Origin of the sequence: Corallococcus sp. EGB, from assembly GCF_019968905.1 — a bacterium.
GTDB lineage: Bacteria > Myxococcota > Myxococcia > Myxococcales > Myxococcaceae > Corallococcus.
This window is the reverse complement of record NZ_CP079946.1, coordinates 9308347-9363215: the sequence shown is the minus strand read 5'-3', so window position 1 is coordinate 9363215 and position 54869 is coordinate 9308347. Positions and strand designations below refer to the sequence as shown.

Annotated in this window: 57 protein-coding genes (2 of these 57 only partly in view); 44 read left to right on the top strand and 13 right to left on the bottom strand. The window is 70.9% G+C overall.

All coding sequences use genetic code 11. The features are described 5' to 3' along the window. Nucleotides 1–150 carry the final stretch of a molybdenum cofactor guanylyltransferase gene (locus tag KYK13_RS38420; RefSeq protein WP_223640436.1) on the top strand. The gene continues 462 nt to the left of window position 1, outside the view, so only the last 150 of its 612 coding nucleotides appear in the window; the start codon falls outside the window, past its left edge; it ends in the stop codon at nt 148–150. Nucleotides 151–157: 7 nt separating this feature from the next. On the opposite strand, the gene nrfD (KYK13_RS38415) is transcribed toward KYK13_RS38420, so the two are convergent. The 3 genes from nrfD (KYK13_RS38415) to fdh are packed head-to-tail and all read right to left on the bottom strand — an operon-like array spanning nt 158 to nt 5425. Further along, the gene (nrfD, locus tag KYK13_RS38415; protein ID WP_223640433.1) at nt 158–1363 is read right to left on the bottom strand and encodes an NrfD/PsrC family molybdoenzyme membrane anchor subunit; all 1206 of its coding nucleotides are present in this window, start codon (nt 1361–1363) and stop codon (nt 158–160) included. Continuing rightward, entirely contained in the window at nt 1360–2160 is an 801-nt protein-coding gene (locus tag KYK13_RS38410; RefSeq protein WP_223640430.1) for a 4Fe-4S dicluster domain-containing protein, read from the bottom strand. The genes nrfD (KYK13_RS38415) and KYK13_RS38410 overlap by 4 nt, the downstream gene beginning before the upstream one ends. A gap of 4 nt (nt 2161–2164) precedes the next feature. Beyond that, nucleotides 2165–5425, bottom strand: coding sequence for a formate dehydrogenase (fdh, locus tag KYK13_RS38405; protein WP_370645253.1), 3261 nt, complete (start codon nt 5423–5425; stop codon nt 2165–2167). 317 nt (nt 5426–5742) lie between these two features. Between fdh and KYK13_RS38400 the strand changes: the two genes are divergently transcribed. Both KYK13_RS38400 and KYK13_RS38395 read left to right on the top strand, forming a co-directional pair. Further along, the gene (locus KYK13_RS38400; RefSeq protein ID WP_223640428.1) at nt 5743–6135 is read left to right on the top strand and encodes a response regulator; all 393 of its coding nucleotides are present in this window, start codon (nt 5743–5745) and stop codon (nt 6133–6135) included. 126 nt (nt 6136–6261) lie between these two features. Continuing rightward, nucleotides 6262–6873 (top strand): DUF2378 family protein, encoded by a 612-nt coding sequence (locus KYK13_RS38395; RefSeq protein WP_223640427.1) that lies wholly within the window; start codon nt 6262–6264, stop codon nt 6871–6873. Between the two features lie 51 nt (nt 6874–6924). On the opposite strand, the gene KYK13_RS38390 is transcribed toward KYK13_RS38395, so the two are convergent. After that, nucleotides 6925–7455 (bottom strand): DUF1440 domain-containing protein, encoded by a 531-nt coding sequence (locus tag KYK13_RS38390; RefSeq protein ID WP_223640425.1) that lies wholly within the window; start codon nt 7453–7455, stop codon nt 6925–6927. A 41-nt stretch (nt 7456–7496) separates the two neighbouring features. Beyond that, nucleotides 7497–7877, bottom strand: coding sequence for a phage holin family protein (locus KYK13_RS38385; protein WP_223640423.1), 381 nt, complete (start codon nt 7875–7877; stop codon nt 7497–7499). Between the two features lie 197 nt (nt 7878–8074). On the opposite strand from KYK13_RS38385, the gene KYK13_RS38380 reads away from it, so the two are divergent. From KYK13_RS38380 to KYK13_RS38315, 14 genes are all read left to right on the top strand, one after another. Next, nucleotides 8075–9073 (top strand): SDR family oxidoreductase, encoded by a 999-nt coding sequence (locus tag KYK13_RS38380; protein WP_223640421.1) that lies wholly within the window; start codon nt 8075–8077, stop codon nt 9071–9073. A 214-nt stretch (nt 9074–9287) separates the two neighbouring features. Then, entirely contained in the window at nt 9288–9887 is a 600-nt protein-coding gene (locus KYK13_RS38375; protein ID WP_223640419.1) for a hypothetical protein, read from the top strand. A 118-nt stretch (nt 9888–10005) separates the two neighbouring features. Further along, entirely contained in the window at nt 10006–10962 is a 957-nt protein-coding gene (locus tag KYK13_RS38370) for a protein kinase (RefSeq protein ID WP_223640417.1), read from the top strand. A gap of 223 nt (nt 10963–11185) precedes the next feature. Further along, nucleotides 11186–11836, top strand: coding sequence for a cytochrome c3 family protein (locus KYK13_RS38365; protein WP_223640414.1), 651 nt, complete (start codon nt 11186–11188; stop codon nt 11834–11836). Further along, nucleotides 11824–14862 carry a TAT-variant-translocated molybdopterin oxidoreductase gene (locus KYK13_RS38360; RefSeq protein WP_223640411.1) on the top strand — a complete coding sequence of 1013 codons (3039 nt, stop codon included), beginning with the start codon at nt 11824–11826 and terminating at the stop codon, nt 14860–14862. Before KYK13_RS38365 ends, KYK13_RS38360 begins: the two co-directional genes overlap by 13 nt. After that, nucleotides 14859–16283, top strand: coding sequence for an NrfD/PsrC family molybdoenzyme membrane anchor subunit (nrfD, locus tag KYK13_RS38355; protein WP_223640408.1), 1425 nt, complete (start codon nt 14859–14861; stop codon nt 16281–16283). Before KYK13_RS38360 ends, nrfD (KYK13_RS38355) begins: the two co-directional genes overlap by 4 nt. Beyond that, on the top strand, nt 16280–16810 hold the full coding sequence (locus tag KYK13_RS38350; RefSeq protein ID WP_223640405.1) for a DUF3341 domain-containing protein: 531 nt from the start codon (nt 16280–16282) through the stop codon (nt 16808–16810). Before nrfD (KYK13_RS38355) ends, KYK13_RS38350 begins: the two co-directional genes overlap by 4 nt. Beyond that, complete coding sequence (locus KYK13_RS38345; RefSeq protein WP_223640402.1) at nt 16807–17679, top strand: cytochrome c; 873 nt, start codon at nt 16807–16809, stop codon at nt 17677–17679. Before KYK13_RS38350 ends, KYK13_RS38345 begins: the two co-directional genes overlap by 4 nt. After that, nucleotides 17676–18866 carry a hypothetical protein gene (locus KYK13_RS38340; protein WP_223640398.1) on the top strand — a complete coding sequence of 397 codons (1191 nt, stop codon included), beginning with the start codon at nt 17676–17678 and terminating at the stop codon, nt 18864–18866. The genes KYK13_RS38345 and KYK13_RS38340 overlap by 4 nt, the downstream gene beginning before the upstream one ends. Next, nucleotides 18863–19222 (top strand): hypothetical protein, encoded by a 360-nt coding sequence (locus KYK13_RS38335; protein WP_223640395.1) that lies wholly within the window; start codon nt 18863–18865, stop codon nt 19220–19222. The genes KYK13_RS38340 and KYK13_RS38335 overlap by 4 nt, the downstream gene beginning before the upstream one ends. Then, nucleotides 19219–20250 (top strand): cytochrome c oxidase subunit II, encoded by a 1032-nt coding sequence (gene coxB / locus KYK13_RS38330; protein WP_223640392.1) that lies wholly within the window; start codon nt 19219–19221, stop codon nt 20248–20250. Before KYK13_RS38335 ends, coxB begins: the two co-directional genes overlap by 4 nt. Next, nucleotides 20231–21838, top strand: coding sequence for a cbb3-type cytochrome c oxidase subunit I (locus KYK13_RS38325; RefSeq protein WP_223640389.1), 1608 nt, complete (start codon nt 20231–20233; stop codon nt 21836–21838). Before coxB ends, KYK13_RS38325 begins: the two co-directional genes overlap by 20 nt. Beyond that, on the top strand, nt 21828–22457 hold the full coding sequence (locus KYK13_RS38320; RefSeq protein WP_223640386.1) for a cytochrome c oxidase subunit 3: 630 nt from the start codon (nt 21828–21830) through the stop codon (nt 22455–22457). The genes KYK13_RS38325 and KYK13_RS38320 overlap by 11 nt, the downstream gene beginning before the upstream one ends. Nucleotides 22458–22468: 11 nt before the next feature. Continuing rightward, nucleotides 22469–22873 carry a cytochrome C oxidase subunit IV family protein gene (locus tag KYK13_RS38315; protein WP_223640383.1) on the top strand — a complete coding sequence of 135 codons (405 nt, stop codon included), beginning with the start codon at nt 22469–22471 and terminating at the stop codon, nt 22871–22873. 3 nt (nt 22874–22876) lie between these two features. On the opposite strand, the gene KYK13_RS38310 is transcribed toward KYK13_RS38315, so the two are convergent. The 3 genes from KYK13_RS38310 to KYK13_RS38300 form a co-directional block, all read right to left on the bottom strand. Further along, a complete protein-coding gene (locus KYK13_RS38310; protein WP_370645466.1) occupies nt 22877–23341 on the bottom strand; it encodes an SMI1/KNR4 family protein in 465 nt (154 codons plus the stop codon). 13 nt (nt 23342–23354) lie between these two features. Beyond that, on the bottom strand, nt 23355–23909 hold the full coding sequence (locus KYK13_RS38305) for a hypothetical protein (RefSeq protein WP_223640377.1): 555 nt from the start codon (nt 23907–23909) through the stop codon (nt 23355–23357). A gap of 175 nt (nt 23910–24084) precedes the next feature. Continuing rightward, nucleotides 24085–24630, bottom strand: coding sequence for a hypothetical protein (locus KYK13_RS38300; RefSeq protein WP_223640374.1), 546 nt, complete (start codon nt 24628–24630; stop codon nt 24085–24087). Nucleotides 24631–24923: 293 nt separating this feature from the next. Between KYK13_RS38300 and KYK13_RS38295 the strand changes: the two genes are divergently transcribed. The 13 genes from KYK13_RS38295 to KYK13_RS38235 all read left to right on the top strand — a co-directional run bounded on the left by KYK13_RS38295 (nt 24924) and on the right by KYK13_RS38235 (nt 39503). Continuing rightward, on the top strand, nt 24924–25982 hold the full coding sequence (locus tag KYK13_RS38295) for an enolase C-terminal domain-like protein (protein WP_223640371.1): 1059 nt from the start codon (nt 24924–24926) through the stop codon (nt 25980–25982). Next, on the top strand, nt 25979–29095 hold the full coding sequence (locus KYK13_RS38290) for an FAD-binding and (Fe-S)-binding domain-containing protein (RefSeq protein ID WP_223640369.1): 3117 nt from the start codon (nt 25979–25981) through the stop codon (nt 29093–29095). The genes KYK13_RS38295 and KYK13_RS38290 overlap by 4 nt, the downstream gene beginning before the upstream one ends. After that, entirely contained in the window at nt 29092–29973 is an 882-nt protein-coding gene (locus KYK13_RS38285; RefSeq protein ID WP_223640367.1) for an AAA family ATPase, read from the top strand. The genes KYK13_RS38290 and KYK13_RS38285 overlap by 4 nt, the downstream gene beginning before the upstream one ends. A 43-nt stretch (nt 29974–30016) precedes the next feature. Beyond that, a complete protein-coding gene (locus tag KYK13_RS38280) occupies nt 30017–31219 on the top strand; it encodes an AAA family ATPase (protein WP_223640365.1) in 1203 nt (400 codons plus the stop codon). Next, on the top strand, nt 31213–31827 hold the full coding sequence (locus KYK13_RS38275; protein WP_223640363.1) for a DUF4276 family protein: 615 nt from the start codon (nt 31213–31215) through the stop codon (nt 31825–31827). The genes KYK13_RS38280 and KYK13_RS38275 overlap by 7 nt, the downstream gene beginning before the upstream one ends. 138 nt (nt 31828–31965) lie before the next feature. Continuing rightward, on the top strand, nt 31966–34248 hold the full coding sequence (mbhE, locus tag KYK13_RS38270; protein ID WP_223640359.1) for a hydrogen gas-evolving membrane-bound hydrogenase subunit E: 2283 nt from the start codon (nt 31966–31968) through the stop codon (nt 34246–34248). 4 nt (nt 34249–34252) lie between these two features. Beyond that, nucleotides 34253–34696, top strand: coding sequence for an MnhB domain-containing protein (locus KYK13_RS38265; RefSeq protein WP_223640356.1), 444 nt, complete (start codon nt 34253–34255; stop codon nt 34694–34696). Beyond that, nucleotides 34693–35061, top strand: a complete 369-nt coding sequence (locus KYK13_RS38260) for a sodium:proton antiporter (RefSeq protein WP_223640353.1) — start codon at nt 34693–34695, stop codon at nt 35059–35061. Before KYK13_RS38265 ends, KYK13_RS38260 begins: the two co-directional genes overlap by 4 nt. Beyond that, nucleotides 35061–36428: a complex I subunit 5 family protein gene (locus KYK13_RS38255; RefSeq protein WP_223640350.1), complete on the top strand. Its 1368-nt coding sequence runs from the start codon at nt 35061–35063 to the stop codon at nt 36426–36428. Before KYK13_RS38260 ends, KYK13_RS38255 begins: the two co-directional genes overlap by 1 nt. Beyond that, a complete protein-coding gene (locus KYK13_RS38250; protein WP_223640347.1) occupies nt 36425–36922 on the top strand; it encodes a Na+/H+ antiporter subunit E in 498 nt (165 codons plus the stop codon). Before KYK13_RS38255 ends, KYK13_RS38250 begins: the two co-directional genes overlap by 4 nt. Nucleotides 36923–36937: 15 nt before the next feature. Next, nucleotides 36938–37225: a monovalent cation/H+ antiporter complex subunit F gene (locus KYK13_RS38245; RefSeq protein WP_223640344.1), complete on the top strand. Its 288-nt coding sequence runs from the start codon at nt 36938–36940 to the stop codon at nt 37223–37225. Beyond that, a complete protein-coding gene (locus tag KYK13_RS38240) occupies nt 37222–37581 on the top strand; it encodes a monovalent cation/H(+) antiporter subunit G (protein WP_223640341.1) in 360 nt (119 codons plus the stop codon). Before KYK13_RS38245 ends, KYK13_RS38240 begins: the two co-directional genes overlap by 4 nt. A 128-nt stretch (nt 37582–37709) precedes the next feature. Then, nucleotides 37710–39503 carry a thiamine pyrophosphate-requiring protein gene (locus tag KYK13_RS38235; RefSeq protein ID WP_223640338.1) on the top strand — a complete coding sequence of 598 codons (1794 nt, stop codon included), beginning with the start codon at nt 37710–37712 and terminating at the stop codon, nt 39501–39503. Between the two features lie 54 nt (nt 39504–39557). Here the strand turns inward: KYK13_RS38235 and KYK13_RS38230 are convergent, their stop codons facing one another. Genes KYK13_RS38230 through KYK13_RS38215 form a run of 4 tightly spaced genes read right to left on the bottom strand, consistent with a single transcriptional unit; the run spans nt 39558 to nt 42646 of the window. Beyond that, nucleotides 39558–40064 (bottom strand): hypothetical protein, encoded by a 507-nt coding sequence (locus KYK13_RS38230; RefSeq protein ID WP_223640335.1) that lies wholly within the window; start codon nt 40062–40064, stop codon nt 39558–39560. Nucleotides 40065–40067: 3 nt separating this feature from the next. After that, nucleotides 40068–41006: a proline dehydrogenase family protein gene (locus KYK13_RS38225; RefSeq protein ID WP_223640331.1), complete on the bottom strand. Its 939-nt coding sequence runs from the start codon at nt 41004–41006 to the stop codon at nt 40068–40070. 37 nt (nt 41007–41043) lie between these two features. Continuing rightward, nucleotides 41044–41931: an alpha/beta fold hydrolase gene (locus KYK13_RS38220; protein WP_223640327.1), complete on the bottom strand. Its 888-nt coding sequence runs from the start codon at nt 41929–41931 to the stop codon at nt 41044–41046. Continuing rightward, nucleotides 41924–42646, bottom strand: a complete 723-nt coding sequence (locus tag KYK13_RS38215; RefSeq protein ID WP_223640324.1) for a lysophospholipid acyltransferase family protein — start codon at nt 42644–42646, stop codon at nt 41924–41926. The genes KYK13_RS38220 and KYK13_RS38215 overlap by 8 nt, the downstream gene beginning before the upstream one ends. Nucleotides 42647–42821: 175 nt before the next feature. On the opposite strand from KYK13_RS38215, the gene KYK13_RS38210 reads away from it, so the two are divergent. From KYK13_RS38210 to KYK13_RS38155, 12 genes are all read left to right on the top strand, one after another. Then, the gene (locus KYK13_RS38210) at nt 42822–43319 is read left to right on the top strand and encodes a hemerythrin domain-containing protein (protein WP_223640322.1); all 498 of its coding nucleotides are present in this window, start codon (nt 42822–42824) and stop codon (nt 43317–43319) included. A gap of 180 nt (nt 43320–43499) precedes the next feature. After that, the gene (locus tag KYK13_RS38205; RefSeq protein WP_223640319.1) at nt 43500–44024 is read left to right on the top strand and encodes a cell wall protein; all 525 of its coding nucleotides are present in this window, start codon (nt 43500–43502) and stop codon (nt 44022–44024) included. Nucleotides 44025–44169: 145 nt separating this feature from the next. Then, a complete protein-coding gene (locus tag KYK13_RS38200; protein ID WP_223640316.1) occupies nt 44170–45033 on the top strand; it encodes a tryptophan 2,3-dioxygenase in 864 nt (287 codons plus the stop codon). A 128-nt stretch (nt 45034–45161) separates the two neighbouring features. Further along, entirely contained in the window at nt 45162–45338 is a 177-nt protein-coding gene (locus KYK13_RS38195) for a hypothetical protein (RefSeq protein WP_223640313.1), read from the top strand. 125 nt (nt 45339–45463) lie between these two features. Beyond that, nucleotides 45464–46024: a Uma2 family endonuclease gene (locus KYK13_RS38190; protein ID WP_223640310.1), complete on the top strand. Its 561-nt coding sequence runs from the start codon at nt 45464–45466 to the stop codon at nt 46022–46024. A 19-nt stretch (nt 46025–46043) separates the two neighbouring features. Then, on the top strand, nt 46044–47165 hold the full coding sequence (locus KYK13_RS38185) for a hypothetical protein (protein WP_370645465.1): 1122 nt from the start codon (nt 46044–46046) through the stop codon (nt 47163–47165). A 196-nt stretch (nt 47166–47361) separates the two neighbouring features. Further along, a complete protein-coding gene (locus KYK13_RS38180) occupies nt 47362–48822 on the top strand; it encodes an adenylate/guanylate cyclase domain-containing protein (RefSeq protein ID WP_223640304.1) in 1461 nt (486 codons plus the stop codon). A gap of 20 nt (nt 48823–48842) precedes the next feature. Then, nucleotides 48843–49265 (top strand): type II secretion system protein GspG, encoded by a 423-nt coding sequence (locus KYK13_RS38175; RefSeq protein WP_223640301.1) that lies wholly within the window; start codon nt 48843–48845, stop codon nt 49263–49265. Between the two features lie 153 nt (nt 49266–49418). Next, nucleotides 49419–50777, top strand: coding sequence for a universal stress protein (locus tag KYK13_RS38170; RefSeq protein WP_223640298.1), 1359 nt, complete (start codon nt 49419–49421; stop codon nt 50775–50777). A 140-nt stretch (nt 50778–50917) separates the two neighbouring features. Continuing rightward, nucleotides 50918–51499 carry a Fis family transcriptional regulator gene (locus KYK13_RS38165; RefSeq protein WP_223640295.1) on the top strand — a complete coding sequence of 194 codons (582 nt, stop codon included), beginning with the start codon at nt 50918–50920 and terminating at the stop codon, nt 51497–51499. A gap of 214 nt (nt 51500–51713) precedes the next feature. After that, entirely contained in the window at nt 51714–52163 is a 450-nt protein-coding gene (locus KYK13_RS38160) for a hypothetical protein (RefSeq protein ID WP_223640292.1), read from the top strand. A gap of 129 nt (nt 52164–52292) precedes the next feature. After that, nucleotides 52293–52709, top strand: coding sequence for a hypothetical protein (locus KYK13_RS38155; RefSeq protein WP_223640289.1), 417 nt, complete (start codon nt 52293–52295; stop codon nt 52707–52709). 251 nt (nt 52710–52960) lie between these two features. Here KYK13_RS38155 and KYK13_RS38150 read toward each other — a convergent pair whose 3' ends face one another. Continuing rightward, on the bottom strand, nt 52961–53626 hold the full coding sequence (locus tag KYK13_RS38150) for an SCO family protein (RefSeq protein WP_223640286.1): 666 nt from the start codon (nt 53624–53626) through the stop codon (nt 52961–52963). Nucleotides 53627–53779: 153 nt separating this feature from the next. Here KYK13_RS38150 and KYK13_RS38145 point away from each other — a divergent pair, with 153 nt between their 5' ends. Both KYK13_RS38145 and KYK13_RS38140 read left to right on the top strand, forming a co-directional pair. Further along, nucleotides 53780–54094, top strand: coding sequence for a hypothetical protein (locus KYK13_RS38145; RefSeq protein ID WP_223640283.1), 315 nt, complete (start codon nt 53780–53782; stop codon nt 54092–54094). Beyond that, nucleotides 54094–54869: the 5' portion of a cytochrome c oxidase subunit II gene (locus KYK13_RS38140; RefSeq protein WP_223640280.1), read on the top strand. Its footprint extends 61 nt past the window's final position; only the first 776 of its 837 coding nucleotides appear in the window; the start codon lies at nt 54094–54096; the stop codon falls past the right edge of the window. Before KYK13_RS38145 ends, KYK13_RS38140 begins: the two co-directional genes overlap by 1 nt.

Sequence of the window (54869 nt, the reverse complement as noted above, 5' to 3'; positions counted from 1 at the left end):
CCTTCCCTGCGGCGGGTGCTCATGTCCTTCCGGACGAAGGTTCTGCCGGAGGACGCACTGCGCGCGGTGGATCCGGAGCTGCGCGCGCTGGCGAACGTGAACACGCCGGAGGACCTGGTGCGCTACGGCGTCGTGTTGCCGGAGCGGTGAGTCCGCGTCACGGCTCCGGCCGCGTCACCATGAACCGCGCGTAGGGCATGTCCTTGCGTGGCGCCGCACCCCGGCCCAGCACCGGCAGCGGGAAGCTCAGCGGCTTCCCATCCGAAGCCTCCGTGTTCCCCTCCACCTGCGCCGCGCCCAGCCCCTGCCGCTGTCCCTGGAACGTGGCCTGTGGATTCCGCGCGGACCTCTTCCCGGCCTGCATGATGGCGTAGCGCGCGGCCACCGCGCCCACCGTGGTCAGCACGTCCGCGGCCACCTGCTTCCACCGCGCCCGTCCCGGCAGCACGTCCATCACCAGCCCCGCCATCGAGCACGTCCGCGACAGCGCCCACAGCGCTCCCGAAGCTCCCGTGCGCAGGGGCCTGCCCACCTCCACCACCTGCCGCGCCTCCAGCTCCACCGCCTCGCGCGTGAAGAGCTCCGCCACCTTGCCCGCGATGCGGAAGCGGCGCAGCACCCGCTCCTCCGCTTCCGTGTGCGGGAACAGCGACAACAGACTCCCCGCGCTCGCCGCCGCGGAGGCCATGAAGAACAGCGGCAGCGTGCGCCCCACCTGCTGCCACAGCGGCACCGCCGTGTTGCACACCAGCACCGCCGTATACCCCGCGAGCGGCAGGCCCAGCGCCGCGCCCACCATGCCCGCCGCGCGCCCCATGACCCCCAAGGCCCCGGGCATCCGCCGCAGCACCAGCGCCGCCGTGTTCACCGCGCCCGAACCCGACAGCACCCACGACCCCATGCTCATGGGCGACGTGGGCCGGAACACGCGCAGCATGTTCAGGAAGCGCGACGGCCGGCCCAGGTCGTAGATCAACAGCCCCGCGCTCACGATGTCCCCCGCCGTGGCCACCGCGTGACAGCGCCCCGCCAGCCGCTGAAGCCTCCAGCCCCCCAGGTGCTCCAGCGCCACCCCGAGCACGCTCGACGCGCCCGCCACCCCGCCCACGTAGAAGTACGCGGGGACCGTCCAGATCCACGTCGGCTCCTTCAACACCGGCATGCCGTAGTAGCTCGGCGCCTCCGCGCTGTCCGGCCCGGACCGCGAGGGCCGCGTGGACAGCACGTCCATCGCCTGCCGCTGGGGCTCCGGATCCTTCACCTCCTGCAGGGACCCTTCACCCTCCAGGATGCCCGCGCGCGTGTCGATGTTCCGCCCGTCCGCCTTCTGCTGCAGCCGGTCCAGCAGCGTGTCGTCGCTCATCCGCGCCCCTCCCGCCCGAACGCCACCGCGCCCACGGCCATCGCCACCAGGCCCACCGCGCCCATCGCCACCGAGCCCCACATCCGCGGCGCCTTCTTCGTCGGCACCACCGGATCCGGCGGCAGGTTGTAGACCTCCGGCTTGTCCAGGAGCAGGAAGAACGCGTTGAGCCCACCCGTGCCCGGCTGGTTCTCCGCGTCCTTCCCGTACAGGTACGCGTCCGTCATGCCCCGCTGATGCAGGTCGCGCACCCGCGACTCCGCTCGCGCGTGCAGCTCCTCCAGGTCGCCGTACTGGATGGACGCCGTGGGGCACGCCTTCGCGCACGCGGGCGTCATGTCGTCGCCGAGCCGGTCGTAGCAGAGCGTGCACTTCCACGCGCGCCCGTCATCCTCGCGCCGGTCAATCACGCCGAACGGACACGCCGACACGCAGTAGCCACAGCCGTTGCACACGTCCGGCTGCACGTAGACCGTGTCGAACTCCGTGCGCACGATGGCGCCCGTGGGACACGCCTCCAGGCACCCCGCGCGCTGGCAGTGCTTGCACACGTCCGACATCATCAGCCACGAGAAGTCCCCCGCGCCCGACGTCTGCCCCTGCAACGGCACCGGCCGCTCCACGAACGCCACGTGCCGCCACGTGGCCGCGCCCAGGTGCGCCGTGTGGTCGTACGACATCCCCGTGAAGTGGAAGCCGTCGTCCGGAAGCTGGTTCCACTGCTTGCACGCGACCTCGCACGCCTTGCAGCCGATGCACAGCGTCGTGTCCGTGAAGAACCCCTTGCGGCTCCCCATGCGCCTATCCCTTCCCCTCGGGCTCCTGCGTCTCCGAATGATCCGCCTGCGGTGTCACGTCGCGCGGCACCTCCGGCACCGTCAGCGGAGGTGGCTGCGCTCCCGCCGCGGCCCGCTGTTCCGAGCGCAGCCGCCCCGCACGCAGGTCCGCCGTGAACGCCTTCGACTCCTGGATGTCCACGTTCTGATCCGCGACGAACGACGTCAGCTCGTTGGCGCCCTCGCCGCGCACGCGCCCCGTGACGCCCCAGTGGTACGGCAGGCCAATCTGGTGCACCAGCTCCCCCTTCACCTTCAGCGGGCGGATGCGCTCCGTGACGAGCGCCCGGCACTCCACGTCCCCGCGCGCCGTGGCGAGGGTGCACCAGTCCCCGTTCCTCAACCCCTTCTCGCGCGCCAGCTCCGGGGAGATTTCACAGAACATCTCCGGCTGCAGCTCGCTCAGCCACGACAGCCAGCGCGACATGCCGCCCGCCGTGTGGTGCTCCGTGAGCCGGTACGTCGTCACCAGGTACGGATAGCGCGGGTCGCCCCAGGCCCGGTGATAGGGATTGTCCTTGCGCCTCCACTCCTCGCGCGTGGGGCTGCACTGCTGCGCATGGAGCGGGTTGGGCACCACCGACTCCATGGGCTCGTAGTGCGTGGGCAGCGGCCCGTCCATCATCCCGCTGGGCGCGAAGAGCCAGCCCTTGCCGTCCGCCTGCAGGATGAACGGATCATTGCCGGCGATGGTCTTCAGCCCCGTCGCGCCCTTGGGCGGCCGGTACTCCGGCGGCAGGTCCGCGATGAAGTCCGGCACGTCCTCGCCCGTCCACTTCTTCTGGCCGGCGTCCCACCACACGTAGCGCTTGCGCTCGCTCCAGGGCCTGCCGTTCACGTCCGCCGACGCGCGGTTGTAGAGGATGCGCCGGTTGGACGGCCACGCCCAGCCCCACTCGGGCGCCACCCACGTCTGCTCCTGCCCCGGCTTGCGCCGCGCCGTCTGGTTGACGCCGTCCTTGTAGCAGCCCGAGTAGATCCAACAGCCGCACGCCGTGGAGCCGTCGTCCTTCAGCTCCTTGTAGCCCTCCACCGGCTTCCCGTCCGCCACCGTGTAGCCGTGGATCTCCTTGAGCACCGCCTCCGCGGAGGGCTCCGCGTGCGGCCCCTCCGTGGGGTAGTCCCACGTCAGGTCCAGCAGCGGCGCGTCCTTTGGATCCGTGGAGCCTGCATACAGCTCCCGCAGCTTGCGCCCCAGGTGGTAGACGAAGTGCAGCTCGCTGCGCGTGTCGCCCGCCGGCTCCACCGCCTTGTGATGCCATTGCAGCAGCCGCTGCGTGTTGGTGAAGCTGCCGTCCTTCTCCGTGTGCGCGGCGGCCGGGAAGAAGAACACCTCCGTTGGGATGTCCTCCGGGCGCACCTGCCCGGATTGGATCTCCGGGGCCGTGCGCCAGAACTCGGCCGTCTCGATGAGGGTGAAGTCGCGCACCACCAGCCAGTCCAGGTGGCGCAGCCCCTTGCGCTGGAGCGCCCCGTTCATGCTGCCCACGGCGGGGTTCTCCCCCATGACGAAGTAGCCCTGGAGCCTCCCGTCCGCCATGTCCGCCACCGTCTGCATGTGCGAGTGGTTCCCCGTCAGCCGGGGCAGGTGGTGGAACAGGTAGTCGTTGCCCGGCGTTGCCCGGTCCCCGAACCACGCCTTGAGCAGCGACACCGCGTACTTGGGGAACTCCGACCACCAGCCGCTGCCGGACTGGTTGTTCTGGATGTAGTTCTCCAGCCCGCCCTTGAGGATGTTCGCGTGCGGCATGGGCAGGTAGCCCGGCAGCAGGTTGTAGAGCGTGGGGATGTCCGTGGAGCCCTGGATGGACGCGTGCCCGCGCAACGCGAGGATGCCGCCGCCGGGCCGGCCGATGTTGCCCAGCAGCAACTGGAGGATGGCCGCGGTGCGGATGTACTGCACACCCACCGAGTGCTGCGTCCACCCCACCGCGTAGCAGAACGCGCTGGTGCGCTCCGCGTTGGAGTTGTCACAGAGCGTCCGGGCCACCTGGAGGAACAGCTCCTCGTCCACGCCGCACACCTGGGACACCACCTTCGGCGTGTAGCGGGAGAAGTGCCGCTTCAACAGCTGGAACACGCACCGGGGATGCTGGAGCGTCTCGTCGCGGTGCTCGTCGTGCACGTCCACCTTGTGGTCGTACCCGCCGCCGCCCGCGCCCGGCTCGTCCGTCAGCTCCTTGTGCCCCGCCGCGGGCACGGCGCCCGGCACGTCCTGGTACTGCCAGGACGCGATGTCATAGCGGTTGCTCTGGGGCTGGAAGCCGCTGAAGAGCCCCTCCAGGTCCTCCGTGTCCAGGAAGTCCTCGCGGATCAGCGTGGCCGCGTTGGTGTACTGCACCACGTAGTCGCGGAAGTACCGCTCGTGCTCCAGCACGTAGTGGATGAGCCCGCCCAGGAACGCGATGTCCGAGCCCGCGCGGATGGGCGCGTAGAGGTCCGCCACCGCGCTGGTGCGCGTGTAGCGCGGATCCACGTGGATGACCTTCGCGCCCCGGGCCTTCGCCTCCATCACCCACTGGAAGCCCACGGGATGGCACTCGGCCATGTTGGACCCCTGGATGATGATGCAGTCCGAGTGCTGCAGGTCCTGCTGGAACGTCGTGGCTCCACCGCGACCGAACGAGATGCCCAGACCGGGCACCGTGGACGCGTGTCATATTCGAGCCTGGTTCTCCACCTGCACGACGCCCAGCGCGGTGAACAGCTTCTTGATGAGGTAGTTCTCCTCGTTGTCCAGCGTCGCCCCGCCCAGGTGCGCCATCGCCAGCGTCCGGTTCACCTGCTGGCCCTTCGGGTCCTTCACCTCGAACGTCGTGTCGCGCGTGCGCTTCACGCGCTCGGCCACCCTGTCCAGGGCCTCTTCCAGCGGGATGGGCTCCCACTGCGTGCCACCGGGGCGGCGGTAGAGGACCTGCTGCACGCGTTGCGTTCCCGTGACCAGCTGGAAGGTGGCGGCCCCCTTGGGGCACAGCCGGCCGCGGGAGATGGGGGAATGCGGGTCGCCCTCGATGTCGAGGATGCGGCCGTCGCGCACGTGCACCTCCTGCCCGCAGCCCACCGCGCAGTACGGGCAGATGGACTTCACCACCCGGTCCGCGGACTTCGTGCGCGGCGCGAGCGAGCGGCTGCGCGCGGACATCGCCGTGTCGCCCAGTGCCCGGCCGTCTCCCCGGGCGAGCTGCCGCAGCACGGGCCATCCATTGAACAGGTCGCGGAACTTCAAGGCTGCTCCTCTCCAGCTCCAGACAGGACCCGCACGTGGAACCCCGGCCTCAAGATGAGGACGCGGCGCGCGGGAGGCCAGTGCCGCCAGGCATGGACGCAGGCCCAGGTCCATGCGCGGCCGCGAAAGCAGGCGGGCAGGCGTAGCGCTGCGCGGTGGCCGAAATCAGACCGGGGGGCTTGAGGCGTTATCTCTCCACGGTGCCAACGCCTCTTCCTGCTCCCCCTCCCTGTTGGGCCCCGAGGCCCTCGGGCGGAGCCGGAAGACCCACAGTCACGTGAAGGCCGGACGTGGCGGAGAGCGAGTGGAGAACCCGCATGACAGGCCGTGCCCCGCTCATCTTGTTGATCGAGGACGAGGAGGACATTCGTGACGCGGTCGCGACATTGCTGGAGATGGAGGGTTATCGCGTCGCCCAGTGCATCCACGGCGAGGATGCATGGCGCTGGTTGCAGGCCCATCCCCGCCCGGACCTGGTGATGCTGGACCTGATGATGCCGGTGATGGACGGCCAGGCCTTCCTGTCGCGGCTGGCCCAGGAGCGCATGCTCGAGGGCGTGCCCATCATCGTGCTGTCCGGCAGCCCCTTCCATCCACCGGGCGCGGCGGCCTACCTGCGCAAGCCGGTGGCGGTGGCTCCGCTGCTGGAGGCGGTGCGCCGCTTCCTCGCGGCAGCTGGGGAAGGCCCGGAAGGACCTCACACGTCGTGAAACATGTGTCGCGGGGCGCGGCCATGGGCCATCGAGGACTCGCGATGGAGCGAGACCTGTGGAATCCTCGCGCCCCGTCAGGTCCCCGCCTGGTTCATTTCCCCCCTCACTCAAAGGACGACGCTGATGCCGGCTGGCACGCTGAATCTCCCCGAGGACATCACCCGTGACCTGGAGGCGCGCCTGGCCGTGACGACGCCGGAGGACACGAGCCGGGGCCTGTTCTTCCTGGGCGTGCTGGACGCGGTGAAGTTCCTGGGCGGCCCGGACGCGGTGAAGCGCTGCCTGGAGCAGGTGGGGGAGACGGCGGACTTCAGCCCCATGCAGACCTATCCGTTCCCGCGCTTCCTGAAGCTGTCCTACGTGGCGGCCGAGCAGCTCGCGCCGCTCGTGGGCGGCCACGAGTCCGCGCAGCGGCAGATTGGCACGCAGGCGATGCTGGACTTCCTCAACTCCATGTTCGCGCGCGACTTCGTGCAGCAGGCGGGCGGCGACCCGAAGCGGCTGCTGGAGCTGATGCACTCGGGTTACCGCACGGCGCTCAACTTCGGCGAGCGCACCGTGGAGTGGACGGGCCCCACGTCGGGCCGGGTCATCATGAAGCGCTCGCTGATGCCGGTGCCCTACAACGAGGGCATCCTCCAGTCCGCGCTGGAGGTGACGGGCGTGCAGGACGTGCAGGTGCACGGGAAGGCGCAGTCGCTGGTGGAGGCCGTCTACGACGTCTCCTGGTCGTGAAGCGCGCGCGGCCCCGGCCCCTGACATGGGGCGGGGGCTCCTGACCTCAAGTCAGGCCAGCGCGTGGCGCACGAGGCGGTAGGTGCTCTCCGTGGTGGTGCCGTAGACGAGGTGCGCGGCGAGCGCGCTCAGGTGCGACTTCGCCGGGACCTTCTGGGGCGGCGGCGAGAGGCGCAGCAGCGGCACCGCCAGCTCGTCACCAAAGAGGAAGAGGCCCAGCCCGAGGCCCACGCCGAACAGCTTCCCCGCGAGCGGGACGCGGTCATGCAGCGCGCCGTGCACGGCGCCCCAGAAGGTGCCGTAGCCCCAGTGCACCGCGTTGCCGGACTTCTTCTTCACCTCCCCCTCCAGGTGCACGCCCGCGCGCTCCGCCACCTTGCGCGCGGCCACCTCCGTGGCGGGCTCCTGCGGGGACTGCCGCGACTCGTCCTGGTGCTTCGACTCGCCCCGCTTCGCCATGAGCGCCTGGGCCTGGTTCATGGCGAAGGTCCCCAGCGCACCGCCCACGGCGCCCGTGAGGGCGTCCTGGATGAGCGAGCGCTGCTCGGGGTGGAAGGGGCGGAGTCGGCTCCAGCGGATCATGGTCGTTCCTTTCGGCGACGGTGGTCTTGCACGTGGAGGCTTCAGGAGAGGATGGGGCGGAGCGCGTCCAGGTCCTCGCGCAGCTGTTGCCCGGTCTCCTCCAGCGGGTGCCGGGGAAAGCGCCGGGTGCCCTGCCAGGCCAGCGCGGCCCCCGCGCCCCCCAGGCCCAACCCCAGGAGCAGCGCGCTCCGCGACGACGCCAGCCGCAAGCCGAGCGATACCGCCAGCATCAGTGCGCCGCCCACCGTGAGCAGCGCTCCCGCGCCCACCAGGGCGGACGCCCGCAGCGCCTGGCGTGCGTCGCGGCGCAGCTCGTCCTTGGCCAGCTCCACCTCCGCCTGCGCCAGGCGCCGGCTCTGGTCGATGGCCCGCGACACCAGCCGCTGGGGCGATTCGTCTGTCACTGGGGTGTGGTCCGACATGAGGGGCTCCCGTGTCCCTAGAGGGTGGGGCGGCCCGGGAGCGGGTGCACCTCCAGGAAGGGAGGGCCGGTGCGCGCCCTGCCACCGGCCCGGAGGGCGGCCGGGCGGGCGAGGGGCGCGAAGCGGATTTTCGGGGGCTTGCCCCGTGCGAAGTCCGGCCGGAAGGCCCACCTCACGGCGAGGAGGGGCGAAAGCGCATGGCCCATCACGAGGACTTGAGAGGGCAGGTGGCCATCGTCACGGGCGCCTCGAGCGGCGTGGGGTGGCAATCCGCGGTGCGGCTGGCGGAGGCCGGCGCGCGGCTGTGCGTCACGGCACGGCGAAAGTCGGCGCTGGAGCAGCTGCGCGTGGAGGTGCTCCAGTGCGGCGGCGAGTGCCTGGTGAGCGAAGGCGACGTCACGGTGGAGGAGGACGTGGAGCGCGTGGTGCGCGAGTGCGTGGAGCACTACGGCCGCGTGGACATCCTGGTGAACGTGGCCGCGGTGCAGTCCTACGGCTTCTTCGAGGAGCTGCCCTGGGAGCACATCACGCGCGTGTTCGACGTGAACTGCTTCGGCTACTTCCGCTTCGCGCGCGCGGTGCTGCCGCACTTCCGCAATCAGGGCCACGGTCACGTGCTCAACGTGCAGTCCATGCTGGCCGTGGGGGCCGCGCCGCTGCTGTCCGCGTATGCGTCCTCGAAGCACGCGACGCTGGGGTGGGCGCAGGCGCTGGCGCTGGAGCTGGCGGGCACGGGCATCCACGTGTCCAACGTGCTGGTGCCGTCCGTGTCCTCGCCCATGTTCGACCACGCGCCCACGATGCTGAACCAGAAGCCCGTGCCGGTGCCGCCCACGTACGACGTGGACCTGGTGGCCCGCGCGGTGGTGCGGCTGGCGAAGCGGCCGGACCGCACGTTGGTGCCGGCGTTCCTCCAGGGGCGGTTGATCCTGTGGCTCAACGGCGTGGCGCCGTGGGTGGGCAAGGCGCTGCTCTCGCACTTCGGCGTGCGGATGCAGACGACGCACATCCCGTTGGACCGCCCCGAGGGCAACCTCTTCACCCCCATGGCGCAGGGCGTGGGCCCCCGGGGCAGCGTGCCGCCGACGCCCGCGTGGAAGCGCTTCACCGCGGCGCTGGGACTGGCGGCGCTCACCGGCGGCGTGGTGGGCGGCGCGGTGCTGGGGGCGCGCGGCCTGGTGCGCGCGGCGCGCTGAATCCGGACGCGCTCAGCCGGCACCGCAGCTGAGGGGGAACCCCCGTGGCACCGCGATCAGGATTTTTTCCGTTCGCGGTGCTGATGGTGCCGTGTCAACGAAGTATCGGGTGGGTCGGAAAACATCCTCGCGTTGCGGCGGGCTTTGGCTAGAAGGGGCCCCGCATGCGCTCCGGGAAGGGTCGGCCGGGCGCGAACGTGAGGAGAAACTCTCGATGCGTGGAAACAGCAAGTGGATGGGTCTGGCGGTGGCGGCGGGTCTCGCGGTGTCGTCGCAGGCGGTGGCGGCGGAGCAGCCGAACCTGAACGCGAACCCGGGCCGGGCCTCTGAGTTCGGCCACGAAGGCCAGGTGGTCATCAGCCAGGACCTCAACGGCTTCCTGGGCTACAACACCGCCTCCGACGTGTTCCTGATCCGCCTGGAGCCGTCCGCGGACTACTTCCTCCAGCAGAACCTGTCGGTGGGCGCGTCCGCGCTGGTGGCCTTCGGCTTCGGTGACAGCACCGTCGTGGGCCTGGGCGTGCTGGGCCGCGTGGGCTACCACCTGCCCCTGAGCGAGCGCGTGTCGCTCTGGCCCAAGGCGGGCTTCGGCGTGCAGTTCGCCCACGTGCCGAACCACAGCGACGTGAACTTCGTCCTGGACTTCAACGCCCCCATCCTGTTCCACCTCACGCCGCGCTTCTTCATCGGCGCGGGTCCTCAGGTGCGCGCGCTCATCAGCCAGGACGTGGGCAGCCTGGGCTCGGAGCAGGGCTACTTCTCCGGCAACGACGTGACCCTGGGCATCACCACCACGGTCGGCGGCTACTTCTAGTCTCCAGCCTTTCCCGGCACTCCGGGCCGCGCGCCCGGGTGTCGGGGATTGCAGGACCTGTGGCGTAGGAGCCGCCGCGTTGACGCCACGGGTTGGATGTGTTGGGTTGGAGGGTGCCATGTCCGTGCTTCCGTTCGTGCCCCGGCTGCCCGCGTTCGCCCCCCTGCATCCGCTGGGGAGGGGCCCGTTGGGCGAGTGGGTGTCCCTCGTGTGGCCGCTGGAAGAGGACGCGGTGGGCTCACGCCCGCTGGTGGTGAAGACGTTCCTCCTGGCGTCGGGGCTGTCGCCGGAGACGCGGCGCCCGCTGGAGGAGTCGCTGGCGCGGGCGGTGCCGCTGCGGCACCCGGGCATCGCGCGGCTGCATGGCTTCCAGGTGGACGCGCGCGACACGCTGACGGTGGTGTCGGACTACGTCCCGGGCTGTTCGCTGGCCACGGCGCGCCGGCGCGTGCTGGGGCGGGGCGGGCGGCCGTCGGACGCGTTCGTGTGTCACGTGGGCGCGGAGGTGGCGGAGGCGCTCCAGGCCGCGCACGGCGCGTGCGTGGTGCACGGGGATGTGAATGCGCACCGCGTGCGCGTGGGGCCTCGGGGCGAGGTGACGCTGACGGACTTCGGCCTCAGGGCCGCGCGTCCGCTGTTGCGCCGGGTCACGTCTCCGTCGCGGCCGGACGTGGTGGCGCTGCCGGTCCGGGAGGACGTGGGCCCGCCGGTGGAGGCGCGGGCGGACCTGCTCTCGCTGGGGCGGGTGTTGTTGGAGCTGGCCTCGGGAAACGTCGTGGTCCCGGGGGACGTGGCGGGAGTGGACGCGGCGCTGCGGGATGTGTCGCCCGCGCTGCGGGACGTGCTGCGCGGAGTGCTGCTGGGGGCGCGCGGGGCGGACTCCGCCGCGTGGCTGGAGGCGGCGCTGCGCGGCTGCATGCAGCGTGGGCTGGCGAGCCACGGGCAGGACGCGGTGGTGCGGGAGCTGGCGGCGTTGCCGGGCTCCGGGCCGCTGTCGCCGGTGGACGTGTACGTGGGCGCGGCGTCGGTGATGACGGCCTCCGCGTCCGTGCGCGGGCGCACGCTGCCGTCCTGAAGGCGCCGGGCGGCTCCGGGCGGTGAGCCCCCGGCATCGCGCGCTCGCGTGATGTGCCGACGAACGGCCTTCGTGTGGACTGGCCAACGTCGCGCATCTGGTGCGTGCGAAACGCGACGAGGCACGAACGGGAGGCTGGTGGCCGGGTGAGGCCGCGTCCACTGTCCGGCGCGCTTCCGGCACGTGCAGCCACGGAGGCTTCCACGCTGGATGGGGGAGGGGCATGGCTCCGTTGTTCCGCCCGGGAACCGACTCAGTGCTGAGGGCGTTCATCGCCCTGGCCCTGGGGCTGCCCGTGGTGTCGCTGGCGGGCCTGCTCCTCCTCGCGCGCAACCCGCTGGGGCGGGGCTCGTTCGTGCCCATCGAACAGCCGGTCTTCTTCGACCACCGTCACCACGTGGGCGATGAGGGCATCCCGTGCGGCTACTGCCATGAGGGCGCGTGGCGCTCACCCAGTGCGGGAGTGCCGCCCACGCAGCGCTGCCTGGGGTGCCATGCGCAGGTGTGGAACGAGAGCGCCCGGCTGGAGCCGGTGCGCGCCAGTGGCTTCGACAACACGGCGATTCCGTGGAACCGGGTGCACGCGCTGCCGGATTACGTCTGGTTCAGCCATCAAATCCACGTGAACAAGGGCGTGGGCTGCGTCACCTGTCACGGGCGCGTGGACACCATGCCGGCGGTGCAGAAGGTGGCGCCGCTCACCATGGGCTGGTGCTTGAGCTGTCACCGCGACCCGGCGCCGTGGCTGCGCCCCCTGTCGGAGGTCGCGAGCCTCACGTGGCGTCCCCCCGGAGACCCGAGAGAGACGGGGCGCGCGGTGCAGGCCGCGCTCGACGTGAACCCTCGGACGGATTGCAACACATGCCACTTCTGACCGACCCCGCACGGATGGATGCCCCTGACGCGCCCACGCCGGACGGGCTGGAGCCGGTGCGCGCGTGGAGGAGCCTGGAGGAATGGCACGCGGGAGGACCCGGCCCCGAGGCCGTGTCGCGCGAGCATCCCCCGGGCGCGACGTCTCCGCCCGAGGGCGTGGCGCGGCGCACCTTCCTGCAGATGGCGGCCGCGTCGCTGGCGGCGGCGGGCTTCAGCGGGTGCTTCCGTCAGCCGCCGGAGAAGATCCTCCCGTACTCGACGCCGCCGGAGGGCCTGACGCCGGGAGTGCCGCTGCACTTCGCCACGGGGCTGGAGTGGAGCGGGCGCACGGTGGGCCTGGTGGTGACGAGCCACGAGGGGCGGCCCACGAAGGTGGAGGGCAATCCGTTGCACCCGGCGAGCCTGGGCGCGGCGGGCATCTTCGAGCAGGCGTCGCTGCTGGGGCTCTATGACCCGGCGCGGGCGAAGACGGCGCGGCTGGACGGCGTGGAGACCGCGTGGAGCACCGTGCGGGACGTGCTGGCCCGGCAGGCCGGACGCCAGGACGGAGGCGCGGGGCTGCGCTTCCTGGTGGAGCCCACGGGCAGCCCGCTGGTGCAGGCGCTGTACGCGCGCATCCAGCAGCGCTTCCCTCAGGCGCGGATCATCCCCTGGGGCGTGGCCCTGGCGGATGGGCGCCGCGAGGGCACTCGGCTGGCGTACGGCCGCGTGCTGGACGTGCTGCACGACGTGGGGCGCGAAGTGGTCGTGGCGGTGGATGACGACTTCCTCGCGACGAAACACCCTGGAAACCTGCGCGCGGCGCGGGACTTCGTGAGCGCGCGCAAGCCGGAGGCGATGAACCGGCTGTGGGTCGCGGAGAGCACGCTGACCCTCACGGGCGGCTTCTCCGACGAGCGGCTGCGGATCCGGCCGTCGCAGGGCGTCGCGCTGATGTTCGCGCTGGCGGCGGAGGTGGGGCGGGGGCTGAGCGGGATTGCTCCCGGGAACCCCTCGCGCGGGGGCACGCCGGCGTTGGCCTCGGGGCTCGCGGGGCTGAGCGTTCCGCCCGAGGTGCTGACGGACGCCCAGCGCGCCTGGGTGCGCGGCGCGGCGAGGGACCTGCTCATGCACCGGGGGCAGGGGCGGGTCACGGTGGGCGAGCGTCATCCCCCGCTGGTGCATGCGCTGGCCTTCGCGCTGGACGAGGCGCTGGGCAACACGCCCCGGCTGATTGAGCCCGTGGCGCTCCCGGACGCGGACCCGGGGGCGTTGAACGCGCTCCTGGAGGAGATGGCCGGCGGACGGGTGGACACGCTGATCATCACGGCCTGGAACCCGGCCTGGACGGCGATGGTGGACCTGGGCTTCACGCGACACCTGGAGCGCGTCCCCTTCCGCCTGTACCACGGCCTCCAGGAGGACGAGACGGCGGCCCGCTGCCCCACCTTCGTCCCCGCGACGCACCCCTACGAATCCTGGCGCGACGGCCGTGCGCCGGACGGCACCGCGTCCGTGCTGCAACCGCTCATCGCGCCCCTGTTCCCCGGGGCGGTCTCCGAGGTGGAGCTCCTGTCCGTCTTCGCGGGCCTGGAGTCACAGAGTCCCTACGAGCTGCTCAAGACCCTGTGGCGCGAGCGCTCGGGCGCGCCGGCGGACTTCGAGGCGCGCTGGGAGGCGTGGCTCACGGACGGCATCATTCCGGAGACCCGGGCCGCGCCTGCCCGGGCCGTGCTGGACGAGGCCGCGGTGCTGAAGGCCGCCGCGGGACCGGAGTCCCGGATGAAGGCGCCCGAGGGCATGGAGCTGTCCCTGGTGCTGGACGCGCGGCTGTACGACGGCCGCTTCGCGGGCAACGCGTGGCTCCAGGAGCTGCCCGAGCCGGTGTCGAAGCTCACCTGGGACAACGCGGCGCTGCTCTCTCCCGCCACCGCGCGCACGCTGGACCTGGAGAAGGGCGACGTGGCGCGCCTGGAGATGCTGGGGCAGGTGGTGGAGGTGCCCGTGCTGGTGCTGCCCGGCCAGCCGGACAACACGGTGACGCTGGCGCTGGGCCACGGCCGCGAGCGCGTGGGGCCGGTGGGCGAGCACGTGGGCGTCAACGCGAACACGCTGCGGTCCAGGTCCCAGCCCTGGGGAGGCACCCTCACGGGCTTCACCCGCACGGGCGGGCACCACCGGCTGGCGGTCACGCAGGAGCACTGGAGCATGGAGGGGCGCGACCTGGCGCTCCAGTTCACCCACGCCGCCTTCCACGCCAGGCCCCAGGCGCTCGAGTTCCTCCAGGAGAAGAAGGAGCGGCTCTATCCGCCCTCCGCGCTGCTGAAGAGCGAGCGGCACCAGTGGGCCATGGCCATCGACCTGCACCGGTGCACGGGGTGCAGCGCGTGCATGGTGGCCTGCCAGGCGGAGAACAACGTGCAGGTGGTGGGGCGCGAGGGCGTGCTCAAGAGCCGGGAGATGCACTGGCTGCGCATCGACCGCTACTTCCTGGGCGACCCGGACGACCCGGGCTTCATCTCCCAGCCCGTGGCGTGCGTGCACTGCGAGGCCGCGCCCTGCGAGTACGTGTGCCCGGTGAACGCCACGGTCCACTCGGACGAGGGGCTCAACCAGATGGTCTACAACCGCTGCATCGGCACGCGGTACTGCTCCAACAACTGCCCCTACAAGGTCCGCCGCTTCAACTACCTGGAGTATCAGCGGCGGGAACCCCTCACGAAGCTGCGCCAGAACCCGGACGTGACGGTGCGCTCGCGCGGGGTGATGGAGAAGTGCACGTACTGCGTGCAGCGCATCGAGCGGGCCCGCACCGTCGCGCGCGCGGCGCACCGGGACGTGCGCGAGGGCGAGGTCCACACCGCCTGCCAGCAGGCCTGCCCCACGGAGGCCATCACCTTCGGGGACCTGCTCGTCCCGGAGTCGCGCGTGCGCCGCGAGCACGAGAATCCCAGGCACTACAAGCTGCTCAACGTCCTGGGCACCCAGCCGCGCACGGTGCACCTGGTGCGCCTGAAGAACCCGGCGCCGAAGGGAGGCGCATGAGCACGGCCGACCCACAGGTCCCCGCGCCCGGAGACCCGCTCACCGAGCACCCGATACTCGAGGGGCGCCACTCCGACCGCGCCTACAGCGAGTCGCTGCTGGCCTTCGTGCACCGTCCGCCGAGCCGGACCTGGTGGGCGCTGCTGGCGCTGGGGCTGGCCGGGACCGTGCTGCTGACGGTGGCCATCTGCATGACGCTCTTCGTGGGCGTGGGGACGTGGGGCAACAACATCCCGGTGGCGTGGGCGTTCGGCATCACGAACTTCGTGTGGTGGATTGGAATCGGCCACGCGGGAACGTTGATCAGCGCCATCTTGCTGCTGTTCCAGGAGAAGTGGCGCGGGTCCATCAACCGCTTCGCGGAGGCCATGACGCTCTTCGCGGTGACGTGCGCGGGCCTGTTCCCGCTGCTGCACCTGGGGCGGCCGTGGAAGTTCTACTGGCTGGTGCCCTATCCCAGCAGCCTGCGGGCGTGGCCGCAGTTCCGCTCGCCGCTGACGTGGGACATCGCGGCGGTGAGCACGTACCTCACGGTGTCGCTGCTGTTCTGGTACGTGGGGCTGATTCCGGACCTGGCCACGGCGCGCGATACGGCGAGGACGCCCCGCGCGCGCTTCTGGTACGGGCTGGCGAGCCTGGGGTGGCGGGGCTCGGCGAAGCACTGGCGGCAGTGGCGCACGGGCTACCTGCTGCTGGCGGGCCTGGCCACGCCGCTGGTGGTGAGCGTGCACACCATCGTGTCCTTCGACTTCGCGGTGTCGCAGCTGCCGGGCTGGCACACCACCATCTTCCCGCCGTACTTCGTCGCGGGCGCGGTGTTCAGCGGCTTCGCGCTCGTCATCACGTTGCTGCTGCCGGCGCGCAAGGCGATGGGCCTGGAGCACGTGGTGACGCCGCTGCACCTGGACAACATGGCGAAGGTGCTGATGGCCACCGGGTGGATCGTGGCCTACGGCTACCTCCAGGAGCACTTCTTCGCCTGGTTCAGCGGGAACCCCTTCGAGATCCACGCCTCGGAGGCCGAGTTCCTGGGGCCGTACGCGCCGCTCTTCTGGATGCAGGTCTTTTGCAACGTGGTGGTGCCGCAGGTCTTCTGGTTCCCCCGGATGCGCACGAACGTGGTGGTGCTGTGGGTGGCGGCGCTGCTCGTCAACGTGGGGATGTGGACGGAGCGCTTCCTCATCGTGGCGGCGTCGCTGAGCATGGACTTCCTGCCGTCGTCCTGGGCGCCGTTCCGGCCCACGTGGGTGGACTGGAGCCTGCTGGGCGGCTCCATCGCGTTCTTCTGCACGGCGTTCCTGCTGTTCCTGAAGTACGTGCCGGCCGTCTCCGTGAGCGAGATGAAGGAGCTCCAGCGCGAGGTGGACGCGTCGCTCGAGTTCCGGCGTGAGCAGGGCACGCGGCCCGGCGGTGCGCCATGAGCCGCCACTGGGTGCTGGGAGAGTTCGGGTCCAGCGAGGCCCTGGTGGCCGCGCTGAAGGACCTGCGGGCCAGGGGCTTCGAGCAGCTGGACGCGCACACGCCGTTCCCGGTGGAGGAGACGTTCGAGGCGCTGGGGCTGAAGCGCTCGTGGTTGCCGCTGCTGACCTGTGTGGCGGGGTTGACCGGGGCGGCGTTCGCGTACGTGACGCAGTGGTTCACGAACGCGGTGGACTACCCGCTGGACGTGGGCGGCCGGCCGCTGCACAGCGCGCCCACGAACATCCCCATCACGTTCGAGCTGGGGGTGTTGAGCGCGGCGCTGACGATCTTCGGCGCGCTGATGCTGCTCTTCGGCTTCCCGCACGTGACGCACCCGGTGTTCGACGTGGAGTCCTTCCGCAGCGCGTCCGTGGATGGCTTCTGGGCGAGCGTGGCGGTGGACGGCGAGGACGCGCCGAAGGTGGAGGCGGCGCTGCGCGAGCTGGGGGCGAGGCAGGTGTCGGTGGTGGAGGAGGGCGCGCGATGAAGCGCTGGGCGCTCCTGGTGCTGCTGGGCGGGGTGGCCGCGTGCGACGACACGGACCCCATGGCGTCGCAGCCGCGAGCCGGGCCGTTCTCGCCGAGCGAGTTCTTCGACGACGGCCGCGCCATGCGGCCCCTGGTGCCGGGGACGGTGGCGCAGGAGTGGCGCACGCGGGGGGACCCGGCGTTGCCGCAGGGGCTCGCGGCGGATGGGACATGGCTTCCGGCCGTGCCGCTGCCGCTCACGCGGGAGCTGCTGGACGAGGGGCGCACGAACTATGAGACCTGGTGCGCGGTGTGCCACGGGCTGACCGGGGATGGGAACGCCATCGTGGCCAGGAAGATGCCGCAGCGCCGGCCGCCCGGGCTGTTCGTGCCTCACGACCACGCGGACCAGGTGGTCTACGGCATCGCGGAGGACGAAGCCCCATACACGGGGGCGCAGGCCGTGATCTCTCGGGTGGGGCCAGAGGCGTTCCCGCTGCCCAGACGGGTGGACGCGGAGGGCGCCGTGCGGGACACGGCCGACGCGGGGCCGCCCGCCGGGCCGCCGGGCCGCGGAGTGACGGTCAGCGCCGCGGACGCGGCCCGCGCCCGGCAGCACGCGCTCGTGGGGCCGCGAGGCCTCGCGATGGAGGGGCGGCTCAACGAGCGCTCCACGACGGGAGACCTGCCGCACCCGCCAGGCTTCTACTTCCAGGTCATCTCCCACGGCTTCGGCGTGATGCCCTCATACGGCCCGCAGCTGTCACCCCACGAGCGCTGGGCCGTGGTCGCGTACCTGCGAGCCCTGGGCCGCAGCCAGCGCGCACCCCTCACCGCCGCACCGCCGGACGTCCAGGCGCGGCTGCGCCAGGAGCTTCTCCCGCCATGACGCCTCCCGTGCTTCCACGCTTCGAGGGCGGACAGCGCGCGCTGACCATCAGCGCGGCGCTCGGTGTCCTGGGCCTCGCGGCCACCGCCGTCGGCGCCTTCCTCGACGTGCGCCATGCCCTGGCGGGATACCTCTTCGGCTTCACCTACTGGCTGGGGCTGAGCCTGGGGGCGCTGCTGCTGCTCGCCACCTTCCACGCGTCGAAGGCGCGCTGGCCCGTGGTGCTGCGCCGCGCGCTGGAGGTCGCGGGCGCCATCGCGCCGCTGTTCGTGCTGCTCTTCGTGCCCTTGTTGCTGGGGATGCGGCACCTGTTTCCGTGGGTCGCGCCCACCGCGGACCTGGGCGAGCACACGTTGCATGTGCTCGACCACCGGCGGGTCTACAACAACATGCCCTTCTTCCTGGTGCGCGCGGTGCTCTACTTCGTCACCTGGAGCGTCGTGGGCTCCCTGCTGTACCGCTGGTCCGTGCAGCAGGACACGACGGGCGACGTGCGCTGGACGCTGTGGCAGCGGCGGCTGGGGGGAGGCTCGCTGCCCGCGCTGGGGCTCACGTTCTCCTTCATGACGCTGGACTGGATGATGTCGCTGGATGCGACGTGGGAGTCCTCCATCTACGCCGCCTACGTCTTCTCTGGCGCCTTCGTGGGCGGGCTCGCCCTGATGATCGTCCTGGGCGCGGCCACGCGGGACACGCGGCACTTCGGCAGCCTGCTGTCCCCCGGCCACTACCACCGGCTGGGCACGCTGCTGTTCGCCTTCGTCTGCTTCTGGGCCTACATCGGCTATTCGCAGTTCATGCTCATCTGGGTCGCGGGCATCCCCGAGGAGGTGACCTGGTACCGCGTCCGCCTGGATGACGGCTGGGCCGTGGTGTCGCTGGTGCTGCTCCTGGGCCACTTCGTCATCCCCTTCGGGCTCCTCCTGTCGCGCCAGCTCAAGGCGCGGCCCCGGCCGCTGGCGGTCGTGTCGCTGTGGATGCTGCTGATGCACGCCGTGGACGTGGCGTGGCTGCTGTTCCCCTCCCTCTTCCCGGAGCACGTCGTCATTCCGTGGACGGCGTTCACCGCGTGGGTGGGCGTGGGCGGGCTGTCCATGGCGGCGGCCCTCTGGCTCTCGCGCGGCGGCTATCCCGTGCCCGTGTCGGATCCCTACCTCGTCCACTCGCTCCAGGTGCGCCCGCCATGAGCGAAACCCGTCCACCCCCTCCGGAGTTGGAGAAGCTGCCCACCGCGTGGCTGCTGCGCGTCGGCGCGGTGGCGCTGGCGCTGCTCGCGGCGGCCAGCGTCGCGGCGTGGGCCCTGTGGGTCCTCTGGCGCCCCAAGGCCGAGCGTCCCTTCCCCGTGCCCGTGAGCACCCCGCAGATTGGCATGCTGGATCAGCCCCCGTTCTCGCTGGACCGGCGCGCGGACGCGCTGAAGACCCAGCAGCGCGAGCGGCTGGAGGGCTACGGCTGGGTGGACGTGGACGCAGGCGTCATCCACCAGCCCATCGACGCGGCGATGCGGCAGTTGCTCTCCGAATCCGAGGGAGGCGCGCGATGAACGAGCTGCTGCGCAAGCTCTTCTTCCTCCCGGAGCAGGGCTCCACCTTCGCCGTGAAGGTGGACCACCTGCACTTCGTCCTGCTGCTCTCCACGTTCGCGGTGGCGGTGGGCATTGGCGCCGTCGGCATCTCCTTCCTCACGCGCTACCACCGGCGCACGGAGTCCGACCCCACCCCGCACGTGGAGGCGCCCCCGTGGATGGAGGGGCTGTTCATCGGCGTGCCGCTGTCGCTGTTCCTGCTCTGGTTCGTCCTGGGCTTCAGGCAGTTCGTCTGGGTGATGAGCCCGCCCCGGGACTCGCTGGACGTGTACGTCACCGGCAAGCAGTGGATGTGGAAGTTCACCTATCCCGGAGGCCCCAGCGCCATCGACACGCTGGTGGTGCCCGCGGGCCGGCCCGTGCGGCTGCTGCTCACCTCGCGCGACGTCATCCATTCCTTCTACGTGCCGGACTTCCGCATGAAGCGTGACGCGGTGCCCGGCCGCTACACCGACATCTGGTTCGAAGCGCCCAGGCCCGGGCGCCACCTGGTGCTGTGCGCGGAGTACTGCGGGCTGGACCACTCGGTGATGCGCGGCGAGGTGGTGGTGCTGTCCCCCGGGGACTTCGAGGCGTGGCAGGACGCGCAGCGCCGCAGCCTCCCCGTGGCCGCGCTGCCGGGCGCCCGCACCCCGGAGTCCATGGCGGCCCGGGGCGAGCGCGTCGCCGCGGCGCAGGGCTGCCTGCAGTGCCACACGGTGACGGGCGCGCAGCACATCGGCCCCACGTGGCTGGGGCTGTACGGCCGGAAGGAGCCGCTGGAGGGCGGCGGCGTCGTGCTCGCGGACGAGGCGTACCTCACGGAATCCATGATGGATCCGCTGGCGAAGGTGGTGGCCGGCTACGCGCCCGTGATGCCGGGCTACCACGGCCGGCTGAGCGCGGAGGACACCGGCGCGCTCGTGGAGTTCATCAAGTCCCTGCGTACCCTGCGCCCGGGTGTCACCGCGGCCGAGGAGCCCGTCTATGTCCCCACCGGTCGCTGAGTCCTATCTGTCGGACGGGCGCACCCTGTGGTCGTGGCTCACGACGCACGACCACAAGCGCATTGGCGTGATGTTCCTGGTGCTGACGCTCTTCTTCTTCTTCCTGGGGGGCCTGTTCGCGCTGCTCATGCGGATCGAGCTGCTCACGCCGGGCCACACCATCATGGGGCACCTGGCGTACAACCGGATGTTCACGCTCCACGGCGTCACCATGGTGTGGCTGTTCATGATTCCGGCCATCCCGTCCGCCTTCGGCAACTTCCTGGTGCCGCTGATGATTGGCGCGCGCGACGTGGCCTTCCCCCGGCTCAACCTGGCGTCCGTGTACCTCTACGTGCTGGGCGCCAGCGTCGCGCTGTGGGGCATGTTCGAGGGCGGCGCGGACACGGGCTGGACCTTCTACACGCCCTACAGCACGACCACGGGCACGGCGCTGCTGCCGGTGCTGATGGGGGTGTTCATCATCGGGTTCTCCACCATCCTCACCGGGCTCAACTTCATCGCCACGGTGCACACGCTGCGGGCGCCGGGCCTCACGTGGATGAAGGTGCCGCTGTTCGTCTGGGCCGTCTACGGCACGGCCATCATCCAGGTGCTGGCCACCCCGGTGCTGGGCATGGTGCTGCTCCTGGTGGCGCTGGAGCGGGTGGTGGGCGCGGGCATCTTCGACCCCGCGCGCGGAGGAGACCCCATCCTCTTCCAGCACCTGTTCTGGTTCTACAGCCACCCGGCCGTCTACATCATGGTGCTGCCGTCCATGGGCGTCATCAGCGAGGCGGTGTCCGCCTTCAGCCGCAAGAACGCCTTCAGCTACCGGATGATTGTGTACTCCACGCTGGGCATCTCGTTCGTGGGGTTCTTCACCTGGGGCCACCACATGTTCGCGTCCGGTCAGTCCGTCTTCGGCTCGGGCGCGTTCGGCGCCATGTCGATGCTGGTGGCCATCTTCACGGCCATCAAGATCTTCTCCTGGCTGGGCACGCTCTACCGGGGCTCCATCGCCATCGAGTCGCCGCTCATCTACACGCTGGGGTTCATGTTCTTCCTCTTCTTCGGAGGGATGATTGGCGTGGCGTACTCGACCACGTCGCTGAACCTGCACTGGCACGACACGTACTCGGTGGTGGCGCACTTCCACTTCATCATGGTGGGGGCGACGGTGATGGCGTTCCTGGCGGCGCTGCACTACTGGTTCCCGAAGATGTTCGGCAGGTGCTTCCCCACGAAGCTGGCCAACGGCGCGGCGGTGCTCATCATCTTCGGCTTCATCGCCACGTTCGTGCCGCAGTTCCTCTTGGGGAACCTGGGGATGCCCCGGCGATACGCGGACTATCCGCCGCACTTCCAGTCGCTGCACGTGGCGTCCACGGCGGGCGCGTCGCTGTTGGGGTTCGGGTTCCTGGTCATCGCGGGGTACCTGGCTTGGAGCCTGCGCTACGGCGCGGTCGCGGGGGACAACCCCTGGGGCAGCGAGGGCTTCGAGTGGCGCAGCGCCTCTCCGCCGCCCACGCACAACTTCGTCACGACGCCCGAGTACTCCACGGGTCCGCACCAGTACGCGCGAGAGGAGGTGCCGCATGCCGCCTGAGGCCGTGACCGGGCACTGGGGCTCCGAGGACGCGCGCAAGCAGGCGGCGTACCTGGGCATGTGGGTCTTCATCGCGACGGAGGTGCTGCTGTTCGCGGGGCTGTTCACGGCCTACGGCGTGTATCGCTCGGTGTATCCGGAGGCGTTCCGCGCCTCGCAGCTCAAGATGGAGGTGGGGCTGGGCACGCTGAACACCTTCATCCTGGTGTCGAGCAGCATCCTGGTGGCGCTCGCGGTGCACGCGGTGCGGGGCAACCGGCCGGGGCTGGGCGGCGCGCTGCTGCTGGCGGCGGCGCTGTTGGGCGTGGTGTTCCTGGTGGTGAAGGGCGTGGAGTACGCGCACCACGTGAAGGACGGCGGGCTGCCGGGGGACGCGTACCGGTTCACGGAGCTGCCGCGCGTGGGCGCGAGCCTCTTCTTCACGCTGTACTACCTGCTGACGGGCCTCCACGCGCTGCACGTGACGGTGGGCGTCTGCATGCTGGTGGTGCTGGGCGTGCGCTCCGCGGCGGGGACGTTCGGGCCCACGTACGCGACGCCGGTGGAGGTGGGCGGCATGTACTGGCACCTGGTGGACGTCATCTGGTTGTTCGTCTACCCCATCATCTACCTGTCATGAGGAGTGGGCCCGTGGCCGAGGAAGCGGTGGAGAAGCCCGGGCGTCAGCTGGGCGTGGTCGCCATCCTGAGCGTGGGCGTGGTGCTGCTCGCGCTGACGACGCTGACGTATCTGCTGCACAAGCTGCACCACGGAGATTGGTCGCTGCCGGTGGCGCTGCTCATCGCGGCGGCGAAGGGGCTGCTGATTGCCCTGTTCTACATGCACCTGCGAGAGCAGCGCGCGAGCAACGGGTTGGTGCTGATCACCTCGGTGGTGTTCGTGGCGGTGCTGCTGGTGGTGTGCGTGCTGGAGACGCGCACGCGCTTCGCGCCCACGATTCCGCCGGGTCCATTTCCAGTGGAGGCCCTGCCGGGCGCGATGGAGGACCCGAGGAGCGCGCGACCTCCGGAGCCCGCGGGTCCCCGGGAGCCTTGAGCGTTATGCCTCTTCCCGGAGCCAGAACCAACGCCGCTCGGAGCGGAGCGCACCGGCGAGGAACTCCGAGAAGGAGTTGGCGATCCGCGTGCAGTAGTACGGGTCGGGGAAGCCCTCCCGATAGCCGTCGATAATGGGATAGCGCTCTCCGGACTGCGGGCCCACGTCCACGAGGATGTAGTTGCTGTCGTGGAGTGCGCACGCCACGTACCAGGACGCGGGACCGGATTTGTCGCTGTCGTCCTGGAGCATGACCACCCGCGCTCGGCGGATCATCGCCAGCGGGAGGAAGTGGAAGTCCGGGTCGACGCGGTCGAACAGCTTCGCGCCGTCGCAGTGCAGGTAGAACGCGCGCATGTCCGGATCCAGCCGCCACCCCATGCGGGCCTCGAACGCCTCGAGCTGGGCGGACGTCGCGGGTGGGTTGGGGAAGTGGTGCAGTGACACCTCCTCCAGCAGGTCGGTCATCGTCGGCATCGGGCTACTCTCCGTAGGGGTAGCTTCCCCCCGCGGTGGTCCATGGGGGCTGGCTCGCGTAACACTGGTTGTAGAGCCCCAATAGCGTCTCGTGAATGTCCTTGGGATAGGGAATGATGTTGTCCCAGTCGGTGGGGTTGCCCCCGTGCTTGAGGTCGCGAAGGTGGTGTGCCTGGTACGGCGACCCATCCGCCTCTCGAGGCCATTCACCGAATTTTTCGGCCCAGCGCTCCCGAAAGCCATCGCGAATGGACTTCCACTTCGCCCGGGCCGAGTCGTTCTGGGCCTTGCTCAGCGTTGGGTAGTTGCAACAGCAGTTCGTCATGCCAAACCGGCTGCCGGCCCGCACGAGGTCGCCCATGAAGTCCATCTTCACGTCCGCGAGCCAGATGCAGCCTTGGAGGGCATAGCCCTCTCCAGAGCACTTGTCCCTGCAGTAGTTCATGATGCTGGGGCTGCACTGCCAGGGGCCGTAGTAGATGACCGTGCGGAAGTTCCCACCGCCCGGGACTCGCACCTCCGGTCCCACCCATTTCCGGATGCCGCCAGTCGCGGTCATCACGCCCTCCGCGCACGAGGTGAGGAGGGCCAACAGGGATAAGAGGGGCAACAAGCTGTGCATGGAAAGCTTGCTAAGCAGGGTTCGCATGGTGGCGCACCCTACCGAGGGCCACTGACACCTCACGGAGGGCTTGAGCCCATTCAGCGCACTCCGGACCCGGGAGTTGGGACGCTCAGGCCGGTTGCTTCAAGAGATGGAACCGAAGGCGCAGCCGGTCCGCGCGGGTGAGGACGTCGCGGAATGCGGGCACCGTTCCGAGCGCGGCTCCGAAGGCGAGGTGCAGGAGGAACAGCATCGAGGTGGGGGCCTCGTGTGAGAGCGGTGGTGAGGCGAAGGGAATCATCAGCCAGGTCATCACCGTCCACACGCCCATGCCGTAGAGCACGCCCAGGCAGAGCGCCGCGACGGCGGTCCCCCGGCGCGGCAACAGCATCGCGAAGCCCGTGGCCAGTGCGCCCGCCATGCTGAAGTGGACGAACAGTCCAATCAGCACCGGCAGGACCCCGTGGCGCACGCCCCCTCGAAAGAACAGCCCCGACACGAGGAGCGGCGGCCTCCAGGTCTCGCCGTGAAGCACTCCTGAGAACGCGCAGGCGATCACCGTCATCACGAAGGCCCCCAGCGTCCCCGCGAGCGCTCCGGGGAGCACCACGTCGCGCACGAAGTTCCATGGCGACACCGCGAAGTCTACCGCCAGGGTTCGCTGCCGCTTGTTCATGGCCCGCCTCCCGAGCAGCCGAGGGTCCTTGTCTCTTCCTCGTTCCGAGGCCGCCCGGCCTTCAATCTAGGAACAGCCCGCCGCTGGAGCCCGCTGGACTCACGGAGCGCCCGATGGATGTCCCGGGCAGCGTGCATGCGAGAGGCCCCGCCACGCTGCCATCCCGCTCCCAACGCCTAGCTTCAGCGTGAAGTCGTCAGGCCTCCACAGCCGAGAAGGATTTCGATGCAGTCTCCCCCCGCCGCGACAGCGCCTCCGCGCCCATTGAGCGGGTCGATGTCTCCGCGTACACCGTGCCCACGGAGCAGCCAGAGTCCGACGGCACCTTCGCCTGGACGTCCACCACGCTGCTGCTCGTGGAGCCCGTGGCTGGAGGCCAGCGCGGGCTGGGCTACACCTACGCGGCCGCGGTGGGCGCGGCGCTGATCCGCGAGATGCTCGTTCCGCTGCTGGTGGGCGAGGACGCCTGGAACGGCCCGGAGCGGAGGGCATCCCTCCTGCGCCGGGTGCGCAACATGGGCTCCGGCGGGCTCGCGGCCCGGGCGCTGTCCGCCGTGGACACCGCGCTTTGGGATCTGAAGGCGAAGCTGCTGGGCGTGCCGCTCGCCCGGCTGTTCGGGCAGGCGCGCCCGGCCGCGCCCGTCTATGGCAGCGGCGGCTTCACCAGCTACACGGACCAGCAACTCCAGGCCCAGCTCACGGGCTGGGCGGACGCGGGCATTCCCCGCGTGAAGATGAAGGTGGGCACCCACGCGGACGCCGACGCCGGCCGCGTGCGTGACGTGCGCGAGGCCCTGGGGCCCGGGCCCGCCCTCTTCGTGGACGCCAATGGCGCGTACACCGTGAAGCAGGCGCTGGAGCTCGCGCGGGAGTTCCGCGAGGCCGGCGTGTCCTGGTTCGAGGAGCCCGTCTCCAGCGACGACCTGACCGGCCTGCGCCGCGTGCGCGACGAGGTGCCCGCGGGCCTGGACGTCGCCGCGGGCGAGTATGGCGACAGCGGCTTCTATTTCCGCCGCATGCTGGAAGCAGGCGCGGTGGACGTGCTCCAGGCGGACGCCTCGCGCTGCCTGGGCTTCACCGGCTTCCTCCAGGCGGACGCGCTGGCGGACGCCTTCCACGTCTCCCTGTCCGCGCACTGCGCCCCGGCCCTGCACCTGCACGTGGCCTGCGCCGCGCGGCGGCTGGTGCACGTGGAGTACTTCCATGATCACGCGCGGCTGGAGCGGATGCTGTTCGACGGCGTCCAGCAGCCCGTGAACGGCGCGCTGGCGCCTGACCTCTCCCGGCCCGGAATCGGGCTGGAGCTCAAACGGGCGGACGCCGCCCGCTTCACCGTGGGGACCTCCACATGACCACGACCTTCCTGGACACCCTGCGCCACGTGCGGCGCCCCCGTCCCATCGCCTCGCGCGAAAAGAGGGAGGTGGATGTGGCGGGCCTGGCGCGCGACCTGCGCCGGCGCATCCAGGGCGACGTGCACTTCGACGCGGGCGCCCGCGCGCTGTACGCCACGGACGCGTCCAACTACCGGCAGGTGCCGCTGGGCGTGGTGTGTCCCCGCACCGTGGAGGACGTGGTGGAGGCGGTGCGCCTGTGCCAGCGGTACGGCGCGCCCCTGCTGTCCCGAGGAGGCGGCACCGCGCTCGCCGGCCAGACGTGCAACGTGGCGGTGGTGCTGGACTTCTCCCGGCACATGAACCGCGTGCTGCACATCGACCCCGAGCGAAGGCTCGCCCGGGTGCAGCCGGGCACGGTGCTGGACGTGCTCCGCCATCAGGCGGTGACGCGCCATGGCCTCACCTTCGGGCCGGACCCCGCCACCCACAACCGCTGCACGCTGGGCGGGATGCTGGGCAACAACTCCTGCGGCGTGCACGCGCAGATGGCCGGCCGCGTCGCGGACAACACCGAGTCCCTGGACGTGCTCACCTATGACGGCGTGCGCCTGCGCGTGGGCCGCACGTCCGACGCGGAGCTGGAGCGCCTGATGCGCGAGCCTGGCCGCGTGGGCGAGCTCTACCGGGGCATGAAGGCGCTGAGAGACCGCTACGGGGATCTCGTCCGCGCCAGGTACCCGCGCATCCCCCGCCGCGTGTCCGGCTACAACCTGGACGAGCTGCTCCCGGAGAGCGGCTTCAACGTCGCGCGGGCCCTGGTGGGCACCGAGGGCACCTGCGTCACGTTGCTGGAGGGCACGCTGGACCTGGTGCCGGAGCCGAAGGCCCGCTCCCTGCTGGTGCTGGGCTATCCGGACGTGTTCCGCGCAGCGGACGACGTACCCGAGGTGGTGGAGGCGGGCCCCATCGGTCTGGAGGGGCTGGACGCGAAGCTCCTCGACGGGATGAGGCGCAAGCACCTGCACGTCGAGGACCTGCCGCTGCTGCCGGACGGCGAGGGCTGGCTGATGGTGGAGTTCGGCGGGGACTCCAAGGCGGAGGCGGACGCGAAGGCGCACGCGCTGATGGACCGGCTGACGGCGCGGGGCCACGCGCCGTCCATGAGCCTCTTCGACGACAAGCACCAGGAGCACCTCCTCTGGGAGGTGCGCGAGTCCGGCCTGGGCGCCACGGCGTTCATCCCGGGCGAGCCGGACGCATGGCCGGGGTGGGAGGACTCGGCCGTGCCGCCGGAGCGCATGGGGCAGTACCTGCGCGACTTCCGCGGGCTGTTGAACCGCTTCGGCTACCAGGCGTCGCTCTACGGCCACTTCGGCCAGGGCTGCCTGCACTGCCGCATCAGCTTCGAACTGCACACGCGCGAGGGCGTCGCGCGCTACCGCCGCTTCGTGGAGGAGGCCGCGGACCTGGTGGTGAGCCACGGCGGCTCGCTGTCCGGCGAGCACGGCGACGGCCAGTCCCGCGCGGAGCTGCTGCCGAAGATGTTCGGCGAGGAGCTGGTGCGCGCCTTCGGCGAGTTCAAGCGGCTGTGGGACCCGGAGGGCGGGATGAACCCGCACAAGGTGGTGGACCCGTACCGCCTGGACGAGAACCTGCGCATGGGCACGCGCTACGCGCCCCCCGAGCCCCGCACGCACTTCCACTTCCCGGAGGACCAGGGCAGCTTCGCGCGCGCCACCACGCGCTGCGTGGGCGTGGGCAAGTGCCGGCGCACGGACGGCGGCACCATGTGCCCCAGCTACATGGTGACGCGCGAGGAGAAGCACTCCACGCGCGGCCGCGCGCACCTGCTCTTCGAGATGCTGCGCGGCGACGTGGTGGACAAGGGCTGGAGGAGCCCGCACGTGAAGGAGGCGCTGGACCTGTGCCTGGCGTGCAAGGGCTGCAAGTCCGACTGCCCGGTGAACGTGGACATGGCCACGTACAAGGCGGAGTTCCTCAGCCACCACTACAAGGGCCGGCTGCGTCCCCGGCAGGCGTATGCCTTTGGCCTGGTGATGTTCTGGGCGCAGGTGGCCGGGCGCATCCCGTGGCTGGCGAACTTCGTCACGCACGCCCCGGGGCTGAGCGCGCTGGCGAAGGCGGTCGCGGGTGTGCATCCCGCGCGGGAGATCCCCCGCTTCGCCGCGACGCCCTTCCAGCGGCGCGTGCGCGGCCGGCGCGTGCAGCAGGGGCCCCGGGGCCCGGTGGTGCTCTTCCCGGACACCTTCAACAACTTCTTCCAGGCGGACACGGCCTCCGCGGCGCTGGAGGTGCTGGAGGCGGCGGGCTTCGAGGTGCGCGTGCCCCAGGGCTTCGTCTGCTGCGGCCGGCCGCTCTACGACTACGGGCTGCTGGACACGGCGAAGGCGCTGTTGCGGCACACGCTGACGCGCTTCCGCGAGGAGATCCGCGCGGGTGTCCCCTTCGTGGTGCTGGAGCCCAGCTGCGCGGCGGTCTTCCGCGATGAGCTGGTCAACCTCTTCCCGCACGACGAGGACGCGAAGCGGCTGGCGGCGCAGACGTATGTGTTGAGCGAGCTGTTGCAGAAGCGGGCGCCGGACTTCGACCTCCCGCGGCTGGAGGGGAAGGCGCTGGTGCAGGGGCACTGCCACCACCAGGCGGTGCTCAAGTTCCACGACGAGCAGAAGTGGTTGGACCGCACGGGGTTGGATTGGCGGAAGCCGGACTCGGGCTGCTGCGGCATGGCGGGCTCGTTCGGCTACGAGCGCGACAAGTACGACGTGTCCCAGGCCTGCGGTGAGCGGGTCATCCTGCCCAGGGTGCGCGGGGCGTCCGGAGACACGCTGGTCATCGCGGACGGGTTCAGCTGCCGGGAGCAGATAAGCCAGGCCACGGGGCGCAAGCCGGTGCACCTGGCGCAGGTGCTCCAGCAGGCGCTGCGGGGGGGCGAGGTGGTGCCGGAGGCAGGCCCGGCCCGGCCGCGCCTGCCGGTGGCCCTGGTGGCGGTGGGGGCCCTGGCGGTGGCCGCCGCCTGGAGGATGTGGAGGGCCCCGCACAGAGGGGCCTGGGTCCGGGCGGAGCCATGGACGGCCCCTGGGGGGAGGCCGTTAGGCTTCTGGCTGTGATCGCCTCTGTCCGCTTCGAGCACTTCCGGTGCCTGCATCACGTGCAGCTCGCCTTGGAGCCCATGACCGTGCTGGTGGGCCCCTCCGCCTCGGGAAAGACCGCGGTGTTGGAGGGGCTCCAGCACCAGCTGGCCTATGAGTCGTCGGACTTCTGGCGGCGGGATGAATCGCGCCCGCTGTCCATCGAATGGACCTACGTGCACGGCGACCGCACGCGCGTGGAGTATCCGTTCAGCGTGATGGACACGCTGCCCGGCCAGGGCCACTCCACGCAGCAGCTGTCGCTGAGCATGGAGGCGCTGCGCGGGGGAGGCTCGTCCGCGAAGGCGACGTGGTTGGAGCGCCAGGGCGGCAACCTCGCGAGCGTCTTCGCGGCGCTGCCCATGTCCACGCGCGAGGTGATTTCGAGGGAGCTCGCGAAGCGCGTGCCGTCGCTGTCGGAGGTGGACGTGGCGCGGGACCTGGAGGACCGCTCCTTCCGCCTGCGCTTCCGGGACCGCTGGAGTCCGGATGTGTGGTTCGGCCCGGATGACGTGTCGGACGGCGTGCTGTGGCTGCTCGCGTTCCTGGTGTTGCCCTACCAGCGTCCGTTGCCGGAGCTGCTCACGCTGGACGAGCCGGAGCGGGCCCTGCACCCGGGGCTGGTGCGCGAGGTGCTGGAGCTGCTGCGCGCGATGACGCGAGGTGAGTCCACGGGAGGGCAGCCGGTGCAGGTGGTGCTGGCCACGCACTCGCCGGACCTCCTGGAGCACGTGCGCCCGGAAGAGGTGCGCCTGTTGTCGCGAGACCCCGCGGACGGCTCCGCGCGCGTGCAGCCCGTGCCCGCCACCGCGCTCCACTGGCGGCGCGAGTGCCGGGAGCTGCTGGACACGCTGTAGCAGCAAGCCCCCGGAGCGAAGGGGTCCCGGGTAGAGTGGTGGAATGCTGCGCAGCATCCGCCTCCGGAACCTCCTTTCGTTCGGACCTGACTCCGAAGCCTTCCCTCTTCAGGCGCTCAACGTCCTGATTGGCCCGAACGCGTCCGGAAAGTCCAACCTCATCGAGGCACTGGGCCTGCTGCGGGCGACTCCTGGCGATCTCCTGGCCCCCATTCGCGAAGGAGGGGGGGCTTCGGAGTGGCTATGGAAGGGGGGGACGGATGGGAGGACTCCGACGGCCAGCCTGGAGGTCGTTCTCGACTATCCCGAAGGGGGCATGCCCCTGCGGTATCGGCTGGCGTTCTCGGTCTCCGGCCAGCGTCTGGAGTTGGTGGATGAGGCCATCGAGAACGAACACGTCGACGACGCATCTGCGTCCCCGGATTTCTTCTACCGCCATCACCAGGGGCATCCGCTCCTCAATGTCCGGACGAGGATGACGGACCGGCCGGGCTCCGCGAAGGGACGGCAGACCCGGCCCCTTCCGCAAGCGAGTGCGGAACAGTCCATCCTGTCTCAGCGCCGGGACGAGGACTCGTATCCCGAGCTGAGTTACGTGGGGGCGTGGTTGGGCCGGGTCTCGCTCCATCGGGAGTGGAACCTGGGCCGTTACACCCCCCCGCGCCTTCCTCAGCGAACCGACCTGCCGGGGGACTTCCTGTTGGAGGACGCGAGCAACCTGGGGCTCGTGCTCAACGACCTGATGTCCAGGCGGGGCGTGAAGCAGACGCTCCTGGAGAACCTCAAGCGTCTCTACGCGAGGGTGGAGGACTTCTCGGTCAGGATCCAGGGCGGCACGCTTCAGGTGTTCTTCCACGAGGAGGGGCTGAGCGCGCCGATTCCCGCGACCCGTCTATCCGACGGGACGCTGCGATACCTCTGCCTGCTGACCCTGCTGTGCCACCCGACGCCGCCGCCCCTGGTCTGCATCGAGGAGCCGGAACTGGGATTGCATCCCGACGTCCTGCCGGACATCGGACGGCTCCTGCGCGAGGCGAGCACGCGAACGCAGCTCATCGTGACGACCCACTCGGACACGTTGATCTCCTCGCTCTCGGAGGTGCCGGAGTCCGTGGTCGTCTGCGAGCAGGAGCAGGGCGGAACGGTGTTGCGGCGCTTGGAGAAGGACAAGCTGTCGGAGTGGTTGTCGCGGTACAGCCTGGGGGAGGTCTGGAGGATGGGCGAGTTGGGGGGGAATCGATGGTGAAGGAGATCCGACTCTACGTCGAGGGAGGCGGAAACACGGATCATGGCAAGGCGCGCTTGAGAGCGGGGTTCGGCCAGTTCTTCGAGGAAATCGTCCAGCGCGCCAGAAAGAGCAACATCCGCTGGCGCATCATCTTGTGCGGCCCGCGCGACGCGGCCTTCGGTGGCTTCAGGCAGGCGCTCAAGGATCATCCTTCCGCCTTCAACATCCTGCTCGTTGATTCAGAAGGCCCGGTGAGCAAGCCACCCTGGGCCCACCTCGCGACGCGCGATCCGTGGCTGCGTCCCGAGAATGCTTCTGACGACTCCTGCCATCTGATGGTCCAGACCGCCGAGGCCTGGCTCATGGCGGACCCCGAAGCGCTCCAGCGATTCTATGGAAAGGGCTTCCTGCTCGGGAGCCTTCCCAAGACGAACAACGTCGAGGCCATTCCCAAGTCCGTCCTCGAAGGCGCCCTGGACAAGGCAACCCAGGGGACGCAGAAGGGCCGGTACCACAAGATCGACCACTGCTCGGACCTGTTGGGGAAGGTGGACCCCGCGCTCGTTCGCGCCCGTTCCGTCCACTGCGAGCGGCTGTTTACCGTGCTGGAAGGGCTGCTGACCTGAGCCCCGGGCGTGGACCGGACTGTGTCCACCAGCGCACGGCCCCTGCTCGACGAATGACCTCGGGGTGACGCTCCGCGAGAGGGGCTGACGGTTGTGTGCCTGCCTCGGCGGGCCACTCCTAACGTGGGCCCTTCGCCCATGCCCCTCCTCTTGCCCATCCTCCTGGCCCTGGCGTGCGCGCCGCTCGCCTATGTCGCGGGCCGGTGGCGTCCGGGCGCCGCGGCCTGGATGGGCGCCCTGGGGGCGCTCGCCGCCCTGGGGGCGCTGCTCCATGAATGGACGACGCAGGAGCCCACGCACCTCGTGCTCCCCTGGGCCCCTACCTGGGGCCTGTCGCTGGAGTTCACCCGGGACGGCCTGTCCGGCCTCTATGCGGCGTTGGCGCTCGGCATCGGCGCGCTCGTGGTCCTGTACTCGCGCGCGTACATGCCGCACCACCTGGCCGAGGAGCACCGGCCCCCGGGCGACGAGGTCCGCTTCCAGGGACTCATCCTCGCGTTCATGGCCGCCATGGTGCTGCTCGTCACCGTGGATGACCTGCTGCTGCTCTTCGTGGCGCTGGACCTCACCACCATCATCTCCTACCTGCTCATCGGCTTCGACCGCGAGGACGCCGAGTCGCGCGCCGCCGCGCTCCTGTCGCTCGTGCTCACCGGCGCCACCTCCATCGTCTTCTTCGTCGGCGCCATGTCGCTGGGCCTTCAGTACGGCACCTTCTCCCTGCCGCTCGTCATCGAGCGCGCCGCGCTCCACCCCGCGTCCACCGGCGCGCTCGTGTGCCTGGCCGTGGGCGCGCTGGGCAAGAGCGCGCAGGTGCCGTTCCACTTCTGGCTCCCGCGCGCCATGGCCGCGCCCACGCCCGTGTCCTCGTACCTGCACTCGGCCGCGATGGTCGCCGCGGGCGTCTTCCTCCTCCAGCGCCTCTACCCCCTGTTCGCCCCGGCCACGGACGTGCGCGATGGGCTGCTCGTCATCGGCTTTGCGTCCCTGGGCATGGGCAGCCTCATGGCCCTGGTGGCGGATCCGTTCAAGCGCGTGCTCGCGTACTCCACCATCGCGCAGTACGGCTACGCGCTGGTGCTGGTGGCGCTGGGCTCCGAAGGCGCGCCGCTCTACGTGGCGGCCCACGCCCCGTGCAAGGCCGCGCTGTTCCTCACCGCGGGCGCCGTCACCCAGGTCACCGGGAAGAAGAAGCTGTCGGAGGTCGGAGGCCTGCGCCACTCGCTCCCCGTGCTGGCGGGCGCCAGCGCCGTCGCGGCGGCGGGGCTCGCCGCGGTGCCCTTCACCGAAGGCTTCTTCAAGGACGAGGTCTTCTTCCACGCGCTCGTCCAGAGGGGCCCCGTGTTCATGGCGGCCGGGCTCGTGGGCGCGGGCATGACGCTCGCGTACACGCTGCGCCTGTGGTGGGGCCTCTTCGGGGGCCCGCGCCGCGACGCGCCCGCCGCGCCCGTGCTGCTCGTGGCGCCCGTCGTCGTGCTCGCCGCGGGCATCCTCCTGGGCGGCGTGCTGCCGGGGCTCCTCGTCCCACCCGCGCGCGCCGCCGCCGAGGCGATGCTGGGGCAGCCCTCCTCGCTGGAGCTCGCGTACCACTTCGACGCGCGCCCGGAGAACCTGCTCGCCGTGGGGGCCTGGGCCCTGGGGGCGCTCCTCTTCGCCACGCGCCACGCCTGGACGCCCGCGCTCTCCCGCGCGCTGAAGGTCGCGTCCCGCGTGGGCGCCGAGCGCGGCTACCGCTTCCTCCTGTACCTGCTGGACCGGCTGTCCACGTGGCTGCACGAGAAGGAGGTGCGCGACCTGCGCGACCGCGTGGCGTCCGTGCTGGTGCCCACGGGCCTGCTGGGCCTCGCGGTGCTGGGCGTGACGCCGCTGCGAGGCCGCTTCCAGGTGGGCGAGGTGGGGTGGGCGGACATCACGCTGGTGATGGCGCTCGCCTTCGCGTCCGCCGCCGCGCTGGCGACGCTTCGCGCGAAGGGACACCTGGTGCTGGTGCTGCTCATCTCCTGCGTGGGCTTCAGCCTGGCCATGGTGTTCGCCTTCGCCGCCGCGCCCGACGTGGCCCTCACCTCCGTGCTGGTGGAGACCACCTTCACGCTGCTCTTCGCGGGCCTCCTGGCCCTGCTGCCCCCCGGACGCCTCAAACGCGCCCAGGATGAGGCCCAGAACCCGCGCGGCCGCGACCGGCTGGCGGCGGCGGTCGCGGGCGCGAGCGCCTTCCTCCTGAGCTGGAGCGCCCTGTCCCACCTCCAGGCCGAGCGCGTGGGCGCGCGCACGGTGGAGCTGGCGGGCGCCGCGCACTCCCCCAACGTCGTCGCCGCCGTGCTCACGGACTTCCGCGGCCTGGACACGGTGGGGGAGATGAGCGTGGTGGTGGCGGCGCTGCTGGGCGTCACCAGCCTCCTGCGCCTGAAAGGAAGGCGCTGAAGCGATGATCTCCTTCGTCCCACCCCTGTCACGCCTGCTGCTGTGGCCGTCGTTGATCATCGCGCTGTCGCTGTGGCTGAAGGGCGGCGCGTCCGCGGGCGGCGGCTTCCCGGCGGGGGCGCTCGCGGGGCTCGCGGTGCTGTTGCAGTACGTGACGGCGGGCCGCGACCAGGCCCGGCGCTACGTGGCGGTGCGGTACGCGGCGCCGCTGGCGGGCGTGGGGCTGCTGCTCGTGGTGGGCACCGCGTTCCTGCCCGTGCTCGCGGGCTACACGCCCATGAGCCTCTTCCCCCGCCCTGGACAGCCGGAGGTGGGCGTGGGGGGACTCCACCTGCACACCGCGCTCGTCTTCGAAGGAGGGCTGATGCTCATCGTCTTCGGCCTGGTGGTCACCGTCATCGACCGCTTCGCGCTGCGCACCGGAGCGGAGGAGGAGTCCGGACCATGACCCTCATCGCGTCCCTGGTGGTGGGCCTGCTGTTCGCGTGCGGCGTGCGCATGGTGCTGGAGCGCGAGCTGGTGCGCGTGGCGTGCGGCACGGTGCTCATCACCAACTCCAGCGTCCTGCTCATCGTCGCGGGCTCCTTCCCGGAGCGGGGCGAGGCGCTGAACGTGCAGCCCGGCTGGCCGGTGACGGACCCGGTGCTCCAGTCGCTGGCGCTCACGGCCATCGTCATCGGCTTCGCGGTGTCCGCGCTGCTGCTCACGCTGGTGCACCGCACGCAGCGGGCGCACGGCTCGCTGCGCACGGACCGGCTGGTGGAGGCGGAGCTGAAGCGCGTGCACGCCGTGGAGAAGGAGGAGGGCCGCTGATGCCGCTCTGGGGACCGCTGCTCCTGCCGTGGGTGCTGGGCGTGGTGCTGGCGTTCCTGGACGGGCGCCGCGCGTGGGTGGCGTGGCTGGCCATCGCGGGGCTGGCGGGCACCCTGGTCTGCACGGCGTGGCTGTTGCCCCAGGCCTGGGGCGCGCAGGCCCCCCAGTTCGTCACGGGGGACTGGCCGGTGGGCGTGGGCATCCGCCTGCGCGCGGATCAGCTCTCCATCGTGTTCGCGCTGGTGTCCACGGCGGTGCTGCTGGGCACGCTCGTGTACGAGCACGTGGCCGGAGGCATCACGTCCCGCAGCTTCCCCGCGCTGGTGGTCTTCCTGGGGGCGGGGCTCACGGGGGTGTTCTTCACGTCGGACGTGTTCAACTTCTACGTCTTCTTCGAGCTGGCGATGACGTCCGCGTTCGCGCTGGCGTCCTATGGCGAGAGGCCCCGGAACCTGCGCGCCGCGTTCACCTTCGTGGTGGTGAACCTGATGGGGTCCACGCTGTTCCTCTCCGCGGTGGTGATGCTGTACCTGACCACCGGCACGCTGGACATGCTGTCCCTCATCGCGTGGGGCCAGGCCGGGCCGCCGTTCGCGCTGCTGGTGCCGGGCACGCTGCTCTTGTGCGCGTTCGGCGTGAAGCTGGGCTTCTTCCCGTTCCACTTCTGGGCGCCCGCGGTGTACCGGGACGCGGGCCCCACGGTGGCGGCGCTGCTCGCCGGGGCGCTGGCGAACATCGGCAGCTATGGCCTGCTGCGCTTCGGCGCGGACGTGCTGCCGCAGGTGCTGGCGCAGTCCCGGCCGCTGCTGGAGATATTGGGCGCGGCGAGCATCCTCTACGGCTCCGTGCTGGCGCTGTCCCGGCGGGACACGCGCGAGGTGCTGGCGTACGCGTCCATCACGCAAGCGGGGCTCATCATCACCGCGGTGGGCCTGGGGGGCCGTGAAGGCCTGGGCGCGGCCGTGGCGCTGGCGCTGGCGGGGTCGGTGGACAAGACGGCGCTGTTCCTGGCGCAGGACCGGGGGGGCGAGCGGGCGCGCCGGGCCTACTCGGTGGCGGCCTTCAGCACGGCGGGCGTGCCGCCCACCGCGGGCTTCTGGTCCAAGGCCTGGCTCCTGCGAGCGGCCTTGGAGCAGGGGCACACGCTGCTCGCGGGGCTGGTGGTGCTGGCGAGCGCCCTGTCGCTGTTGGCCCTCTTCCGCGCCTACCAGCGCGAGCGCTGGCTCAAGCAGGGCGCGGCCCTGCACCGGGGCACGGGCGCGGTGGTGTACGCGCTGTCCCTGGCGCTCATCGCCACGGGCTTGTGGCCGGAGCCGCTGTTGCGCGCGGGGCGGGACGCCATCCAGGGCCTGGGGACGCTGCCATGAGCGTGCGCTCCGTCGTGCACATGCTGTCCCTGGCGCTGCTGTACGCGTTGATGGTGGGCAGCTTCCACCCGGTGGACCTCGGGGTGGGCGCCGTACTGGCCCAGGGCGTGATGCGCCTGTTCCCCCTGGCGGGCCAGCCCCCGGTGCTGAGCGTGCGCGAGCACTGGCGGCGCACGCTGCACCTGCCGCGCTTCGGCTGGGCCCTGGCCGTGCTGGTGACGAAGAGCTGCTTCCTCGTCCTCACGGTCATCTTCGGCCCCAGGGACCGCGCCCGGCACGCGGGCGTGGTGGAGGTCCCCATGGGCGAGCGCACCGCGCGCGGCGTGCAGGTGTCCTCGTGGGTGATGTCCCTGGCCCCGGGCACGGTGCTGCTGGAGCTGGACTGGAAGAAGCGCGTGATGCGCATCCACGCGCTGGACGCGTCGGATCCGGACCGGCTCCGCCAGCAGCAGGACGACTTCTATCGGCGCTACCAGCGCGCGGTGTTTCCGTAGGGAGGCGGCCCGGTGATGCACGAGACCTTCTTCACCCTGGCCATCGTGTGGCTGGTGGGCCTCCTGGGCGCGCTGGTGCTGCTGGCCTCGCGGCAGCGCTCCGTCGCGGACGTGCTCATGTCCGTGGACACCCTGGGCCTGGCCATCTGCGCGGTGCTGGCGCTGTACGGCGCCACGCGCGGCGAGGCCGGCTACCTGGACGCGGCCCTGGTATTGGCCCTGCTCTCCTACGTGCAGACCGTGGCCGGCGCCCGCTACCTGCACCACGGCCGCACCTTCCACGACGAGGAGGACCGCCGGTGACGGCCGCCCTCCTCCAGTGGGTGTCCGACGGCCTGGTGGCGCTGGGCCTGCTCTTCATCACCGCCGCCATCATCGGCATGTACCGCCTGCCGTCCGTGCTCACGCGCGTGCACGCGGCGGGCGCGGTGCCCTTCGGCGGGTCGCTGGTCATCATCGGGGCCACGCTGGCGACGGGGGACGGCTGGCTGCTCGCCCGGGGGCTGCTCGTCGCCGCGTTCCTGATGCTCACCATCCCCAGCTCCGCGCACGCCATCGCCTGGCTGGCGGAGAAGCGGCCGGAGCTCGCCCACGACAAGGGCGGACGGCGGGGACGCGGCTCCGGGGCGGGCGAACCGGAACCCCCCGGCCCCCAGTAGCCGCCCGCACGCAGGCCCGCTCACGGACGGGCGGGACGGGCACCTGGATGGCCTCGGCGTCCACGGGGCGTCGCGGTCACTAGCTTGAGCCGCGAGGGACCTCCACCCCCTGTCCAGGAGCCTCGCGCATGAGCGCCACCGTCAGCGACTACCTCGTCTACCGCCTCCTCCAGTGGGGCGTGCGCCGCATCTATGGCTACCCGGGCGACGGCATCAACGGCGTGATGGGAGCGCTGGGGCGCAACTCCGAGATGAAGTTCGTGCAGGTCCGCCACGAGGAGATGGCCGCCTTCGCCGCCTGCGCGCACGCGAAGTTCACGGGCGAGGTGGGCGTGTGCATGGCCACCTCCGGCCCGGGCGCCGTCCACCTGCTCAACGGCCTCTACGACGCGAAGCTGGACCACCAGCCCGTGGTGGCCATCGTGGGTCAACAGGCCCGCACCGCCCTGGGCGGTCACTACCAGCAGGAGGTGGACCTCACCACCCTCTTCAAGGACGTGGCCAGCGAGTACGTCACCATGGTGACCGTGCCCTCCGCCATCCGGCACGCGCTGGACCGGGCCGTGCGCATCGCCCGGTGCGAGCGCACCGTGACGTGTCTGGTCATCCCCAATGACCTGCAGGAGCAGCCCTATGAGCCGCCCCCGCGCAAGCACGGCACCGTGCACTCCAGCGTGGGCTACGCCTCTCCGCGGGTGACGCCCCAGGACGCGGACCTGCGCCGCGCCGCGGACGTCCTCAACGCCGGCAAGCGGGTGGCGATGCTGGTGGGCGCGGGCGCCATCAACGCGGCGGATGAGGTGCTGGAGGTCGCGGACCGGCTGGGGGCGGGCGTGGCCAAGGCGCTGTTGGGCAAGGCGGCCCTGCCGGACACGCTGCCCTTCGTGACGGGCGCCATCGGCCTTCTGGGCACGAAGCCCAGCTGGGACCTGATGCAGGAGTGCGACACGCTGCTGATGGTGGGGACGAGCTTCCCCTACGCGGAGTTCCTCCCGCCCGAGGGGCAGGCGCGCGGCGTCCAGATCGACCTGGATGGCCGGATGCTCTCCATCCGCTACCCCATGGAGGTGGGGCTCGTGGGCGACGCGAAGGAGACGCTGCGCGCGCTCATCCCCCACATCAAGCGCAAGGAGGACCGCGGCTGGCGCGAGGGCGTGGAGAAGGGCGTGGCGCGCTGGTGGAAGGTGCTGGAGGCGCGCGCCATGGACGACGCGAACCCCCTCAACCCGCAGCGCGTGTTCTGGGAGCTGTCTCCGAAGCTGCCGGACGGGGTCATCCTGACGGCGGACTCGGGCAGCTCCACCAACTGGTTCGCGCGCGACCTGAAGGTCCGCAAGGGGATGATGGCCTCGCTGTCCGGCAACCTGGCCACCATGGGCTGCGGCATGCCCTACGCGCTGGGCGCGAAGTTCGCGTTCCCGCAGCGGCCGGTCCTCGCGGTGGTGGGGGACGGCGCCATGCAGATGAACGGCAACGCGGAGCTCATCACCGTGTCGAAGTACTGGAAGGAGTGGACCGACCCGCGCCTCATCGTCCTGGTGCTCAACAACCGCGACCTGAACCAGGTGACGTGGGAGCAGCGCGTGATGGCCGGCGACCCGAAGTACGCCGCGTCCCAGGACCTGCCGGACTTCCCCTACGCGAAGTACGCCGAGTCCCTGGGCCTCAAGGGCATCCGCGTGGACCGGCCGGACCGGCTCGCCGCCGCGTGGGATGACGCGCTGGCCTCCGACCGGCCCGTCGTCTTCGAAGCCTATACGGACCCGGACGTGCCGCCCCTGCCGCCGCACATCACGGTGGAGCAGGCGAAGATGTTCGTCTCCGCCGTCGTGAAGGGCGACGTGGACGCGGGCGGCTTCCTCAAGCAGTCCATGAAGGAGATGGTGGAGACCTTCCTCCCCCACAAGGGCAACAAGTCCTGACGTGGGGCCCTCACGCGCCCTGGCGCAGGGCCTTCCCCCGCCGGACGGCTCACCTCACCCGGGCGGCTGACCGGAACCGGGAACGGCCGCCCCACTTCCGGAATCGGACTCCTCCTTCACCAGCCAGCGCATCGTCGCCTCGGTCACGACGCCGAACAGGGCCGTCTGCGCGAACAGCCAGACGTGCTCCGCGCGCGTCCAGGTGCTCTCCGCGGCCGTCGCCTTGAAGAGGGGAAAGGCCATGCGCTCGAACGCGAGCACCCCCAGGCCCAGCAGCACCCCGCTGTGCGGCAGGGACCACTTCGACATGCGTCTCCGCACCAGCCCCCAGCCCATCCCCAGGAGGGGCCCATAGCCCGCGCGCAGCGCGAAGGCCCAGTCCGCCGCCTCCCGCCGGGACAGCTTCCGCCCGAACACCCGGCTCAGCACGTGCCGCGCGATGTCTCGCGCGGAGTAGGGCGGCGGATGGCCCAGTGAGGCATTGCGCACCGTGACCAGCACCCCCAGGGCGCCGGTGCCCACGGCCCCGGCGACATACGCGGCGGCGTATGGATTCCTCATGGCCTACCCCTTCACCAGGTTTCGCATCACGAACCACAGGTTGGCCGGGCGCTCCGCCAGCCGGCGCATGAAATACGGATACCAGTGCTTCCCATACGGGACATAGACACGCACCGGATGGCCGGCCCTCACCAGCTGCTCCTGCAGGTCCCGCCGGATGCCATACAGCATCTGGAATTCGAAGGCGCCCTTGGGCAGATGCTGGCGCGCGGCGTACTCGAGCGTGGCGTCAATCATCCGCTCATCATGTGTGGCGATGCCGTGATACACGCCGCTGTCCAGGAGGATGCGCATGCAGCGCACGTAGTTGGCGTCCACGTCCCTCTTGTCCGGGAAGGCCACGTCGGGACCCTCCAGGTAGGCCCCCTTGCACAGCCGGATCCGGACGCGCTCCGCGCACAGGGCCTTCGCGTCCGCCTCCGTGCGCCGCAGGTAGCTCTGGAGCACCGCGCCCACGTGCCGCTCGCCGAACTCCGCGTGCAGGTCCCGCACGATGTCCAGGGTCGCCTGCGTGACGGCGCTCTCCTCCATGTCTACGCGCACGAACGAGCCCCGCGCCGAGGCGTCCGCCACCACCGCCCGCGCGTTCTGCAGCGCCAGGTTCTTGTCGAACAACAGGCCGCACTGCGTGAGCTTCAGCGACACGTTGGCCTTCACGCCCACCTGGTCGATGCGCGCCAGCAGCCGCAGGTACTGCCTCACCTCGTCGCGCGTCTCCTGGGGCGAGCGCACCGCTTCGTTGAGGTGGTCGAAGCTGGCCATCAACCCCCTCGCCGTGAGGGCGCGCACCGCGTCCACCGCCTCCTCCAGCGTCTCCCCCGCGATGAAGCGGGACGCCAGCCGGCGAAAGGGTTTGAGCCGCGTGGCCACGTCCTTGAGGTTGGACTGACGCGACAGGAACAACAGCGCGGAGCGGGACAGGTGGTCTGCGGCCGTGGTCATGTGGATGTGTTCCCCCGACGCTGGAGATAACGCCTGCTCAGTCAGGGTGCCGCGTGAGGAAGTCCGACACGCAGGCATTGAACGCTTCCGGGTGGCTCATGTACGGCAGGTGACTGGCTGTCTCCAGGAACTCCAGCCGGGCACCCGGGACGTGCGCCGCCACGTCGCGCGCGGCCGCCGGCGGCACCAGCAGGTCGCGCCCGCCCTCGATGATCAGCGTGGGCACGCGCAGCTCCCCCAGCCGGTGCAGGAAGTCCGCGGCCAGGATGTCTCGCAGCCGGCGCATCAGCTCCAGCGATGAGACGCGCCGGGCCTCGCGCACGATTTCAGCCCGCCCCTCCGGCGGCAGCCACCGGCCCCCCATCACGCGCGCCACCGTGGGCGCGAACACATACGCCAGCGGCCGGGGCGCCCGCACCAGCGTGGACAGCGTCAACGCCAGCCGCCGCACCCGGCGCACGCTGGCCACCGGCGACACCAGCACCAGCGCCTTCACCCGCTGGGGGTGCTCCAACGCATACGCGATGGCCAGCAGGCTGCCGTAGGACGACCCCATCAGCGCGAAGCGCTCCGGCAGCCCCGCCTCCGGGTGGTTGAGCACGGACAGGTTCCACTGCAGCGGCGTATGGGTCGCGGGCGTCTTCAGGGGCGGCGTCCACAACAGGAGGTTCCACGCCTGGGCCAGCGGCTCCATGGGCGCGAAGGACCGGCCACTGGCGCCCAGCCCCGGAAGACAGACCACCGTGCGTGATACATCCCTGTTGCCCTGCGGAAAGGTGAACAGGCGCACCGGCGTGCCCCGGATGACCCGCTCCTCGCAGTCCAGCCGCTCATAGCCTCGCTGGATGTCTTCCACGTCCGGGACCCGCGGCGGCACGCGGTTCGTCTTGGATGCGACGGTGGGGGTGGAGCCGGCGTCAAGCATGGCAGGCCCTCAACAGCAGGCGCCGGACGCTCGCGGCCACGCGGTCGCGGAAGGCCCGCACGCGCGGCTCCGGCGCGCCCGACGGCGGTGGGTCATGGGGTTCACCCACGGCGAAGGTGAGCTGAACGGGCAGCGGCAGGGGCCCCAATCCCATCACCAACGGCATCCGGTATTTGTCCTCCGCGGCCAGGCGCACGCACCACCGGTCCTCGTCCGGAGGCCAGAAGAAGGTGTCATCCACCCCGAAGCCGGCGAAGGGGACCACCGGCACCCCGGCCTGCATCGCCAGCCGGACGAAGCCCAGCGCACGCTCCCACCGCAGGCGATAGCGCCCCTGACTGCGTTTGAAGGTCTCCCGCGCGCCGCCCGGATAACAGACGACGAGCTGCCCCTCCTGGAGCGAGCGCAGCGCGTTCTCCCGCGTCCCCTCCACCCCGCCCAGCCAGGGCAGCACCGTGCGGACGAGCGGAATCTTGAAGAACCCCCGCTCCGCCAGTCCCAGGGGATAGCGCCCCGTGGCCTGGTGCAGCAGGTGGAAGAAGGCGGGGGTCTCGTATCCCCAGACACCATGATTGCCCACGAGCAGCATGGGCCCATGTCTGGGCAGATGTTCAGCTCCCATCAATCGGGCGCGGTGGTAGCGCGCGGACAGGGCGGCGCCGCCCTCCGCGAAGCGGAACACGGCCTGCCGGACGCTGACGAGTGGGTTTGCCACGGTGCAGCCAAGATGCGGCCGCCCCCGCCCGCGGGCACCCCTGGCACCAGGCGACCGGGCAGGGGCTCCACCGCCGCCGTCACCGGAAAAGGGCATGCACGCCAGCAGGCTGCCTTTCGCGGCGGGAGACGGGGTGCGGTTGTCCGCCCTCGGGGCCGTGACGATGCTTGGGTTCATGGCCGGCCCTTTCGACATCCTCCTGCAACAACACCGTGAACTGGAGGAACTGCTGGAGCGGCTGGCTTCGGAGCCGGACGCGGAGGAGGTGGCGTCCGCTCAGGAGGCCCTGGCCCGCCTGCTGCGTCAGCACTCCCGTCTGGAGGAACGCTGCATCCAGCCGCTGCTGACGCGCGTGGAGGGCCGCGCCCGCGCCCGCGAGGAGGCCGAGGACCACCTCACCCTGCGTGAGTTGATGGAGGAATTGCAGGAGCTGACACCTCGCGGCGTCGACTGGCAGGCCCGCCTCTTCACACTCACGGACCAGGTCGTGGCGCATGTGCAGGCCACCGAACATGGCGTGCTCCCCCGCCTGTCCACGGCCCTGGACTCCGACGAACTGGAGGAACTGGGATACGACCTCGCACTGACGTACGAGGAACTGCTGGAGCGCTCCCTGCAACCCCCGGCCTCGGGTCGCGGAGCGTTGTTGGAACCCCTGCATTGGGATGCCTGAGAAGCGCCTGAAAGCGCCGCCGGGCCCCATTTCCCGGGCCTTTCACGCCTGCTGATACGCAGCGGCGTCACAACTTTTTATCGCTTCCTTCGACAAATGCCTTTCTGGAAGGTATTGGTAGTCCGGCGTGCCGGTTCACGCCAAGGCAATGCTCCCCCCTTAAACCGAGGATTGTTAGAAATGTCAGTTGACAAGGCGTTCCGCGAGATGATTCGCAACGAGATTGAAGTCCAGCTCAAGCCCCTGCGCGACGTGGTGTCTCGTCTGGAGTCGGGCACGGCGGACCTGGATGCGCTGCGCAGCGTGGCCGAGCGCCTGGCGCCCCTGGCGCAGGTGGTGGGTCCCCTCTTCGGTGCGAACGCGCCCGCGGCGGGCAAGGCCGGTCGTCGTCCCGTGGGTCGCCCGGGCCGCGCGGTGGTGAGCGCGCCGGTGGTGGCGGCGGCGGGTGGCAAGCGCCGGGGCCGCAAGCCGGCGGCGGTGGAGGGCGGCGCCCGCGAGTGCGCCATCAAGGGCTGCGGCAAGCCCAGCCGCACCAAGGGCTACTGCGCCGCGCACTACCAGAAGCTGCGCATGCTGGAGAAGACCAACCGCCGTCCGGCGGAGTGGGCGGACTACGCCAACCCCAACAGCGTGGAGGACATCAAGCTGCCGCGTGGCCGCGCCGCCTCCAAGGCGCTGGCGGAAGCCGCTCAGAAGAACGGCTGAGTTCTTCGCGGTGCAGTAGCTGTGGGTTGCCCCGGCCCGGGCAGAGGTGGACCCCGTCCTTCCGTCAGGAAGCACGTGGCTGGATTGACCGCGCGGAGGATGTGCTTGCGCCGCGAGGGGGTTGGTGTGCATGAGTGCCCGGGCCATGAACAAACGCGACCTGGAGCCAGGAATCGTCACGGACCTCGCGGGACGGACGACCTATGGCGATTATCTGCAGCTGGACCGCCTCCTGTCCGCGCAGGTGCCCCGTTCGCAGCCGCCGCATCACGACGAGCTGCTGTTCATCGTCCAGCATCAGACGAGCGAGCTGTGGATGAAGCTGCTCATCCACGAGCTGTCCGCCTGTATCCGCTACATCCAGGCGGACCGGCTGGAGCCGTCCTTCAAGATCTTCGCGCGCGTCGCGCACATCCAGCGGATGCTCTTCGAACAGTGGAGCGTGCTGGAGACGCTCACGCCCAACGAGTACCTGGAGTTCCGCGACACGCTGGGGCACGCGTCCGGCTTCCAGAGCTTCCAGTACCGCGCGCTGGAGTTCCTCCTGGGCAACAAGGACGAGGCGGCGCTGGGGCCCTTCAAGCACGTGCAGGGCGTGCACGCGGAGCTGGAGCGCCTGCTGGAGTCTCCGGGCATCTACGACGAGTTCCTGCGCCACCTGGCGCGCATGGGCCACGACATCCCCAGAAGCCACGTGGAGCGCGACTGGCGTCAGCCGTATGAGAAGAGCGCCCAGGTGATGGAGGTGTTCCGCCGCATCTACGAGGACACCGAGAAGCACTGGGACGCGTATGAGATGTGCGAGAAGCTGGTGGACACGGAGGAGCGGTTCCAGCTCTGGCGCTACCGGCACATGATGACGGTGATGCGCATCATCGGCTTCAAGCAGGGCACGGGCGGCTCGTCGGGCGTGGGCTTCCTGCGCAAGGCGCTGGACCTGCGCTTCTTCCCGGAGCTGTGGGACGTGCGCACGTCGCTGACGCCGCCCGCGAAGCCCCGGGCCCCCTGAGGCGCTTCGGTTCGCGCCCGCCCGTGTCCCCGCATGCTCCGCGGGCCGGCAGGGGCGGGGTGCCAGCCGGGGCACGGGCTCCCTAGCTTGGGAGAGGTCAAACCCTCTCAACTCGCGAAGGAGCCGCCATGGGTGAGCACGACAGCCCCCGGAAGGAACCGCAGCTTCCAGAAGACGAACAGAAGAACAAGCGTCAGGCGGGAGACCGCCCCGTCCCCACGCCCGGCCGCATTGGCAACCTGCCGGAGGACGGCCCTGGCCCGGGTGGCATTGGCATCAAGCTGCCCGAGGGCGGCGGAGACTGAGTGAAACATCCGGCAATGTTTCAGGCCGGGGGCCTTCCGGGGCTCCCGTCCGCCGGGGTACACGTGTCAGACGGGCATGAGAGTGTCCGGGCATGTCCCTACCTGCTAGGTTCCTCGTCCCAGCGATGACCCGAAAGCCCGCCACCTACGCCGACCTGGAAGCACTCCCTCGAAATCAGGTGGGGGAGCTCGTCAACGGGGAGCTGTACGCGAGTCCCCGGCCGGCATCGCGGCACTCGCTCGCGGCGGTTCAGCTCGTCACCGAGCTGAACAACCCCTTCGGCAGGGGCCGCGGGGGGCCTGGAGGGTGGCACTTCCTGTTCGAGCCGGAGCTGCACCTGGGCAAGGACGTCCTGGTCCCGGACATCGCGGGTTGGCGCCGGGAGCGGATGCCCAGGGTGCCTGACGTCGTGGGCATCCAGATGGCGCCAGACTGGGTATGCGAGGTGCTGTCTCCGTCCACGTCGCGGCTGGACCGGTTCCGGAAGCTGCCCGTCTATGCCCGCGAGGGTGTGAAGCACGTCTGGTTGGTGGACCCGCTCCAGTACACGCTGGAGGTCTTCCGTCTGGAAGGTGGCCACTACCTGCTGTTGGGGACGTACGAGGACGCGCAGACCGTCCACGCGGAACCATTCGAGGCGCTCGCGCTGGAACTTCGCGTCTTGTGGGAGGACATCGCGGAGTAGGCTTCCGCGCACCATGTCCGTGTCCGCCGGAGTGCCGCTGCTCTTCGAACAGGCCTACATCCTCTGCTACCGCACGTTCGACATCGCGGAGGAGATCGACCTGGAGCGCGCGCGCAAGGCGCTGACGGAGGACTCGCGCCGCTTGAAGCTGTCGCGCGAGAACAGCCAGTACATCCAGCTGCCCAACCCGCCCGTGGCCTATGAGCTGGGCCGCAGGCCCCTGGCCCTGCGCGGCGGCCCCGTCACGGTGGACGCCACCGCGCGCCTGTTCGACCACGGCGCCGCGTCCATCATCCTGCGCGTCCCCGTCGCGTCCGGGACCACCTGGGAGGTGCTCACGCAGGTCGCGGACGAGCTCTACGACAGCCAGGCGCTGGAGGAGCTGGCGCGGGAGCTGGTGGAGGGCGTGCGCCGCACCATCTCCGCCGCCGTGCAGGGGCCGCACCTCTGGGACCAGAGCGAGAGCTACACCGTCATCTTCGCCGAGCACATCCAGGGCCAGCCGTCCGCGGAGGAGCTGTTCCAGCGCGGGGACATCGCGCGGCTGCTCCTGGGAGAGAGCACCGCCGCGGAGCTCGCGCCGCGCGAGCGCGAGGCCGTCACCCAGGTGCGCTTCAGCTACACGGCCCACGACCTGGTCGTCGTGGACTGGAACAGCGCGTTCGTCTATGAGCCGTCCGGCTCGCGCGACATCCCGGACCTGCTGGAGATCGCCAACGCGCAGCTGTTGGAGTTCCGCTACTACGACGAGCGCTTGGACAAGCACATCACGCGCATCCACGACGAGGTGCAGAAGCGCAAGCCCGGCTGGCTCACGCTGTTCCGCAGCCCGTACCGCAACCTCGCGCGCGAGACGCTGGGCACGCTCGTGGACCTCAACGAGTTCGTGGAGCGGGTGGAGAACAGCCTGAAAATCATTGGCGACTTCTACCTGGCCAAGGTCTACGAGGGCGCCGTGCGCCGCCTGCGCATCCCCGCGTGGCAGGCCTCCGTCACGCGCAAGCAGCAGCTGCTCGCGCAGACCTATGGCCTGCTCAAGGGCGAGGTCGACATCGACCGGTCGCACATCCTCGAAGTGATGATCGTCGCGTTGATCGTCCTGGAGATCCTCCTCGCCGTCGGACGCGTGGTCCTGCCCTGACGAAATCACTCCTCCACGGAGGGCCTGGCGGCGGTCCTCGAGCTGACGCGGCCGGGCAGGAGCACCGCGCGGGTTGGGGCGCGCGTGGCGGACGGTCCGAAGAGGGGACGTGGGAGAGGGGGAACCAGCGTGAGGGGTTCGCCGCGGTCCGCGTTGCGCTACGCTCCGCCGATGGGTGTGCGACGGAGGCTGCCGCGTGAGTGCATCGAATCCCCTCTTCGGTGAGCTGCTGCTCAAGTTGGGTGTCGTCACGCCGGGGCAGGTGCAGGAGGCGCTCGCGCTGCAGGCCCTCACCGGACAGCGCGTGGGCGAGGCGCTCATCTCCCTGGGCTACGTGTCGCGCGAGCAGATCCAGGACGCATTGGGAGAGGCCCTGGGCTTGAACCAGGAGAAGGGGCCCGCGCAGCCGCCCCTGGGTGAGCTGCTGGTGGGGCTCAAGTACGTGACGCTCGCGCAGCTGGATGAAGCGCTGGCGCGGCAGCGGCGCGACGGGCGGCGGCTGGGGGAGATCCTCGTCGAGCTGGGCCACTGCACGTACAAGCAGATCTACGAAGCGCTGGGCGTGCAGAACCGCATCGTCGGCCGGCAGGACCTGCCGCGCCCCGCGACGGAGGGGCGCCGCCGCGTGGTGGTGGTGGACGACAGCCCGCTCGCGTGCGCGTTCGTGCAGGAGGGGCTGGTGGCGCTGGGCTACGAGGTCCTCTGCTTCCAGGACCCGTACGAGGCGCTGGAGGGCATGGGGCGGCTGCAGCCGGCCATCGTGCTGAGCGACCTGGAGATGCCGGGGCTGGACGGCGTGGAGCTGTGCCGGCGGCTGAAGGAGGGCCCGCGCAGCGCCATCCCCGTCATCATGCTCACCGCCAACGACCGCGAGGCGGAGCGCGTGCGCGGCCTGCGCGCGGGCGCGGACGACTACGTGAACAAGTCCGCGTCCCTGGACGAGCTGGCGGCGCGCATCGAGAGCGTGGTGCGCCGCACGGACGAGACCGAGCGCATGCGCCGGCTGTTCGCGCGCTACACCTCCGACGCGGTGGTGGAGGAGATCCTCAAGAGCGCGGACGCGGCGGTGCTCGCCGGTGAGAAGCGCGAGGTGACGGTGCTGTTCGCGGACATCCGCAACTTCACCGGCCTGGCGGAGAGCCTCCCGCCCGAGCAGGTGGTGGCGGTGCTCAACCAGGTGCTGGGCCGGCTGTCGGACGCGGTGCTCACCTGCGGCGGCACGCTGGACAAGTTCCTGGGCGACGGGCTGATGGCCGTCTTCGGCGCGCCGGTGGGCCGCCCGGATGACGCGCTCCGGGGCCTGCAGTGCGCGAAGATGATGATGGAGGCCGTGGCGGAGCTGCGCGCCGTGGCGGAGGCCGAGTGGGTGGCCCACGGCCGCGAGGGGCGGCCCCTGGTGCTGGAGCTGGGCGTGGGGCTGAACTCGGGTGTGGTGGTGTCCGGGAACATCGGCAGCGCGCTGCGGGCCGAGTACACGTGCATTGGCGACGCGGTGAACGTGGCCGCCCGGCTGTGCGCGCTGGCCGGACCGGGGGAGATCCTGGTGGGCGAGCGCACGCGCGAGCTGGTGGACGCCAACGAGAACGCCTTCGAGGACCTGCCGCCGGTGCGCTTGAAGGGCAAGCAGCAACCGGTGCCGCTTTACCGCGCGCTCTGACGCGATAGGGTGGGCGGGCCATGGCCGCCACCTCCTCCCCGTCCGCCGCTTCCGACAGGTCCCGCCGCTCGCCGCTCCCCTGGGTGGCGGTGGTGTTCGGGCTGGCGCTCATCGTGGCCCTGGTGGTCACCGCCGCCTTCCGGCGCCGCGACCCCGAGCAGGCCGAGCGCATCCACGCGGACTTCAGCCTCATCCAGGACGCGCTGGAGCGCTACCGGGCGGACCACGGGGGGCAGCTGCCGGAGGAGGGGAACCTGGACGCGCTGCTGGTGCCCGGCTACCTCCCCGAAGTGCCCCGGGACCCCTGGGGCCGGCCGTACCAGTACGCGAGCAGCGCGCAGGGCGTGTTCCTGTCCACCTTCGGCCGCGAGAACCAGCGCGGCGGCATTGGCGAGAACCAGGACCACACCAACCACGACGGGCACCAGCAGCTGCTGCGCTGAGGGCGGAGTCAGGGGCCCGAGCGCCGGCACGCCCCGCCCTGGAGGGCAGGCAGGCCGGCGTGCGTGTCCGCGCGCCACCGGGTGTGCGGCGTGCGCATCCTTCGTGGAGAGGGGAGGCTTCAGCGGGCATCGCCTCTCCGGGGGGGCCCTGTCATGGCCATCGTCTGCGCAACCAACCTGTCCGCCGACGCCGCGCACGCGGCCACCGTCGCGGCGACGCTCGCCGCCCGGCTGGGAGAGCCCCTGTTGCTCCTGGGGGTGGATGACGAGGTCCCGGACGCGGAGGCGCCGGACGCCCTGTCCTCGGCGGAGGGCGGTCTGGCCGCGGAGGCCGCGCGCCTGAGGCCGCTCGCGGGCACGGTGGAGCCGCGCATGCAGCGGGGCGCCTCCGTGGAGACGCTGCTGGGGGACGAGGAGTGCCGCGCCGCCCGGATGGTGGTGGTGGCCGCGGAGGGCTGGCGCACCTCCCCCTGGCGCAAGACGTCCCTGGCGGAGCGCCTGGCCCGCCACGGCTGCGCCCCGGTGCTGGCGGTGCGCCGGGACACGGCGCTCCTGGACTGGGCCCGGGGCCGGCGCCGGCTGCAGGTGATGGCGGGGGTGGATCCCCGCTCGGCCACGTCCGACGCGGCCATCACCTTCCTGCGGGAGCTGCGGCGCGTGGGCGGGTGCGACGTGCTGGCCACCTTCGTCTGCTCGCCCCTGGAGGAGCGCGAGCGGCTGGGCATCCACACCCCCGTGCACGTGGAGCGGCTGGACGCGCGCGAGCGCACCATGGAGGGCCTGGAGCCGCTGGTGGAGCGCGTGCTCCTGCGCGAGGTGCGCGAGCGCCTGGGCGACCTGGAGGGCGAGGGCCGCGTGGAGGTGGTGCTGGAGCCCGGCTATGGCCGCCCGGCGGACCACCTGCTGCACGTGGCCCACGCGCGCAGCGCGGAGCTGACGGTGGTGGGCATGCACCTGCGCGGCGGCATGCAGCGGCTGTGGCACGGCTCCGTGTCGGAGGGCGTGCTGCGCCACGCGGAGCGCTCCGTGGCGTGCATCCCGCCCCGGGCCCGCGAGCCGCGCCGCCTCCCGCCGCCCCGCAGCGCGCTGGTGCCGGTGGACTTCACCGTCGCGTCCGACCACGCCATCGCGCAGGCGTGCTCGCTGGTGGGCCCGGGCGGCCGCGTGCACCTGCTGCACGTGCACCGGCTCCGGGGCCGCGAGCGGGGCCCCCGGGACTTCCACGGCGTGCTCCCGGAGCCCGAAGGCGAGCGGGCCGGGGTGCTTCAGCGGCTCTGGGCGCAGGTGCCCCGGGACGCGGTCGCGCGGGCGGTGCACTGGAGCGTGGAGGGCGTCAGCGGAGACGACGTCACCACCGCCATCTGCCAGGCCACGGAGCGCGAGGGCGTGGACCTGGTGTGCGTGGGCACGTCCTCCCAGCGCGAGGTCGTCCCGGACGTGCTGGAGGACGCCGTGGCGCGCGAGCTGGTGCTGCGCTGCCGCCGGCCCGTGATGGTGGTGCCCGCCGCTTGACCCATGAACGGATGTCCAGTGGATGGCTCCTCGCGGAACAGGTCCCTGTTTTTTTCCCGCACGTAAGGGATTGAACAGGCGACCCGGGAGGGCGTTAGACTTTGGGAGGACCCGCTTTCCCAAGAAGGGTAGGGCATCCCGTGGCTCTTCGCGGTTATCGAGAAGAGGACCTCGTCTCCAACCGTGCATCGCTGCTCATCCACGGAGGCACCGAGGACGAGCGCAGGGCCTGGGCGGAGGAAGCCGCTCGCAACTTCGGCGTCCCGCTGACGGAGGTGCGTCAGCCCCTGGAGCTCTCCGGCGCGCTCCGGCAGCCCAACGGCGTGGTGTTCATCCCGGACGTGGCGAAGCTGCCGCTGGACGCCCAGGGCCTCATCCTGCGCTGCCTGCAGATGCAGGAGGAGCGGCCCAAGGTGGTGGTGGGCGTGTCCGGCGCGGCGATGGCCGCCCTCACCCGGGGCACGCTGCGCGAGGACCTCCACTACCGGCTGAACCAGGCCCAGGTGGATCTACAGACGGACGGCCTGCGGGACGCGCTCAAGCGCCGCTGGGCCCAGCAGGCGGAGGCGCTGGCCGCGCGCGCCGCGGCGCTGAAGGCCGCCGAGGAGCAGGAGCGCGCCGCCGCCGTCGCCCGTCGCCCCGGCTCCGTCACCCGCATCCTGCCCAAGCGCAAGGCCCCGGCCACCGCCCGCAAGGGCGCGGCCCGCAACGCCGTGCGCTGAAGCCAACCTCCGGGCCTCCTGTCACGGCGACGTGACGTCCTTCTTCCGCGCGGCTTTCCGGCCGGCACCTGCCGGCCCGGGACGGCGCGGGTCGCGGCCGGGGGCGTTCGTCCAGGGGGGAGGGGGCCGCCCGGGTGGGGAATGGGTACTACTGGAAAGATGGGCTAGAGTTGTTCCCAGCCGTCTCTCCTCTCCTCTCCGGAGCGAAATCACAATGTCCCAGCAAACCCCTGGCAAGAAGCGTGGTCTGTCCCGTCCGGTGGAAGTCGTCCGCGCGGAGCTCCTCAAGGACCCGGAGACCAAGCGCATCGCGGACGCCGTGGGCATGAAGCTGGAGGACTACGTCGAGCTGGTGCTCGAGTACGCCCAGGACAAGGACAAGGAGCCCATGCTCAACGTCGTGTCCGACGAGGAGCTGAAGGCGAACGGCTTCCCGGTCCACACGGTGGAGGAGGTCGGTGAGTTCCTGGTCGCGGGCGCCAAGGGTGAGCTGCCCGGCCAGGGCAACCCGTTCGCCAAGTCCGGGTTCGAGGTCAGCAAGGGCGGCGCCGGCAAGCCCAGCCTGAACCCCGCGGGCGAGGCCCCCAAGGCGCCCGAGGACGAGGCGAAGCGCCAGGAGCTGATGGACCAGCTGAAGAAGGGCGGCGGCGGAACCCGCGGCTGAGGTCGCCCGGAATCTCCGTGAAATAGATCGGAAATTGGGAGGAAACATTTTCCTCCCCCCTCCGAGAATCCTTTTGCAGCTTCACTTCGGCTCACACTCTCCAAACCACTTTAAGCAGGGGGCTTCACCATGGGCGGCATCGGCAAGGTTGTCAGCAGCGTCGCGAAGACGGTCAGCAACATCGCGGGCGGCGTCGCGAACATCGCGGGCAAGGCGCTGAACTTCGTGCAGAACCCCATGGGCGCCATCGCGGGCGGTCTGAAGGGCATCGCGGGCGGCCTCCTGGACAAGCTCCCGTTCGGCCTGGGCAACCTGGCGAAGCCGTTCGTCGAGAAGTTCATCGACTCCGGCGCGTCCCTGCTCTCCAAGGGCCCCCTGGCCGGTCTGTCCCAGCTGACCAAGTTCGCCCCCACCGTGAAGACCATCGGCGACATCGCGACCACCGTGAAGAACGGCGCGGACAAGGTCGGCGCGCTGGCCTCGCAGCCCGCGCAGCAGAACTTCCAGAACCTCATCGCGCACGGCCAGGCGCAGCTCATCAACTGAGCTCCCCGCTGAAGCTGGCGTGAGTCAGGTGAGAGGGCCGGTTTCCACCGCGAGGTGGAGCCGGCCCTTCGCCTTTGCGGGCCAACGCCGCGCAGGGTTCTTCCGAGGGCCGGTCTCCCGTCCGACATGGCGGGGCCGGCCCTTCAGCTTCGCGGGGGGGCGAGCCCGGCTCGGAGCCAGGTTCGGAGGTTGGGTGTGAAGTGACCCGCTGTTTGCACCCGGAGTGTGGGCGCGATCAGGACGCGGGGGGCTCAGCCCTCTTCGCGGGCGATGCGGAAGGCGTCGGTCTCCAGCTTCGCGGTCGCCTCGGGATCCGCGCTGTCGTAGTAGCCGCGGATCTCCCCGGTGCTGTCCACCAGCACGAAGTGGGTGCCGTGGAAGATGGAGAGCAGGTCGTCCTCGGCGGCGCCGGGCTGGCGGCCCATGCTGATCTTGAAGCCCTGGACGATGGTGTCCTTGAGCATGGCGTAGTCGCCGGTGAGGAAGTTCCAGCGGGTGAAGTCCGCTTTGTACTTCTGGCCGTACTCGGACAGCCGCTCCGGGGTGTCGTAGGCCGGATCCACGGAGAAGGACACCAGCTGGAGGTTGGTCCCCAGCTTCGCGGTGTGCTCCTGCACGCGCGCCATCTTCTGCGTGAAGACGGGGCAGACGGTGGGGCAGCGGGTGAAGATGAAGTTGGCGATGAACGGGTGGCCGTGGAGCTGCTTCAGCCCGAAGGGCTGTCCGTCCTGCCGGGTGAAGGTGAAGTCCGGCAGGGCGCCCAACCTGGGCAGCGGCTGGGAACGGTCCCGCGTCAGGTCGTGGATCGCCACCCCCATGAAGCCGAGCGACGCCACGGCGATGCCCGCCCAGATCCAGGAGCGGCGGATGGGACGGGCGCGGGGAGCGGACGGGGACGAGGGCGATTCGACGGACATGGGTCGGCCACTACGGCATCGGCGGGGGGCGCACAAGCGCCGGGCAGGCCGGGGTAGGGGCTGGCCGCATGCGAGGCATGAGGGAGAGTGGCCGCCCTGGCGGGGGCGGGGTGTGCCTTGAGGGGACGTTGGGTGCGTGCTAGCCCGGAGGCCATGTCCCAGGCCCTCTTCCAGCCTCCGCGTGGACGCGCTTCGCCGGGCGGGTGGGGAGGCCTCCGGTCGCTTCCGGCGCGCCTGTCCCCAGGGGTCTGGAGCGGGCTCGGGCTGTTGGGGGGACTGGTGCCGGCGGTGGCGCGGGCGTGCCCCTCGTGCACGGCCCGGGCGCCGGAGTCTCCGGGTGGGGCGGGCGAGCTGCTGCTGGCGCTGATGCTGGTGCCCTTCGCGCTGGTGGGCGTGGGGCTGTGGGCGGCCCGGCGGGCAGGGCGCGAGGAGCGGGCTTCGGCCCCCGTGGAACAGGAGCATCCGTGATGGCGGAGTCCCCCGCGTTGCCCCCGGCGTCATCGAGCGACGTCGCGCCGCCGGATGCGCAGGCGCCCCTGGCGGTGCCCCCCGCGCGCGGCGCATGGAGCCTGGCGCCACCGGAGAACGCGAGCGCGACGGGCGACCGCATCGACGCGCTGCTGGCCACGAGCCATCGCTTCGACGTGGCGCTGGCGCTGGTGATGCTCGGGTGGTTGCTGGTGGCGGTGGTGCGCTTCCGGGGGGCCCGGAAGGTGGCGCCGGATGGGGGCACGCGGCGCTCGCGGGCGTGGGTGTTGGGGTTGGCCGTGGGCGTGTTCGGCGTGGTGGACGGGACGCTGTTCCTGGGCTCCCAGGGCTACCTGAACGACGTGCTCTGGAACTTCCGCGTCCCCGCGGAGGATCCGCGCACGGTGCGGATTGAGATCAACGCGCACCAGTGGTCGTGGGAGGTGCGGTACGCGGGCACGGACGGCGCGTTCGGCACGAGGGATGACGTGGTGACGTGGAACGACCTGCGCGTGCCGGCGGGCGTGCCCGTCTGGGTGCAGCTGGTCTCCACGGACGTGGTGCACGGGTTCTCGCTGCCGGCCTTCCGCGTGAAGCTGGACGCCATTCCGGGCCGCGTGAACCAGACGTGGTTCCAGGCCGCTCGCGAGGGCGCGTGGGAGGCCGCGTGCTACCAGCACTGCGGCACCAGCCACTACCGGATGCGCGGCATGCTGACGGCGATGTCCCCGGAGGCCTACGCGGCGTGGCTGCGCGAGGCGAGCCTCAAGGCGGT

What these genes read in the sequence shown, in the direction of transcription:
- nrfD (WP_223640433.1), bottom strand. Translation starts at nt 1,363, where the DNA reads ATGAGCGACGACACGCTGCTGGACCGGCTGCAGCAGAAGGCGGACGGG.
- KYK13_RS38410 (WP_223640430.1), bottom strand. Translation starts at nt 2,160, where the DNA reads ATGGGGAGCCGCAAGGGGTTCTTCACGGACACGACGCTGTGCATCGGC.
- KYK13_RS38400 (WP_223640428.1), top strand. Translation starts at nt 5,743, where the DNA reads ATGACAGGCCGTGCCCCGCTCATCTTGTTGATCGAGGACGAGGAGGAC.
- KYK13_RS38395 (WP_223640427.1), top strand. Translation starts at nt 6,262, where the DNA reads ATGCCGGCTGGCACGCTGAATCTCCCCGAGGACATCACCCGTGACCTG.
- KYK13_RS38390 (WP_223640425.1), bottom strand. Translation starts at nt 7,455, where the DNA reads ATGATCCGCTGGAGCCGACTCCGCCCCTTCCACCCCGAGCAGCGCTCG.
- KYK13_RS38385 (WP_223640423.1), bottom strand. Translation starts at nt 7,877, where the DNA reads ATGTCGGACCACACCCCAGTGACAGACGAATCGCCCCAGCGGCTGGTG.
- KYK13_RS38380 (WP_223640421.1), top strand. Translation starts at nt 8,075, where the DNA reads ATGGCCCATCACGAGGACTTGAGAGGGCAGGTGGCCATCGTCACGGGC.
- KYK13_RS38375 (WP_223640419.1), top strand. Translation starts at nt 9,288, where the DNA reads ATGCGTGGAAACAGCAAGTGGATGGGTCTGGCGGTGGCGGCGGGTCTC.
- KYK13_RS38370 (WP_223640417.1), top strand. Translation starts at nt 10,006, where the DNA reads ATGTCCGTGCTTCCGTTCGTGCCCCGGCTGCCCGCGTTCGCCCCCCTG.
- KYK13_RS38365 (WP_223640414.1), top strand. Translation starts at nt 11,186, where the DNA reads ATGGCTCCGTTGTTCCGCCCGGGAACCGACTCAGTGCTGAGGGCGTTC.
- KYK13_RS38360 (WP_223640411.1), top strand. Translation starts at nt 11,824, where the DNA reads ATGCCACTTCTGACCGACCCCGCACGGATGGATGCCCCTGACGCGCCC.
- nrfD (WP_223640408.1), top strand. Translation starts at nt 14,859, where the DNA reads ATGAGCACGGCCGACCCACAGGTCCCCGCGCCCGGAGACCCGCTCACC.
- KYK13_RS38350 (WP_223640405.1), top strand. Translation starts at nt 16,280, where the DNA reads ATGAGCCGCCACTGGGTGCTGGGAGAGTTCGGGTCCAGCGAGGCCCTG.
- KYK13_RS38345 (WP_223640402.1), top strand. Translation starts at nt 16,807, where the DNA reads ATGAAGCGCTGGGCGCTCCTGGTGCTGCTGGGCGGGGTGGCCGCGTGC.
- KYK13_RS38340 (WP_223640398.1), top strand. Translation starts at nt 17,676, where the DNA reads ATGACGCCTCCCGTGCTTCCACGCTTCGAGGGCGGACAGCGCGCGCTG.
- KYK13_RS38335 (WP_223640395.1), top strand. Translation starts at nt 18,863, where the DNA reads ATGAGCGAAACCCGTCCACCCCCTCCGGAGTTGGAGAAGCTGCCCACC.
- coxB (WP_223640392.1), top strand. Translation starts at nt 19,219, where the DNA reads ATGAACGAGCTGCTGCGCAAGCTCTTCTTCCTCCCGGAGCAGGGCTCC.
- KYK13_RS38325 (WP_223640389.1), top strand. Translation starts at nt 20,231, where the DNA reads ATGTCCCCACCGGTCGCTGAGTCCTATCTGTCGGACGGGCGCACCCTG.
- KYK13_RS38320 (WP_223640386.1), top strand. Translation starts at nt 21,828, where the DNA reads ATGCCGCCTGAGGCCGTGACCGGGCACTGGGGCTCCGAGGACGCGCGC.
- KYK13_RS38310 (WP_370645466.1), bottom strand. Translation starts at nt 23,341, where the DNA reads ATGACCGACCTGCTGGAGGAGGTGTCACTGCACCACTTCCCCAACCCA.
- KYK13_RS38305 (WP_223640377.1), bottom strand. Translation starts at nt 23,909, where the DNA reads ATGACCGCGACTGGCGGCATCCGGAAATGGGTGGGACCGGAGGTGCGA.
- KYK13_RS38300 (WP_223640374.1), bottom strand. Translation starts at nt 24,630, where the DNA reads ATGAACAAGCGGCAGCGAACCCTGGCGGTAGACTTCGCGGTGTCGCCA.
- KYK13_RS38290 (WP_223640369.1), top strand. Translation starts at nt 25,979, where the DNA reads ATGACCACGACCTTCCTGGACACCCTGCGCCACGTGCGGCGCCCCCGT.
- KYK13_RS38280 (WP_223640365.1), top strand. Translation starts at nt 30,017, where the DNA reads ATGCTGCGCAGCATCCGCCTCCGGAACCTCCTTTCGTTCGGACCTGAC.
- KYK13_RS38275 (WP_223640363.1), top strand. Translation starts at nt 31,213, where the DNA reads ATGGTGAAGGAGATCCGACTCTACGTCGAGGGAGGCGGAAACACGGAT.
- mbhE (WP_223640359.1), top strand. Translation starts at nt 31,966, where the DNA reads ATGCCCCTCCTCTTGCCCATCCTCCTGGCCCTGGCGTGCGCGCCGCTC.
- KYK13_RS38265 (WP_223640356.1), top strand. Translation starts at nt 34,253, where the DNA reads ATGATCTCCTTCGTCCCACCCCTGTCACGCCTGCTGCTGTGGCCGTCG.
- KYK13_RS38260 (WP_223640353.1), top strand. Translation starts at nt 34,693, where the DNA reads ATGACCCTCATCGCGTCCCTGGTGGTGGGCCTGCTGTTCGCGTGCGGC.
- KYK13_RS38255 (WP_223640350.1), top strand. Translation starts at nt 35,061, where the DNA reads ATGCCGCTCTGGGGACCGCTGCTCCTGCCGTGGGTGCTGGGCGTGGTG.
- KYK13_RS38250 (WP_223640347.1), top strand. Translation starts at nt 36,425, where the DNA reads ATGAGCGTGCGCTCCGTCGTGCACATGCTGTCCCTGGCGCTGCTGTAC.
- KYK13_RS38245 (WP_223640344.1), top strand. Translation starts at nt 36,938, where the DNA reads ATGCACGAGACCTTCTTCACCCTGGCCATCGTGTGGCTGGTGGGCCTC.
- KYK13_RS38235 (WP_223640338.1), top strand. Translation starts at nt 37,710, where the DNA reads ATGAGCGCCACCGTCAGCGACTACCTCGTCTACCGCCTCCTCCAGTGG.
- KYK13_RS38230 (WP_223640335.1), bottom strand. Translation starts at nt 40,064, where the DNA reads ATGAGGAATCCATACGCCGCCGCGTATGTCGCCGGGGCCGTGGGCACC.
- KYK13_RS38225 (WP_223640331.1), bottom strand. Translation starts at nt 41,006, where the DNA reads ATGACCACGGCCGCAGACCACCTGTCCCGCTCCGCGCTGTTGTTCCTG.
- KYK13_RS38220 (WP_223640327.1), bottom strand. Translation starts at nt 41,931, where the DNA reads ATGCTTGACGCCGGCTCCACCCCCACCGTCGCATCCAAGACGAACCGC.
- KYK13_RS38210 (WP_223640322.1), top strand. Translation starts at nt 42,822, where the DNA reads ATGGCCGGCCCTTTCGACATCCTCCTGCAACAACACCGTGAACTGGAG.
- KYK13_RS38205 (WP_223640319.1), top strand. Translation starts at nt 43,500, where the DNA reads ATGTCAGTTGACAAGGCGTTCCGCGAGATGATTCGCAACGAGATTGAA.
- KYK13_RS38200 (WP_223640316.1), top strand. Translation starts at nt 44,170, where the DNA reads ATGAACAAACGCGACCTGGAGCCAGGAATCGTCACGGACCTCGCGGGA.
- KYK13_RS38195 (WP_223640313.1), top strand. Translation starts at nt 45,162, where the DNA reads ATGGGTGAGCACGACAGCCCCCGGAAGGAACCGCAGCTTCCAGAAGAC.
- KYK13_RS38190 (WP_223640310.1), top strand. Translation starts at nt 45,464, where the DNA reads ATGACCCGAAAGCCCGCCACCTACGCCGACCTGGAAGCACTCCCTCGA.
- KYK13_RS38175 (WP_223640301.1), top strand. Translation starts at nt 48,843, where the DNA reads ATGGCCGCCACCTCCTCCCCGTCCGCCGCTTCCGACAGGTCCCGCCGC.
- KYK13_RS38170 (WP_223640298.1), top strand. Translation starts at nt 49,419, where the DNA reads ATGGCCATCGTCTGCGCAACCAACCTGTCCGCCGACGCCGCGCACGCG.
- KYK13_RS38160 (WP_223640292.1), top strand. Translation starts at nt 51,714, where the DNA reads ATGTCCCAGCAAACCCCTGGCAAGAAGCGTGGTCTGTCCCGTCCGGTG.
- KYK13_RS38155 (WP_223640289.1), top strand. Translation starts at nt 52,293, where the DNA reads ATGGGCGGCATCGGCAAGGTTGTCAGCAGCGTCGCGAAGACGGTCAGC.
- KYK13_RS38150 (WP_223640286.1), bottom strand. Translation starts at nt 53,626, where the DNA reads ATGTCCGTCGAATCGCCCTCGTCCCCGTCCGCTCCCCGCGCCCGTCCC.
- KYK13_RS38145 (WP_223640283.1), top strand. Translation starts at nt 53,780, where the DNA reads ATGTCCCAGGCCCTCTTCCAGCCTCCGCGTGGACGCGCTTCGCCGGGC.